General features: G+C 71.9%; 59 protein-coding genes (1 of these 59 only partly in view). 35 read left to right on the top strand and 24 right to left on the bottom strand.

Annotated features, from left to right (window positions below; all coding sequences use genetic code 11):
* On the bottom strand, nt 1–98 hold the 5' end (the start) of the coding sequence (locus ABZZ17_RS27540) for a VOC family protein (protein WP_356879645.1). It extends 298 nt beyond the left edge of the window; 98 of the gene's 396 nt are visible here — the first part of the coding sequence; it begins with the start codon at nt 96–98; its stop codon lies beyond the left edge, outside the window.
* Nucleotides 99–174: 76 nt separating this feature from the next.
* Entirely contained in the window at nt 175–1,065 is an 891-nt protein-coding gene (locus ABZZ17_RS27535) for a neutral zinc metallopeptidase (RefSeq protein ID WP_356879643.1), read from the bottom strand.
* A 291-nt stretch (nt 1,066–1,356) separates the two neighbouring features.
* Between ABZZ17_RS27535 and ABZZ17_RS27530 the strand changes: the two genes are divergently transcribed.
* The 8 genes from ABZZ17_RS27530 (at nt 1,357) to amaP (ending at nt 7,016) form a co-directional block, all read left to right on the top strand.
* Nucleotides 1,357–2,955, top strand: a complete 1,599-nt coding sequence (locus ABZZ17_RS27530) for an ABC-F family ATP-binding cassette domain-containing protein (protein ID WP_356879641.1) — start codon at nt 1,357–1,359, stop codon at nt 2,953–2,955.
* 353 nt (nt 2,956–3,308) lie between these two features.
* Entirely contained in the window at nt 3,309–3,530 is a 222-nt protein-coding gene (locus tag ABZZ17_RS27525; protein ID WP_356879639.1) for a helix-turn-helix domain-containing protein, read from the top strand.
* A 183-nt stretch (nt 3,531–3,713) separates the two neighbouring features.
* Entirely contained in the window at nt 3,714–4,493 is a 780-nt protein-coding gene (locus ABZZ17_RS27520) for an enoyl-CoA hydratase/isomerase family protein (RefSeq protein ID WP_356879637.1), read from the top strand.
* A gap of 317 nt (nt 4,494–4,810) precedes the next feature.
* Nucleotides 4,811–5,242, top strand: a complete 432-nt coding sequence (locus ABZZ17_RS27515; RefSeq protein ID WP_356879635.1) for an Asp23/Gls24 family envelope stress response protein — start codon at nt 4,811–4,813, stop codon at nt 5,240–5,242.
* A gap of 17 nt (nt 5,243–5,259) precedes the next feature.
* Nucleotides 5,260–5,463, top strand: coding sequence for a hypothetical protein (locus tag ABZZ17_RS27510; protein WP_356879633.1), 204 nt, complete (start codon nt 5,260–5,262; stop codon nt 5,461–5,463).
* A gap of 103 nt (nt 5,464–5,566) precedes the next feature.
* Complete coding sequence (locus ABZZ17_RS27505; RefSeq protein ID WP_356879669.1) at nt 5,567–5,914, top strand: hypothetical protein; 348 nt, start codon at nt 5,567–5,569, stop codon at nt 5,912–5,914.
* Nucleotides 5,911–6,453: a DUF6286 domain-containing protein gene (locus ABZZ17_RS27500; protein WP_356879631.1), complete on the top strand. Its 543-nt coding sequence runs from the start codon at nt 5,911–5,913 to the stop codon at nt 6,451–6,453. Before ABZZ17_RS27505 ends, ABZZ17_RS27500 begins: the two co-directional genes overlap by 4 nt.
* Nucleotides 6,450–7,016, top strand: a complete 567-nt coding sequence (gene amaP, locus ABZZ17_RS27495; RefSeq protein ID WP_356879629.1) for an alkaline shock response membrane anchor protein AmaP — start codon at nt 6,450–6,452, stop codon at nt 7,014–7,016. The genes ABZZ17_RS27500 and amaP overlap by 4 nt, the downstream gene beginning before the upstream one ends.
* A 91-nt stretch (nt 7,017–7,107) precedes the next feature.
* On the opposite strand, the gene ABZZ17_RS27490 is transcribed toward amaP, so the two are convergent.
* From ABZZ17_RS27490 to ABZZ17_RS27470, 5 genes are all read right to left on the bottom strand, one after another.
* Nucleotides 7,108–7,863, bottom strand: coding sequence for an SDR family oxidoreductase (locus ABZZ17_RS27490; RefSeq protein ID WP_356879627.1), 756 nt, complete (start codon nt 7,861–7,863; stop codon nt 7,108–7,110).
* A 10-nt stretch (nt 7,864–7,873) separates the two neighbouring features.
* Nucleotides 7,874–8,671, bottom strand: a complete 798-nt coding sequence (locus ABZZ17_RS27485) for an SURF1 family protein (protein WP_356879625.1) — start codon at nt 8,669–8,671, stop codon at nt 7,874–7,876.
* 115 nt (nt 8,672–8,786) lie between these two features.
* Complete coding sequence (locus tag ABZZ17_RS27480) at nt 8,787–9,047, bottom strand: hypothetical protein (RefSeq protein ID WP_356879623.1); 261 nt, start codon at nt 9,045–9,047, stop codon at nt 8,787–8,789.
* A gap of 120 nt (nt 9,048–9,167) precedes the next feature.
* Nucleotides 9,168–10,136 carry a DEDDh family exonuclease gene (locus ABZZ17_RS27475; RefSeq protein ID WP_356879621.1) on the bottom strand — a complete coding sequence of 323 codons (969 nt, stop codon included), beginning with the start codon at nt 10,134–10,136 and terminating at the stop codon, nt 9,168–9,170.
* Nucleotides 10,137–10,281: 145 nt separating this feature from the next.
* Entirely contained in the window at nt 10,282–10,905 is a 624-nt protein-coding gene (locus ABZZ17_RS27470) for a TetR family transcriptional regulator (protein WP_356879619.1), read from the bottom strand.
* A gap of 112 nt (nt 10,906–11,017) precedes the next feature.
* On the opposite strand from ABZZ17_RS27470, the gene ABZZ17_RS27465 reads away from it, so the two are divergent.
* The 7 genes from ABZZ17_RS27465 to ABZZ17_RS27435 all read left to right on the top strand — a co-directional run bounded on the left by ABZZ17_RS27465 (nt 11,018) and on the right by ABZZ17_RS27435 (nt 18,072).
* Complete coding sequence (locus tag ABZZ17_RS27465; protein WP_356879617.1) at nt 11,018–11,815, top strand: acetoacetate decarboxylase family protein; 798 nt, start codon at nt 11,018–11,020, stop codon at nt 11,813–11,815.
* Between the two features lies 1 nt (nt 11,816).
* On the top strand, nt 11,817–12,701 hold the full coding sequence (locus ABZZ17_RS27460) for an SDR family NAD(P)-dependent oxidoreductase (RefSeq protein WP_356879615.1): 885 nt from the start codon (nt 11,817–11,819) through the stop codon (nt 12,699–12,701).
* A 10-nt stretch (nt 12,702–12,711) separates the two neighbouring features.
* Nucleotides 12,712–14,004 (top strand): amidohydrolase family protein, encoded by a 1,293-nt coding sequence (locus ABZZ17_RS27455; protein ID WP_356879613.1) that lies wholly within the window; start codon nt 12,712–12,714, stop codon nt 14,002–14,004.
* On the top strand, nt 14,001–15,221 hold the full coding sequence (locus ABZZ17_RS27450) for an amidohydrolase family protein (RefSeq protein ID WP_356879611.1): 1,221 nt from the start codon (nt 14,001–14,003) through the stop codon (nt 15,219–15,221). The genes ABZZ17_RS27455 and ABZZ17_RS27450 overlap by 4 nt, the downstream gene beginning before the upstream one ends.
* A gap of 147 nt (nt 15,222–15,368) precedes the next feature.
* Nucleotides 15,369–16,304: a sterol desaturase family protein gene (locus tag ABZZ17_RS27445; protein WP_356879609.1), complete on the top strand. Its 936-nt coding sequence runs from the start codon at nt 15,369–15,371 to the stop codon at nt 16,302–16,304.
* Nucleotides 16,301–16,987, top strand: a complete 687-nt coding sequence (locus ABZZ17_RS27440) for a lysoplasmalogenase (protein WP_356879607.1) — start codon at nt 16,301–16,303, stop codon at nt 16,985–16,987. Before ABZZ17_RS27445 ends, ABZZ17_RS27440 begins: the two co-directional genes overlap by 4 nt.
* Before the next feature lie 41 nt (nt 16,988–17,028).
* Nucleotides 17,029–18,072, top strand: coding sequence for a zinc-dependent alcohol dehydrogenase family protein (locus tag ABZZ17_RS27435; protein ID WP_356879605.1), 1,044 nt, complete (start codon nt 17,029–17,031; stop codon nt 18,070–18,072).
* 58 nt (nt 18,073–18,130) lie between these two features.
* On the opposite strand, the gene ABZZ17_RS27430 is transcribed toward ABZZ17_RS27435, so the two are convergent.
* On the bottom strand, nt 18,131–19,684 hold the full coding sequence (locus tag ABZZ17_RS27430) for a S8 family serine peptidase (protein WP_356879603.1): 1,554 nt from the start codon (nt 19,682–19,684) through the stop codon (nt 18,131–18,133).
* Between the two features lie 258 nt (nt 19,685–19,942).
* On the opposite strand from ABZZ17_RS27430, the gene ABZZ17_RS27425 reads away from it, so the two are divergent.
* The 3 genes from ABZZ17_RS27425 to moaA all read left to right on the top strand — a co-directional run bounded on the left by ABZZ17_RS27425 (nt 19,943) and on the right by moaA (nt 23,096).
* Nucleotides 19,943–20,308: a DUF485 domain-containing protein gene (locus tag ABZZ17_RS27425; RefSeq protein ID WP_356879601.1), complete on the top strand. Its 366-nt coding sequence runs from the start codon at nt 19,943–19,945 to the stop codon at nt 20,306–20,308.
* Nucleotides 20,305–21,930, top strand: coding sequence for a cation acetate symporter (locus tag ABZZ17_RS27420; protein ID WP_356879599.1), 1,626 nt, complete (start codon nt 20,305–20,307; stop codon nt 21,928–21,930). Before ABZZ17_RS27425 ends, ABZZ17_RS27420 begins: the two co-directional genes overlap by 4 nt.
* A 176-nt stretch (nt 21,931–22,106) precedes the next feature.
* Nucleotides 22,107–23,096, top strand: a complete 990-nt coding sequence (gene moaA / locus ABZZ17_RS27415; RefSeq protein WP_356879597.1) for a GTP 3',8-cyclase MoaA — start codon at nt 22,107–22,109, stop codon at nt 23,094–23,096.
* 61 nt (nt 23,097–23,157) lie between these two features.
* On the opposite strand, the gene ABZZ17_RS27410 is transcribed toward moaA, so the two are convergent.
* Together ABZZ17_RS27410 and ABZZ17_RS27405 are read right to left on the bottom strand one after the other, a co-directional pair.
* Nucleotides 23,158–23,412, bottom strand: a complete 255-nt coding sequence (locus ABZZ17_RS27410) for a hypothetical protein (protein WP_356879595.1) — start codon at nt 23,410–23,412, stop codon at nt 23,158–23,160.
* A gap of 156 nt (nt 23,413–23,568) precedes the next feature.
* A complete protein-coding gene (locus tag ABZZ17_RS27405) occupies nt 23,569–23,901 on the bottom strand; it encodes a DUF3099 domain-containing protein (RefSeq protein ID WP_356879593.1) in 333 nt (110 codons plus the stop codon).
* A 177-nt stretch (nt 23,902–24,078) separates the two neighbouring features.
* Here ABZZ17_RS27405 and ABZZ17_RS27400 point away from each other — a divergent pair, with 177 nt between their 5' ends.
* A complete protein-coding gene (locus ABZZ17_RS27400; protein WP_356879591.1) occupies nt 24,079–24,354 on the top strand; it encodes a GlsB/YeaQ/YmgE family stress response membrane protein in 276 nt (91 codons plus the stop codon).
* A gap of 67 nt (nt 24,355–24,421) precedes the next feature.
* Here the strand turns inward: ABZZ17_RS27400 and tyrS are convergent, their stop codons facing one another.
* From tyrS to ABZZ17_RS27385, 3 genes are read right to left on the bottom strand one after another with little or no spacing between them, the layout of a single operon-like run.
* Nucleotides 24,422–25,687 (bottom strand): tyrosine--tRNA ligase, encoded by a 1,266-nt coding sequence (gene tyrS, locus ABZZ17_RS27395; protein ID WP_356879589.1) that lies wholly within the window; start codon nt 25,685–25,687, stop codon nt 24,422–24,424.
* Nucleotides 25,688–25,738: 51 nt separating this feature from the next.
* Entirely contained in the window at nt 25,739–27,130 is a 1,392-nt protein-coding gene (locus ABZZ17_RS27390; protein WP_356879587.1) for a metallopeptidase TldD-related protein, read from the bottom strand.
* Nucleotides 27,130–28,653, bottom strand: a complete 1,524-nt coding sequence (locus tag ABZZ17_RS27385; RefSeq protein WP_356879585.1) for a TldD/PmbA family protein — start codon at nt 28,651–28,653, stop codon at nt 27,130–27,132. The genes ABZZ17_RS27390 and ABZZ17_RS27385 overlap by 1 nt, the downstream gene beginning before the upstream one ends.
* Before the next feature lie 185 nt (nt 28,654–28,838).
* Between ABZZ17_RS27385 and fabG the strand changes: the two genes are divergently transcribed.
* From fabG to ABZZ17_RS27370, 3 genes are all read left to right on the top strand, one after another.
* Complete coding sequence (gene fabG / locus ABZZ17_RS27380) at nt 28,839–29,558, top strand: 3-oxoacyl-[acyl-carrier-protein] reductase (protein ID WP_356879583.1); 720 nt, start codon at nt 28,839–28,841, stop codon at nt 29,556–29,558.
* 4 nt (nt 29,559–29,562) lie between these two features.
* Nucleotides 29,563–30,333: an enoyl-ACP reductase FabI gene (gene fabI, locus ABZZ17_RS27375; RefSeq protein WP_356879581.1), complete on the top strand. Its 771-nt coding sequence runs from the start codon at nt 29,563–29,565 to the stop codon at nt 30,331–30,333.
* A gap of 231 nt (nt 30,334–30,564) precedes the next feature.
* Nucleotides 30,565–31,002 (top strand): hypothetical protein, encoded by a 438-nt coding sequence (locus ABZZ17_RS27370; RefSeq protein WP_356879579.1) that lies wholly within the window; start codon nt 30,565–30,567, stop codon nt 31,000–31,002.
* A 13-nt stretch (nt 31,003–31,015) separates the two neighbouring features.
* Here ABZZ17_RS27370 and ABZZ17_RS27365 read toward each other — a convergent pair whose 3' ends face one another.
* Nucleotides 31,016–31,687, bottom strand: a complete 672-nt coding sequence (locus ABZZ17_RS27365) for a FadR/GntR family transcriptional regulator (RefSeq protein ID WP_356879577.1) — start codon at nt 31,685–31,687, stop codon at nt 31,016–31,018.
* Nucleotides 31,688–31,744: 57 nt separating this feature from the next.
* Between ABZZ17_RS27365 and ABZZ17_RS27360 the strand changes: the two genes are divergently transcribed.
* The 4 genes from ABZZ17_RS27360 to ABZZ17_RS27345 all read left to right on the top strand — a co-directional run bounded on the left by ABZZ17_RS27360 (nt 31,745) and on the right by ABZZ17_RS27345 (nt 34,157).
* On the top strand, nt 31,745–33,031 hold the full coding sequence (locus ABZZ17_RS27360) for an MFS transporter (RefSeq protein WP_356879575.1): 1,287 nt from the start codon (nt 31,745–31,747) through the stop codon (nt 33,029–33,031).
* 5 nt (nt 33,032–33,036) lie between these two features.
* Nucleotides 33,037–33,156, top strand: a complete 120-nt coding sequence (locus ABZZ17_RS27355; protein WP_356879573.1) for an SGM_5486 family transporter-associated protein — start codon at nt 33,037–33,039, stop codon at nt 33,154–33,156.
* A 158-nt stretch (nt 33,157–33,314) separates the two neighbouring features.
* Nucleotides 33,315–33,545, top strand: coding sequence for a hypothetical protein (locus ABZZ17_RS27350; RefSeq protein ID WP_356879571.1), 231 nt, complete (start codon nt 33,315–33,317; stop codon nt 33,543–33,545).
* Nucleotides 33,546–33,635: 90 nt separating this feature from the next.
* A complete protein-coding gene (locus ABZZ17_RS27345) occupies nt 33,636–34,157 on the top strand; it encodes a histidine phosphatase family protein (protein WP_356879569.1) in 522 nt (173 codons plus the stop codon).
* A 61-nt stretch (nt 34,158–34,218) separates the two neighbouring features.
* Here ABZZ17_RS27345 and ABZZ17_RS27340 read toward each other — a convergent pair whose 3' ends face one another.
* The 5 genes from ABZZ17_RS27340 to serB all read right to left on the bottom strand — a co-directional run bounded on the left by ABZZ17_RS27340 (nt 34,219) and on the right by serB (nt 39,578).
* Entirely contained in the window at nt 34,219–35,022 is an 804-nt protein-coding gene (locus ABZZ17_RS27340; protein ID WP_356879567.1) for a tryptophan 2,3-dioxygenase family protein, read from the bottom strand.
* On the bottom strand, nt 35,015–35,962 hold the full coding sequence (locus tag ABZZ17_RS27335) for a diiron oxygenase (protein WP_356879565.1): 948 nt from the start codon (nt 35,960–35,962) through the stop codon (nt 35,015–35,017). Before ABZZ17_RS27335 ends, ABZZ17_RS27340 begins: the two co-directional genes overlap by 8 nt.
* Nucleotides 35,959–37,266, bottom strand: coding sequence for an aminotransferase class I/II-fold pyridoxal phosphate-dependent enzyme (locus ABZZ17_RS27330; protein ID WP_356879563.1), 1,308 nt, complete (start codon nt 37,264–37,266; stop codon nt 35,959–35,961). The genes ABZZ17_RS27335 and ABZZ17_RS27330 overlap by 4 nt, the downstream gene beginning before the upstream one ends.
* A complete protein-coding gene (locus ABZZ17_RS27325; RefSeq protein ID WP_356879561.1) occupies nt 37,266–38,075 on the bottom strand; it encodes an SDR family oxidoreductase in 810 nt (269 codons plus the stop codon). Before ABZZ17_RS27325 ends, ABZZ17_RS27330 begins: the two co-directional genes overlap by 1 nt.
* A gap of 303 nt (nt 38,076–38,378) precedes the next feature.
* Nucleotides 38,379–39,578 carry a phosphoserine phosphatase SerB gene (gene serB / locus ABZZ17_RS27320; RefSeq protein WP_356879559.1) on the bottom strand — a complete coding sequence of 400 codons (1,200 nt, stop codon included), beginning with the start codon at nt 39,576–39,578 and terminating at the stop codon, nt 38,379–38,381.
* A gap of 382 nt (nt 39,579–39,960) precedes the next feature.
* On the opposite strand from serB, the gene ABZZ17_RS27315 reads away from it, so the two are divergent.
* A complete protein-coding gene (locus tag ABZZ17_RS27315; RefSeq protein ID WP_356879557.1) occupies nt 39,961–42,489 on the top strand; it encodes an FHA domain-containing protein in 2,529 nt (842 codons plus the stop codon).
* Between the two features lie 113 nt (nt 42,490–42,602).
* On the opposite strand, the gene ABZZ17_RS27310 is transcribed toward ABZZ17_RS27315, so the two are convergent.
* On the bottom strand, nt 42,603–43,247 hold the full coding sequence (locus tag ABZZ17_RS27310; RefSeq protein ID WP_356879554.1) for a transglycosylase SLT domain-containing protein: 645 nt from the start codon (nt 43,245–43,247) through the stop codon (nt 42,603–42,605).
* A gap of 471 nt (nt 43,248–43,718) precedes the next feature.
* Between ABZZ17_RS27310 and ABZZ17_RS27305 the strand changes: the two genes are divergently transcribed.
* The 3 genes from ABZZ17_RS27305 to ABZZ17_RS27295 all read left to right on the top strand — a co-directional run bounded on the left by ABZZ17_RS27305 (nt 43,719) and on the right by ABZZ17_RS27295 (nt 45,975).
* Nucleotides 43,719–44,918 carry a GAF domain-containing sensor histidine kinase gene (locus ABZZ17_RS27305; protein ID WP_356879552.1) on the top strand — a complete coding sequence of 400 codons (1,200 nt, stop codon included), beginning with the start codon at nt 43,719–43,721 and terminating at the stop codon, nt 44,916–44,918.
* The gene (locus ABZZ17_RS27300; protein WP_356879550.1) at nt 44,911–45,579 is read left to right on the top strand and encodes a response regulator transcription factor; all 669 of its coding nucleotides are present in this window, start codon (nt 44,911–44,913) and stop codon (nt 45,577–45,579) included. The genes ABZZ17_RS27305 and ABZZ17_RS27300 overlap by 8 nt, the downstream gene beginning before the upstream one ends.
* Nucleotides 45,580–45,729: 150 nt before the next feature.
* Entirely contained in the window at nt 45,730–45,975 is a 246-nt protein-coding gene (locus ABZZ17_RS27295; protein ID WP_356879667.1) for a chaplin, read from the top strand.
* Between the two features lie 921 nt (nt 45,976–46,896).
* On the opposite strand, the gene ABZZ17_RS27290 is transcribed toward ABZZ17_RS27295, so the two are convergent.
* Nucleotides 46,897–47,682: a hypothetical protein gene (locus tag ABZZ17_RS27290; RefSeq protein WP_356879548.1), complete on the bottom strand. Its 786-nt coding sequence runs from the start codon at nt 47,680–47,682 to the stop codon at nt 46,897–46,899.
* Nucleotides 47,683–47,815: 133 nt separating this feature from the next.
* Between ABZZ17_RS27290 and ABZZ17_RS27285 the strand changes: the two genes are divergently transcribed.
* From ABZZ17_RS27285 to ABZZ17_RS27270, 4 genes are all read left to right on the top strand, one after another.
* The gene (locus tag ABZZ17_RS27285; RefSeq protein ID WP_356879546.1) at nt 47,816–48,616 is read left to right on the top strand and encodes an ABC transporter ATP-binding protein; all 801 of its coding nucleotides are present in this window, start codon (nt 47,816–47,818) and stop codon (nt 48,614–48,616) included.
* Nucleotides 48,617–48,683: 67 nt separating this feature from the next.
* Nucleotides 48,684–49,112 (top strand): NfeD family protein, encoded by a 429-nt coding sequence (locus ABZZ17_RS27280; protein WP_356879544.1) that lies wholly within the window; start codon nt 48,684–48,686, stop codon nt 49,110–49,112.
* Nucleotides 49,113–49,196: 84 nt separating this feature from the next.
* A complete protein-coding gene (locus tag ABZZ17_RS27275) occupies nt 49,197–50,174 on the top strand; it encodes an SPFH domain-containing protein (protein ID WP_356879542.1) in 978 nt (325 codons plus the stop codon).
* Nucleotides 50,175–50,264: 90 nt separating this feature from the next.
* Nucleotides 50,265–51,041, top strand: a complete 777-nt coding sequence (locus ABZZ17_RS27270; RefSeq protein WP_356879540.1) for a sulfite exporter TauE/SafE family protein — start codon at nt 50,265–50,267, stop codon at nt 51,039–51,041.
* A gap of 60 nt (nt 51,042–51,101) precedes the next feature.
* Here ABZZ17_RS27270 and ABZZ17_RS27265 read toward each other — a convergent pair whose 3' ends face one another.
* From ABZZ17_RS27265 to ABZZ17_RS27255, 3 genes are all read right to left on the bottom strand, one after another.
* Complete coding sequence (locus ABZZ17_RS27265) at nt 51,102–51,605, bottom strand: HNH endonuclease (RefSeq protein WP_356879538.1); 504 nt, start codon at nt 51,603–51,605, stop codon at nt 51,102–51,104.
* A 149-nt stretch (nt 51,606–51,754) separates the two neighbouring features.
* Nucleotides 51,755–52,288 (bottom strand): YbhB/YbcL family Raf kinase inhibitor-like protein, encoded by a 534-nt coding sequence (locus ABZZ17_RS27260; protein WP_356879536.1) that lies wholly within the window; start codon nt 52,286–52,288, stop codon nt 51,755–51,757.
* Nucleotides 52,289–52,327: 39 nt separating this feature from the next.
* The gene (locus ABZZ17_RS27255; protein WP_356879534.1) at nt 52,328–53,110 is read right to left on the bottom strand and encodes a sporulation protein; all 783 of its coding nucleotides are present in this window, start codon (nt 53,108–53,110) and stop codon (nt 52,328–52,330) included.
* Nucleotides 53,111–53,230: 120 nt separating this feature from the next.
* On the opposite strand from ABZZ17_RS27255, the gene ABZZ17_RS27250 reads away from it, so the two are divergent.
* Nucleotides 53,231–53,872 (top strand): DNA-3-methyladenine glycosylase, encoded by a 642-nt coding sequence (locus ABZZ17_RS27250; RefSeq protein ID WP_356879532.1) that lies wholly within the window; start codon nt 53,231–53,233, stop codon nt 53,870–53,872.
* Nucleotides 53,873–54,291 lie beyond the last annotated feature (419 nt).

Below are 54,291 nucleotides of genomic sequence, written 5' to 3'. Positions count from 1 at the left end.
GAGACCTGGGTGAATCCGAAGGCCTCCGTCAGCTGCTGGATCGCCGCCTTCGCGTCGCGGTAGAGCAGGGTCGGGACGATGGACGGAACGCCTGCCATGGCGATCACTTCCTCTCGTGAACGTGCGGGTGCGTACATGTGACCCGCACCACAGCATGGCAGGAGCCGCCGACCGTCAGCGGAAGGTGTTGCACTGGGCCATGTCGCCCGTGCGGTAGCCCTGGTAGAACCACTGCTGGCGCTGCTCGGCCGATCCGTGGGTCCAGGACTCGGGAGTGACCCGCCCCTGGAACTTCTCCTGGATCCGGTCGTCGCCGACCGCCGCCGCCGCGTCCAGCCCGTCCCGGATGTCCTGGTCGGTCAGCGTGGTGATCAGTGGCCGCCCGGTGGACTCGTCCGGGGTCCTCGTCGCGTTGTGCGCCCACACCCCGGCGTAGCAGTCGGCCTGGAGCTCGACCTTGACGGCGTTGCTGCCCGCGCCCTGCCGTCCGTCCTGCGCCCGCTGGAGGGTGCCGGTCAGGTTCTGGATGTGGTGCCCGTACTCGTGGGCCACCACGTACGCCTGGGCGAAGGGGCCGCCGCTCGCCCCGAACTTCGACCGCAGCTCGTCGAAGAAGCCCAGGTCGAGGTAGACCTTCCGGTCGTTCGGGCAGTAGAAGGGCCCGACCGCGGAGGTGGCCGCCCCGCAGGCGGTGCCCACCCGCCCCGTGAAGAACACCGTCTGCGCCGGGCTGTACTGGCCGCCGCGCCTCTGGAACTCCTGCTTCCAGAAGTCCTGGGTGCTGTTGACCACGGCGACCAGCCGGCAGTCCTCGCGGGTGTTGGCGTCCTGCCCGGTCCGGCAGGTCTGCTGCACCTGGCTGACCGACGAGGACGAAGGCGCCGGTTCCTCGTTGCCGGACGACAGCCCCAGCTGCTCGGGCCCCACACCGAACAGCAGGCCCATGATCAGGGCGATGATGCCGACGAGGCCGCCGCCGATCGTGGCCCTCCCGCCCGGGATGCGGCTGCCCCGCACGTCCTTGACCTCGGACGTGTCCAGATTGGCGTTGTCGTCGAACTGCATCCCGCACCGCCTCTGTGTTCATGCAGCCAGGGGGTCACGTGTCCGCCCCTGCGGCGAGTATCAACCCGTTCATCCTGATACGCGTCCCGGCCCTCCCGCGTGATCCGTGGGCCGAACGGGGGACGGACCGGCGCACCGGGGGAGCGGGCCCGTGGGGCCGGGCGCCCCGAAAAGTAGTTGCGCACCCCCGGTAGAATGGTCCGCATGGCAAATCTCCTTGCGGATTAGCGGCGTCGAAGCATCGCGCGTCCTGCCCCCCTTCCGCCGTCCCCACCGCCCTGGAGTATTTCCGTGATCACCGCAACCGGCATCGAGCTGCGTGCCGGCGCCCGAGTCCTCATCGAGTCCGCTTCCTTCCGCGTCGCCAAGGGCGACCGCATCGGCCTCGTCGGCCGCAACGGAGCGGGCAAGACCACCCTCACCAAGTGCCTCGCCGGCGAGGGCCAGCCCGCCGCCGGTGCCATCGCCCGGTCCGGTGAGGTCGGCTACCTGCCGCAGGACCCGCGCACCGGCGACCTCGACGTCCTCGCCCGCGACCGGATCCTCTCCGCGCGCGGGCTCGACGTGCTGATCAAGAAGATGCGCGCCAACGAGGAGCGCATCGCCACCGGCTCGGGCGGCACCCGCGACAAGGCGATGAAGCAGTACGAGCGCCAGGAGACCGAGTTCCTGACGAAGGGCGGGTACGCCGCCGAGGCGGAGGCCGCCACCATCTCGGCCGCCCTCGGCCTGCCCGACCGCGTCCTCGGACAGCCGCTGCACACCCTCTCCGGCGGTCAGCGCCGCCGCGTCGAGCTCGCCCGGATCCTCTTCTCGGACGCCGACACCCTGCTCCTCGACGAGCCCACGAACCACCTCGACGCCGACTCGATCGTCTGGCTGCGCGACTACCTGAAGAACTATCGCGGCGGCTTCATCGTCATCTCCCACGACGTCGACCTGGTCGAGACCGTCGTCAACAAGGTCTTCTACCTGGACGCCAACCGCGCCCAGATCGACGTCTACAACATGGGCTGGAAGCTCTACCAGCAGCAGCGCGAGGCCGACGAGAAGCGCCGCAAGCGCGAGCGCCAGAACGCCGAGAAGAAGGCCGCGGCCCTGAACTCGCAGGCCGACAAGATGCGCGCCAAGGCCACCAAGACCGTCGCCGCGCAGAACATGGCCAAGCGCGCCGACCGGCTCCTCGCCGGCCTGGAGGCCGTCCGCGTCTCCGACAAGGTCGCCAAGCTCCGCTTCCCGGACCCGGCACCCTGCGGCAAGACCCCGCTGACCGCCGAGGGCCTGTCGAAGTCCTACGGCTCGCTGGAGATCTTCACCGACGTCGACCTGGCCATCGACAAGGGCTCGCGCGTGGTCATCCTCGGCCTCAACGGCGCCGGCAAGACCACCCTCCTGCGCCTGTTGTCCGGTACGGAGAAGCCCGACACCGGCACGGTCGTCCCCGGCCACGGCCTCAAGCTCGGCTACTACGCGCAGGAGCACGAGACGCTCGACCCCGAGCGCACGGTGCTGGAGAACATGCGCTCCTCCGCCCCCGACCTGGACCTGGTGGCGGTCCGCAAGACCCTCGGCTCCTTCCTGTTCTCCGGCGACGACGTCGACAAGCCCGCGGGCGTGCTGTCCGGCGGTGAGAAGACCCGACTGGCCCTCGCCACCCTGGTCGTCTCCTCGGCGAACGTCCTGCTCCTCGACGAGCCCACGAACAACCTCGACCCGGCCAGCCGCGAGGAGATCCTGGGCGCGCTGCGCACCTACAAGGGCGCGGTCATCCTCGTCACCCACGACGAGGGCGCGGTGGAGGCCCTGGAGCCGGAGCGCATCATCCTGCTCCCGGACGGGGTCGAGGACCTGTGGGGTCCGGACTACCGGGACCTGGTCGCCCTCGCCTGACGGGTGCCCGGGGGAGTGATCCAGTCCCTTATGGATCATTCGGCTCAGGCGTGATCCATCATCTGAGTGAGACGGTCTCGTACCGTTGCGCGCTCAACGACGACCCCGGCCGCATCCCTGGCGATGCGCGACCGGGGTCGCCCGTATCCGGCGTCCGGCCCCTGACCTGGTGATTCCCCCGGGCGGCGCGGAGGTGTGACGGAGGTCATGCGGCGGAAGAGAAGATTCCGTTCTGCTCGCGCGTCCACTCCTCGAGAAATGCCGTCGTACCGACCTTGCTGAATGGGTGGCCAGGAAGCCGGGGAGGGGTGATCATGAGAAGTCCAGAGCGCACTTCCCATGAGGAGGCACGGGTGGCCGAGACTCTGAAGAAGGGCAGCCGGGTAACCGGCGCCGCGCGCGACAAGCTCGCGGCAGACCTGAAGAAGAAGTACGACTCCGGTGCGAGTATCCGGGCGCTGGCCGATGAGACCGGCCGGTCCTACGGATTCGTCCATCGGATGCTCAGTGAATCCGGAGTCACGCTGCGTGGTCGCGGTGGCGCGACGCGCGGCAAGAAGGCGGCTGCGGCCTGACCCCCGGCCGGGAGGCCCGGGGTGGTGCCGGAGAAGCTCGACGGCTCCACGCTTGATGGATCGACGATTCTGTACCACGCACGGTTCCTTCGGTGACCCCCGGTCGGCCCTGTGGCCGACTGGGTGGTTACTGTGCAGTCACTTAGGCCGAGCAAGCGGCCGACTGCACACCGGAGGCACCAGATGGCTCTGCTCGACAAGGACGGCGTACGGCTCACCATCGACGACTCGGTCGCCACGGTGACCCTGACCAATCCGGCCAAGCGAAACGCTCAGTCCCCCGCGCTCTGGCGGGCGTTGGCGGAGGCCGGACAGTCACTGCCGGGCACCGTCCGGGTCGTGGTGCTGCGCGGCGAGGGCAAGTCCTTCTCCGCCGGTCTCGACCGGCAGGCGTTCACTCCCGAGGGTTTCGAGGGTGAGCCGTCCTTCCTCGATCTGGCACGTGGTGCGGACGACCTGCTCGACTCCACCATCGCCGAGTACCAGGAGGCTTTCACCTGGTGGCGGCGCAACGACATCGTCTCCGTCGCCGCCGTACAGGGGCATGCGATCGGCGCCGGCTTCCAGCTCGCGCTCGCGTGCGACCTGCGTGTGGTCGCGGACGACGTGCAGTTCGCCATGCGCGAGACCAGCCTGGGCCTGGTCCCCGACCTCGGGGGCACCCAGCCGCTGACCGCGCTGGTCGGCTACGCCCGGGCGCTGGAGATCTGCGCCACGGGCCGCTTCGTGCATGCCGAGGAGGCCGAGCGCGTGGGCCTGGCCAACCTCGTGGTCCCGGCGGACGAACTCGACGCCGCCGTCCAGGACCTCACCACCGCCCTGCTCGCTCCGCCGCGCGACGCCGTCATCGAGACCAAGGCGCTGCTCCGCGACGCCACGTCCCGGTCCTACGACGCGCAGCGCACCGCCGAGCGCGCCGCGCAGGGACGCCGGCTGCGCGACCTGGCGGGCCTGTCGGACTGACCCCGGCACGCCACCCCTTCACCAGCCCCTCCATCGGCCCGTCACCCCTTCGGCCCCGCCGAAGGGGACCGGTTCGCCGCCTTCACCGGCCGGTCGCCCGCCCCTTCCCGGCCCGGCCCCCGGCCGGGGAGCGGCCGGGCCGGGGCCCGGCTCCGGCGGCCGCGGGCCCGCGCCGGATCCGGGCCACCGGCGTGGTTTCCGGCGCGCGGGCGGGCGTACGCGCTTACGGTGGACAGGAGCGGGCGGCCCCGAAGAGCGGCCGCCGCCCTTCGGGGGCTGCCGGTTCCCGAGACGTCTCCCCAGCCCAAGGACCTGCGATGACCGAATCCGCATCAGGGGGATCCTCCAAGGCCCCCGCCGAACGGGGCCGCACCACCATCGCCGACGGCGTGGTCGAGAAGATCGCCGGACTGGCCGCCCGCGAGGTGGTCGGCGTCCACGCCATGGGCAGCGGCGGCGGCCTCTCCCGTACCTTCGGCGCCGTGCGCGACCGGGTCCCCGGCGGGGCCCGCGCCTCGGTCAGCCGTGGGGTCAAAGCCGAGGTCGGCGAGGTGCAGACCGCCCTCGACCTGGAGATCGTCGTCGACTACGGCGTGTCGATCCGTGACGTGGCCCGGGCGGTCCGTGAGAACGTCATCGCCTCGGTCGAGCGGATGACCGGCCTCGAAGTCGTCGAGGTCAACATCGCCGTCAGCGACGTCAAACTGCCCGACGAGGAAGACGAGGAACCGGAATCCCGCCTCCAGTAGCCGAAGGGAGCCACGCAATGAGCATGGCCGTAGCCGGCCTGCTGGCCGGCATGGCACTGGGGTTCGCCGGGTACTTCGGCGGATTCGGAGCCTTCCTGCTGGTCGCGGCCCTCGGCGCCGTCGGCTTCGTCGTCGGCAGGTTCCTCGACGGGGACCTCGACCCCGGAGACCTCTTCCGCCCCCGCAACCGGCCGCGCGGCCGCGACGACCGGCCCCTGTGAGCCGCCCGTGAACACGCCGCCGTCGCCTCCGCCCACCCCGTCGTCCACCCCGGCGTCCCCGCAGGCGGACCCGGCCCCGACCGCGCCGAGGACCGCACCGGCCCTGGTGCCCGCCGCGGACCGGGGCGCCACCCGCATCGCCGACCGGGTCGTCGCCAAGATCGCCGCCCAGGCCGCCCGCGAGGCCCTCGCCGGCGGGCTCCCCGCGCCCGGCGCGGCCCCGCACGCGACCGTCACCGTCCACCACGACATCGCCCGGGTAAGGGTGAGCCTGGAACTCGGCTACCCCTCCGACCTCGCCGCCCAGTGCGCGGCCGTACGGACCCAGGTCGCCCGGCGCGTCGAGGAGTGCGCGGCGATGTCCGTCCCCGAGGTCGACGTCGACATCGAGCACCTGCACTCCACCCACACCCGGCCGGCCCCCGGGGGCCGCGACCGGCGGCTGCGGTGAAGGGACCGGGCCGCATCCGGTCCACCCGCAGGATCCCGGCGGCGCTCACCGCGCTGGCCGTCATCGCCGTGGCCGGGATCTTCCTCTACGACCTGGCGGCGGTACGCGCCCACCGCCCCGGCATGCGGTGGCGCCCCGCGCTCGCCCGGTGGCTGGAGGGCCACACCCCGGCCGACACGGAAGTGCTGGCCGGCGGCGGGATCCTGGCCGCGGCCGGGCTCCTGCTCCTGCTCCTCGCATTGACCCCCGGCCTGCGCGGACTGCTGACCATGCGGACGGCCGACGGGGAGGGGAACGCGGTACGGGCCGGGCTCGCGCGGAAGGCGGCCGCGCTGGTGCTGCGCGACCGGGCCATGGAGGTCTCCGGCGTCCGGTCGGTCCGGGTGAAGGTCGGCCGTTCCCGCGTCGGGGTACGGGCCACCTCGCACTTCCGCGAACTGGACGACGTACGGGCCGACCTGGACGAGGTGCTCGCCGTCGGCATCGAGGAACTGGGCCTGGCGCGTCCGCCGCGCCCGAGGATCAGGGTGAGGAGGTGAGCGCGGTGCTCGGGAAGGTGAACCGGACGCTGCTGGCGGTCATCGGCCTCGTGCTGCTGGCCGCCGGGGCCGCACTGCTGAGCGCGTCACGGCCGCTCGGCGGCCGGCACGCGCCGCTGCTCGCGGCGCGGAGCAGGGTCCGGTACTGGCACGCCGACGGCTGGTGGTGGTGGGCGGTGGCCGCCGGACTGGGGCTGTGCGTGCTGTTGGCGCTGTGGTGGCTGCTGGCGCAGCTGCGGCGGCCCCGGCTCGCGGCGCTGGAGGTGGACACCGGCGACGGGGCCTTCGCGCGGCTGCGGGGCCGGGCACTGGAATCGGCGGTCGCGGCCGAGGCACAGGCGCTGGACGGCGTCGCCCGGGCCAGGGTCGCCCTGCGCGGCCGGCGCGACGCCCCGGGGCTGCGGATCGCGCTGGACCTGGAGCCGCACGCCGTCCCGGCCGATGCGCTGGCCGCGCTGGAGGGACCGGTCCTGACCCATGCCCGCGCGTCGGCGGGACTCCCCGAACTCCCCGCCGAAGCCCGCCTCCGCGTCGCCTCCCACCACGCCCAGCGCGTGACGTGACCCCGCGCGGAACCGGGGCCCGCCCGGACGGCCACGGATGGCCCGGGGTCCGGGACGGGCCCGCCGGCCGCTCGGGAGGGCGGCCCCGGGGTCAGAAACCGTGGCGGTAGCCGCCGTCGACCGGGACCATCACGCCGGTCAGGTAGGACGCCGCCGGGGAGAGCAGGAACGCGGCCGTGCGGCCGAACTCCTCCGGGGTGCCGTAGCGCTGCAGCGGGATGCGGGACTCGTTGCCCGCCCGGGCGGCCTCCGCGTCGCCGGACATTGCGTCCAGCTCCCGCACCCGGTCCGTGTCGATGCGGGCCGGCAGCAGCCCGACCACGCGGATCCCGCGCGGGCCCAGGTCCACCGACAGGGACTTGGCGAATCCGGCCAGGCCCGGCCGCAGGCCGTTGGAGATGGTCAGGCCGGGAATCGGTTCGTGGACCGAACCCGACAGCACGAAGCCGATGACCCCGCCCTCGCCCAGCTCGGCGGCGGCCGCCCGGGCCAGCCGCACCGCGCCCAGGAACACCGACTCGAAGGCCGTCGCCCACTGCTCGTCGGTGTTGTCCGCCGCGAGGCCCGGCGCCGGGCCGCCCACGCTGATGAGGACGCCGTCGAAGCGGCCGAAGCGTTCCTTCGCGGTGGCCACCAGCCGTGCCGCCACCGCCGGGTCGGCGTTGTCCGCCGCCACGCCCACCGCGTTCGGGCCGAGCTCGGCCGCCGCGTCCGCCGCCCGCTTCGCGTCGCGGCCCGTCACCACGACCTTCGCCCCGTCGGCGGTCAGTTCCCTGGCGGAGGCGAAGCCGAGGCCGCGGGTGGCTCCGGTGACGACGTAGACGCGGTCCTTCAGTCCAAGATCCATGCGGGCCACGCTACGCCGAAGCGGGCTCCGGGGACACGGTCTTCGCCGCGGCCGCGGCCGCGGCCTGTTCGCGGTCGCGCCGCTCCCGGCGGACCAGCACCACCCACCCCACCGGCACGGCCGCCGCGAACAGCCACCACTGCACGGCGTACGCCATGTGCGCGCCGATCGAGTCGTGGTCGGGCTCGCCCACCGGCTCCGGGCTGCCGTCGGCGGGCGCCGGCGCGGTCAGTTCCAGGTAGCCGCCGAGGACGGGCCGGCCCAGGGCCGCGGCCTGCTGCTCGCTGTTGATCAGCATCACCTGGCGGTCGGGCAGGCCCTTGCGCTCCTTGATGCCGCTGCCGCCGCTCGTCTCGTCGGCCTTCAGCCGGCCGGTGACCGTGACCTCGCCCGAGGGTGCGGCCGGCACCGGCGGGTAGGCCCGTACGTCGTCGCCGCCGGCGACCCAGCCCCGGTTGACCAGGACGGCCCGGCCGTCGCCCAGCAGCAGCGGGGTCACGACGTGGAAGCCGACCTTGTCGTCGTTCGAGGTCCGCATCCGGACGACCACCTCGTGCGCGGGGTCGTAGGTGCCGGTGACGGTGACGGCACGCCAGTAGTCGGACCGCGGAACGGTGTGGCCCGGCGAGGTGATCCCGGTCATCGGCACGGGCTTCCCGTACAGGTTCCGCGCGATGAGCTCGTTCTGGGCGACCCGGTGCTCATGGCGGTGGAACTGCCAGAAGCCCAGCTTGATCATCGCGGGGATGAGGGCGAGGGCGACGAGGGTGAGGCACACCCACTGCCGGGTCAGCACAAAGCGGTACACGTCCACGACGGTACCCCCAGCGGCGACGACCCCGGCGGCCGGGTGGCCCTCCGGGGTCGTGGCGAGGAGCGGGGCGGGGGAGCGGATCGTGAGGGCCGCGGGACGGCGCCGCGGGTCACCCCATGGCGCCGGCGGGACTGCCCACCCGGTCGATGATCCCGGCCTTGCCCTCGGCGCGGGCGCAGTGCGCCCCGCAGTACCAGTGGCCGTCGGCCTCGACGCCCTGGCCGATGATCTGCACCCGGCAGTGCTCGCAGATCGGCGCCATCCGGTGGATCGCGCAGGAGAACGAGTCGAAGACGTGCCGCGCACCGTCCTGGGTCTCCACATAGAACGCCAGGTCGTAGTCATTTCCGCATACTTCGCAACGTGCCATGGCGGCATGGTGGAGCTTCGGACCGGCGCGGCGGGCGGAGGTCCTCGTGTTGTCGGAGAAGTTCTACCCGGCTGGCGTAGCGGGCCCGGGCCGGCGGGGCGGGGGCGTCCGGCCGCGGTCTCAGTCGGCCGGCGCCACGTCCCGCAGGAGCTGGGTGAAGGCGGCCTCGTCCACGACCGGGGTGCCGAACGACCGCGCCTTGACCGTCTTCGAGGTCGCCGAGTCGGGGTCGTTCGTCACGAGCAGGCTCGTGAGCCGCGACACACTCGTCGCGATGTGCAGCCCGGCCTCCACCGCGCGGTCCTCCAGCAGCTCCCGGTCCACCGAGGTGTCACCCGAGAAGGCGATCCGCATGCCCTGCTTCAGCGGCTTGCCGTCCTCGAAGCGTCCCGGGTTCGGGTGCGGGCACGGCGGCCGCTTGCGGGAGGCGCGCCAGCTGCCCCCGCTGTACGAAGCCTGGTAGCCGACCCGGGGCGCGGCGGGCGAGTCCGACCACTCCGTCAGCGGACGGCACTCCAGCAGGGGCAGGCGCACGCCGTCCCGCGCGGCCGCGTGCAGCGACGGGCGGAAGGCCTCGGCCAGTACCCGGGCGTCGTCCAGCGCGTGGTGGGCACGCTGCTGCACCACCCCGAAGTGCGCGGCGAGGGACTCCAGCTTGTGGTTGGGCAGCGGGAGGTTCAGTTCCTTCGACAGGGCGATGGTGCACAGCCGCTGACGGACCGGCGCGGTCGCCGACGCCCGCGCGTACTCCCGGGCGATCATCTGCCAGTCGAAGATGGCGTTGTGCGCGACCAGCACCCGGCCGTCGAGCCGGCCGGCGAACTCCTCGGCGATGTCCTCGAAGAGCGGCGCGTCCTGGAGCACGTCGCTCGTCAGCCCGTGGATCCAGACCGGGCCCGGATCCCGGCGCGGGTTGACGAGCGTGTACCAGTGGTCCTCCACGTTGCCCTGCGCGTCGAGCCGGTAGACGGCCGCGGACACTATCCGGTCGTCGCGAGCGAGCCCGGTGGTCTCCACGTCGACGACCGCGTACCCCTGTGGGTACGCGGTCGGCCAGGTCGTCTCTGCGGTCGTACGGTCGGCGAGCATGGTCACAGAGGATATCGGGCCCGACCGACAGCCGTGGCCCGATGCCCCTTCAGCCCGGCTCCGCGACCTGGTCCCCGGCGCTCACCCGGTCGGGGGCAACCGGTACTTCGGCCGGTCCCGGGAAGGTCCGGTACGAGGTCGTCGACTACCCGGGCGGTCTGAGCAGGGCCTCGGTCAGCGCCCGTACGGACAGCAGGAACAGCCGCTCCGGGTCGGCCGGGCGGGCCAGGGCTCGGGCCAGGGCCGGGTCGTCGGGGGCGGCGGCCGGGTCCCACAGCTCGCCCTCGGCGGGTGACTGCGCGGGGGAGCGCTCGCGGTTGCGCTCGACCAGCAGGAAGCCGACGATCTGGAACTGGATGGCGCGTACGGCGTCGGCGGCCCGCGCGCCGCGCAGTCCGGCGGCGTGCACCTCGTGGACCAGGGCCTGCTGGGCGGGCAGGAACATGCGGTCGGTGAGACCGCGTTCGTGGACCATCGCGACCAGGTGCGGGCGCGTCCGCAGCTCGCGGCGCAGGATCCGGGCCACCGACAGGATCCGCTCGGCGGGCGTGCGGCCGACCGGCCCGATGGCGCCCATCTCCTCCACGGTCCGCTCCACGAGCGCGTCGAGGAGGGACTCGCGGTTGCCGACGTGCCAGTAGATGGACGTCACCGCCGTGCCCAGGGCGGCGGCGAGCCCCCGCATGGTGAGGGCCGCCGGGCCGTGCCGCATGACCAGGGACGCGGCGGTCTCCAGCACCGCCTCGCGGGTCAGCGCGCTCCTCGTCATCGGCCGGCCACCCATCTGTCGATCCGTCAGTTCTCGTGTGTGCAGGGGTCTTTACCCTTCATCGGTGGCGGTGTAACTGTGTTACAGAACCGACCGAAGGGTGGTGCGAGACATGGCACGCGTACGGTACGGAGCGCGCACCGAGGCCGAGATCGCGGCGTCGCGCGAGAAGAGTTCCAAGCTCCCCGACATCTGGTCCACCGGGGTGGTGGCCGTCTGGGAGAGCGACCCGGACGTGATCGCGGCGGTCCTGCCCCCGCCGCTCAAGCCCGCCGCACGGCCCCTCGTACGGGCCAACATCAGCAAGGTCGACCTGCCCGGCTACCCGCTCGGCGCCGGATCGGTGGCCGTCGCCGCCGAACACGGCGGGGTCGAGGGCTGGTATCCGCTGGTCATGCCGATGACCCACGAGCGCGCCCTCGTCGGGGGCCGCGAGGTGTTCGGCGAACCGAAGAAGCTGGGCGAGGTGACCGTCGAACGCGACGGGCTCGTCGTCCGGGCCGCCCTGGCCCGCCACGGGATCGCCTTCGTGGAGGTGCGCGGGGCCGTGGACCGGGCGCTGCCGCTGCCCGAGCCCACCCGGAAGACCGACTTCTACTTCAAGTTCCTGCCGGCGGTGGACGGTTCGGGCTTCGACGTCGACCCGGTGCTCGTCCACTGCACGCGCAACGAGAAGGTCCGCAAGCTGGAGCACATCACCGGGGACGTCGTCCTGCGCGAGTCCATGTTCGACCCGGTGGCCGACCTCCCCGTCCGCCGGCTGGTGGAGATCACCATCGGCGAGAAGACCACCGACCAGAAGGGCAGGGTCGTCGAACGGGTCAGCGCCCAGGCCCTCCTCCCGTACATCCACCAGCGCTACGACGACCCCCTGCAGATCCTGGACGGACCGCCCGAAGGGACGGTGTGACATGCGGCTCGAACCGGGACAGGTGGCCGTCGTCACCGGCGCCGCCGGCGGCATCGGCCTGGCCATGGCCCGCCGCTTCGCCGCCGAGGGCCTGAAGGTGGTCCTCGCCGACGTGGAGGAGGCCGCCCTGCGCAAGGCCGCCGGGGAACTCGCGGCGGAGGGCGCCGAGGTGCTCGCACGGCTCGTCGACGTCAGCGACCGCGACTCCGTGACCTCCCTCGCCGACGCCGTCTACGAGACCTTCGGCGCCGTGCACGTCCTCTGCAACAACGCCGGCGTGGGCTCCGGCGCCGAGGGCCGGATGTGGGAACACGAGCCCAACGACTGGAAGTGGGCCTTCTCCGTCAACGTCTGGGGCGTCTTCCACGGCATCCAGGCCTTCGTCCCCCGCATGATCGAGGGCGGCGCCCCCGGGCACGTCGTCAACACCTCCTCCGGCGACGGCGGCATCGCCCCGCTGCCCACCGCCTCCGTCTACGCCGTCACCAAGGCCGCCGTCGTCACCATGACCGAGTCGCTGTACGCCCACCTCAAGGCGGAGGGCGCCGCCGTCGGCGCCTCCGTCCTCTTCCCCGGACCGCACATGCTGCGCACCGGGCTGTGGGAGTCGCACCGCAACCGGCCCGACCGCTACGCGAAGGAGCGGCCGCGCAGATCCCCGTACCGCAGCCTCGACCAGTACGAGGCCGCGATGAAGCAGGCCGGGCACGAGGTGCGGTTCACCCCCGTCGAGGAGGTCGCCGGGCACGTCGTGGACGGCATCCGCGCCGACCGCTTCTGGATGCTCCCGCCCGGCGAGCACAGCGACCGGCAGATCCGCGCCCGGTCGCGGTCGATGCTCGACCGCGCCAACCCCGCCTACCTGGAAAGCTTCATCCTCGACTGAGGGGCCCGCCGTGCCTGACGAGACGTACGAAGACCCGTACCTGATCATCTCCTCCGACTGCCACGCGGGGCTGCCGACCGAGCAGTACCGCCCCTACCTCGATTCCCGCTTCCACCCGCAGTTCGACGAGTTCCTCGGCCAGCGCGACGCCCGCCGGGCGGAGGCCACCCGCCTCGGCGTCCGCAACGAGGCGTTCGCCGAGAAGTGGTTCCACGACCACGAGGAAGGCCTCAGGGGAGGCTGGGACACCGGACAGCGGCTGAAGGAACTCGACGGCGACGGGGTGGCCGGCGAGGTCGTCTTCCCCGACGCGGACGCCGTCGACAGCCAGACCGCGGCCCCCTTCGGGGTGGGTCTCGGCCTGTCCGGCGACCAGGACCCCGAACTGGGCATGGCGGGCGCGCAGGCGCACAACCGCTGGCTGGCCGAGTTCGTGTCCCAGCATCCCGAACGCCACTGCGGCGTCGCCCTGCTCCCCATCACCGGCGAACCGGACAAGGTCGTCGCCGAGATACACCGGGCCAAGGAGTCCGGGCTGGGCGCGCTGATGATCCCGGCCATGTGGGTGGACAAGGCGCCCTACCACGACCGCCGTTATGACCCCGTCTGGGCGGCGGCGGCCGAGACGCGCATGCCGATCGTGACCCACTCCGGGTCCTCGCCGCGCCACGAGTACGGCGACCACCTGGGCATCTTCGTCTCCGAGGTCACCTGGTGGCCGGCCCGCCCGCTGTGGTTCCTGCTCTGGTCGGGGGTCTTCGAGCGGCACCCCGGCCTGCGGTTCGGCGTCGCGGAGTCGGGCTGCTGGTGGCTGCCCAACCAGCTCTGGTTCATGGACCGCCTCTACCTCGGCGCGCACGGCGGGAAGAAGCTGTCCCCGTTCGAGGAGCTGAAGCGCCCGCCGAGCGAGTACCTGGACCGCCAGGTGTTCGTCTGCGCGACGAACACCAAGCGGCGCGAACTGGCCCAGCGCTACGAGATCGGCGTGGACAACATCCTCTGGGGCTCGGACTTCCCGCACCCGGAGGGCACCTGGCCCGACACCCGCAACTGGCTGCGGAACACCTTCCACGACATCCCCGTCGCCGAGACCCGCCGGATGCTCGGGCTGGCGGCGGCGGAGGTCTTCGGCTTCGACACCGCGAAGCTCGCCCCGCTCGCCCGCCGCATCGGGCCCACCCCGGCCGAGCTCGGCCAGTCCCCGGACCAGGCCTCGGTCGAGGCGTCCTGGGCCCGTTCCCGGGAGACGGGACGGCACTGGCTCACCGGCGGCGACTTCCCGGTCCTGGGGGTCTCGTCATGACGGGGGACCGCTACACGGTCATCTCGGCGGACTGCCACGCCGGCGCCGACCTCCTCGACTACAGGCCGTACCTGGCCGAGCGCCACCACGAGGCCTTCGACGCCTGGGCGGCCGCGTACGTCAACCCGTACGAGGACCTCCTGGCCGACACCGCCGACCGCAACTGGAACTCGGCCCGGCGGCTGTCGGAGCTCGAAGCGGACGGGATCGTCGCCGAGGTCCTCTTCCCGAACACGATCCCCCCGTTCTTCCCCAAGGCCTCCCTGATGGCCCAGCCGCCCACCGCGGCCGAGTACGAACTGCGCTGGGCCGGCCTCCAGGCCCACAACCGCTGGCTCGCGGACTTCTGCGCGGACGCGCCGGGCCGGCGGGCGGGCGTCGTCCAGATCCTGCTCAACGACGTGGACGCGGCGGTCGCGGAGATCCGCCGCACCCGGGAGGCCGGCCTGACCGGCGGCATCCTGCTGCCCGGCGTCCCGCCGGGCTCGCCCGTCCCCGAGCTGTACTCCTCGGCGTACGACCCGATCTGGGCGGTGTGCGCGGAACTGGACGTCCCGGTCAACCACCACGGCGGCTCGGCCTCGCCCCCGCTCGGGGACGAACCCGCGGCCCGCGCCGTCTTCATGGTGGAGACCACCTGGTTCTCGCACCGCGCCCTGTGGCACCTGATCTTCGGCGGCGCCTTCCACCGCCACCCGGGCCTGAAACTGGTCCTGACGGAGCAGGGATCCGGCTGGATCCCGGGCGTGCTGGAGATGCTGGACTACTACCACGGCCGCCTGGTGGCCGCCTCCGCCACCGCCGAGGCCAAGTTCGGCGCGGGGCTGGCGGAGTCCATGGGCAAGGGCCCGAGCGAGGTCTGGCGGGACAACTGCTTCGTCGGAGCGAGCTTCATGCGCCCCCACGAGGTGCCGCTGCGGGACCGGATCGGCCTCGACAAGATCATGTGGGGCAGCGACTTCCCCCACGACGAGGGCACCACCCCCTACTCCCGCGAGGGCCTGCGCATCGCCTACGCGGGCCTGCCCCGCGAGGAGGTCGCCGCCATGGTGGGCGGCAACGCGGCCCGCGTCTACGGCTTCGACCTCGCCCTCCTGGACGCGGTCGCCGCGAAGTGCGGCCCCCTGGTCTCGGAGATCGCCGAGCCCCTCACCGAAATCCCCCCGGCCGCCACCAGCCCCGCCTTCGCCCGCGGCGCCTCGGTCCGCGTCTGGTGACACCCCGCCCGCCGGGGCGGCCCGGGCCCTGGGGGAACCCGGGCCGCCCCGACGGGATCCGCTCGCGGGTACCCGCGGTAACCCAGTCGGATACCGATCGGTAACAACCCCTAGCGGTGCCCCCGAGGGCGCCTTTATGGTGCGGGCATGCCGAACCTGCCCGATGTCGTGCTGTGGTCCATACCCGCCTTCGTGCTGCTCACCGTCATCGAGGTGGTGAGCTACCGGCTCCATCCCGACGAGGACGCGGCCGGGTACGACACCAAGGACGCCGTCACGAGCGTCACCATGGGACTCGGCAGCATCGGCTTCGACCTGCTGTGGAAGATCCCGGTCGTCGCGGTGTTCACCGCGGTCTACGAACTCACCCCGCTGCGGGTGCCGTTCCTGTGGTGGACCGCCCTGCTGATGCTGCTCGTCCAGGACTTCCTCTACTACTGGCAACACCGGCTCCACCACGTCATCCGCATCCTGTGGGCCTGCCACGTGGTCCACCACAGCAGTCGGCGGTTCAACCTCACCACCGCCCTGCGCCAGCCCTGGACCAGCGCCACCACCTGGTGGTTCTACCTGCCGATGGTGGCCGTCGGCGTGCACCCGGCGGCGATCCCGTTCTGCTACGGGATCAACCTGCTCTACCAGTTCTGGGTCCACACCGAGCGCATCGGCAAGCTGCCCCGCGCCTACGAGTACGTCTTCAACACGCCCTCCCACCACCGCGTCCACCACGCCTCCCAGGGCGGGTACCTGGACCGGAACTTCGGCGGCATCCTGATCGTCTGGGACCGGATGTTCGGCTCCTGGGTGGGGGAGACGGAACGGCCCGTCTACGGGCTCACCAAGAACATCGGCACCCACAACCCGCTGCGCGTGGCCACCCACGAGTACGCCGCCATCGCCCGCGACGTACGGGCCGCCGGCAGCTGGCGCGAGCGCGCCGGACGCGTCTTCGCCGGCCCCGGCTGGCAGCCCGCCCGCCCCGCCGGGGCCGGCGCGCCGGAAGCGCCGGAGCCCGCCGCGGCGCAGTCCGCGCCCCCGGCTCCCGCCCCGCAGTCCGCCCCCGAGCCGGAGCGTGCCGCGTGAGCGCGACCGAAGCCCGTACGCCCTCCTGGGCCGCCCGCCCCGGCCCGGCCCGGAACGGCCGCGCCGGGCGGATCCTGCTCGCCGCCTTCGCCGCCGCGGCCGCCGCGGACCTGGTCTCCCTGCTCGCCGACTGGCACCTCGGGCACGTCCTGTTCAAGCCGCTGCTGATGCCGCTGCTCGTCGCCCACGTGATCACCCGCCGCGCCCCCCGGCTGCTGGTCGCCGCCCTGCTGTTCGGCTGGGGCGGGGACCTCGCGCTGCTCTTCGACGCCGAGCCCGCCTTCCTGATCGGCATGGGCTCCTTCGCCGCCGGACACGTCTGCTACCTCGTCCTGTTCGCCCGCCGCCGCACCGGCCTCCTCCTCGGCGTCGCGTACGCCGTGGCCCTGACCGGGACCGTCGCCCTGCTGTGGGGCGACCTCCCGGCCGACCTGCGGATCCCGGTCGCGGGCTACAGCCTGCTGCTCACCGCCATGGCCTACCGCGCGAGCGCCCTCGGCCGGGTCGCGGGCGCGGGCGGGGCGCTGTTCCTGCTCTCCGACACGCTCATCGCGACCGGGGTCGCCGAGTGGCCCCAGCTGCCCCGGCCCGACTTCTGGATCATGGCCACCTACCTGGCGGCCCAGTACCTGCTGGCCACCGGAGTCCTCGGCGGCCCCGGCTCTCGGACGGGCGTACGGTAGGACGGTCATACAAGACCGCACTTCCGGAGGACTGCACCACCATGCGCGCCACCGTCATCCACGCCCCGCACGACATCCGCGTGGAGGAGGTGCCCGACGCCGCGATCCGGCGTCCCGAGGACGCCGTCGTCCGCGTGCTGCGCGCCTGCATCTGCGGCAGCGACCTCTGGGCCTACCGCGGCGAGGCCGCGCGGCAGCCCGGCCAGCGGATCGGCCACGAGTTCCTCGGCATCGTCGAGGAGACCGGCTCCGCGGTCTCGGGCCTGCGCGCCGGGGACCTCGTCGTCGCCCCCTTCATGTGGTCGGACGGCACCTGCGACTACTGCTCCGAGGGCCTGTACACGTCCTGCGTGCACGGCGGCTTCTGGGGCTCGGTCGGCCACGACGGCGGCCAGGGCGAGGCCGTCCGGGTCCCGCACGCCGACGGCACCCTCGTGAAGCTGCCGGCCGAGGCCGTCTCCGACGACCACCTGCTGACCGGCCTCCTCGCGCTCTCCGACGTCATGGGCACCGGACACCACGCGGCCCTGGGCGCCGGCGTGCGGGCGGGTTCCACCGTCGCCGTCGTCGGCGACGGCGCGGTCGGCCTGTGCGGCGTACTGGCCGCCAAGCGGCTCGGCGCCGAGCGGATCATCGCCCTGGGCCGGCACTCCGTCCGGACGGACATCGCCAAGCTCTTCGGGGCCACCGACGTGGTCGCCGAGCGGGGCGAGGCGGCCGAGGCGGCCGTCCGCGAGCTCACCGGCGGCCAGGGCGCGCACGCCGTCATCGAGGCGGTCGGCACCGAGATGTCCATGCGCACGGCCGTGAACATCACCCGCGACGGCGGGGCCATCGGCTACGTCGGCGTCCCGCACGGCAGCGGCACCGGCCTCGACCTCGGGGTGATGTTCGACCGCAACATCACCCTGCGCGGCGGTGTGGCACCGGTCCGGGCGTACATCCCGGAGCTGCTGGCGGACGTGCTGAGCGGCGCGATCGACCCGGCGCCCGTCTTCGACCGGGCCGTGTCCCTGGACGAGGTCCCGGACGGCTACCGCGCGATGGACGACCGCAGCGCCCTCAAGGTCCTGATCAAGCCCTGAGCCGGCGGCGGAACGGGCCGGGCGGGGAACGCCCCCGCCCGGCCCGTCCGTCATCCGCCTACTTGACGGCCTTGAGCGCGTCGACCACGCCGGCTCCGTAGTAGCCCGTCTGACCCCACTTGGTCTTGCAGGTGGTGGCGTCGATCAGGTTGCCGGTGCCGTCGTAGATCTTGGCCGGGCACGCGGCCTTCGTCGCCTGGCCCTTCAGCATCGTCTGGAGCTGCGAGGGCGAGGCCCACGGGTGCGCGCTCTTCAGCAGCGCCGCGACGCCGGCCACGTGCGGGGCGGCCATCGAGGTGCCCTGCTTGTAGCCGTAGCCGCCGCCCGGGACGGTCGACAGGACCCGGCCGTTGGCGTCCGGGGTGGCCGGCACCTGCCACTTGTCGCCGCCGGGGGCGGCGACGTCCACGACCCCGAGGCCGTAGCTGGAGTAGTAGGACCGCAGCCCCTGGTCACCGGTGGCCGAGACGGTGACCACGCCCGGCAGCTGGGTCGGCAGGTCCAGGCAGACCTTCGGGTCGATGGTGCGCGGCACCGCGGTGGTGTCGTTCGGGCTGGTGTCGTCGAGGATCGACTCGCCCGCCAGGTCGTGGTCCGAGTTGCCGGCCGAGGCCACGCTGAGGACGCCCTTGCGCTCCGCGTACTTCGTCGCCCGGCCGATGGCCTCCACCAGCGCCTTCTGGTCGTCGTCGTTCTTGCAGGTGTAGTTCCACGGGTCGACGTAGTAGCTGTTGTTGGTCACCTCGATCCCCTTCTCGGCGGCGAACATGAAGCCGCAGACCACTGCCTCGGTGTAGAAGAGGCTGGTCGCGGGCTCGCTCACCTTGATCGCGGCGACCTTCACGCCGGGCGCGACACCGCTGACGCCCACGCCGTTGCGGGGGGCCGCGATGGTGCCCGCCACGTGCGTGCCGTGGTCGCTGCCGTCCGGGTACGGGCGCCAGGCGCCCTCGGAGGTGTCCGCGACGCCGCCGACGCAGTTGGCGGACTGGCCCTTGGAGAAGTTCGGGGCGAGATCCGGGTGGGTGTCGTCCACACCCGTGTCGATGACGCCCACGGTGACGTCCTGGCTGCCATCGTTGATCTTGTGAGCCTGGTCGGCCTTGATCGTCCGCAGGTCCCACTGGTTGGGCTCCAGCGGCTCCTGCCCCGGCGTGGCCTGCGCCGCCGCCTTGGCGGCGTCAGCCGCGCTCAGCTTCTGCGTCGCGCCCTCCTCGGTGGTCTGCACCGCGGAGAGGGGGGCCGTCCGGGTGGCGCCCACCGACACGAAGAGGCTGCGCTGGGTCCGCAGCTGCTTGGCGAACTCGGGGTTCTGGGAGTGTGCGACGACGACCCCGATCTCCTCGTAGGCCTTCACCACCGTTCCGCCGGCCCGCTCGATGGCCTTCTTCGCCTGCTTGGCCGTCCCGTACGCGGTCAGGTTCGCCACGTACGACAGCTTCGGTCCGTCCGCGGCGGGCTTCGCCGCCGTCGCCGTGGCCGCCGTGTTGCCGAGCGGCGCGGCGGAGGCGGCGACCGAGGGCAGGAAGGCGAGGGAGGCGGTGAGCGCCAGACCGACCGGCACGGCGAGACGATTGTTCTTCCGGGCGGCACGCGACCCCAGATGCGCCATGGGTTCTCCACATCATCCGTGAAAAAGCCGTCCGTACGCGGTTTGCGCAGGACGGGTTCATGACACGCGAACCTAGTGCCGGTGTTCCCCTCTCCGCCATCAGTTCGAGGAATCAGTTTTCAAAGAAACTCAGGGTGTTGAACCGTCCCGACGCGCCGGCCGTGCCGTTGACAGGGGGGATCGGCACCACCGTCCCCCCACACGGAGGTTGTTTTGTCCGTCGTCCCCACCGCACCCGCGTCACAAGGAGAGCCCCCCGTGACCACCGAAGCAGCGCCGCCCCACGGCAGCGCGGGACCGGCCCCTGCGAGTCCCACGGCCGAAGACTTCACGCGCGTCCAGCAGAGCCCGGAGTTCGCCGAACTGCGCGGCTCGTACCGCTCCTTCGCCTTCCCGCTCACCGTGGCGTTCATCGCCTGGTACCTGCTGTACGTCCTGCTGTCCAGCTACGCGGGCGGCTTCATGGGGACCAAGCTCTTCGGCAACATCAACGTCGCCCTCGTCCTCGGCCTCGCCCAGTTCGCGACGACCTTCCTGATCGCCTGGCTGTACTCCCGGCACGCCGCCGCCAAGCTCGACCCCAAGGCCCAGGCCATCAAGGCCCGGATGGAGGCCGGAGAATGAGCACGGTTCCGCAGCTGACCCTCGCGGCGGGGGCGAGCGAGCACCGCCCGCTGATCATCACCCTGTTCGGCCTGTTCGTCGTCGCCACCCTCATCATCACGATCTGGGCCGGCCGCCAGACCAAGGACGCCGCCGACTTCTACGCGGGCGGCCGCCAGTTCACCGGCTTCCAGAACGGCCTGGCCATCTCCGGCGACTACATGTCCGCCGCGTCCTTCCTCGGCATCGCCGGAGCCATCGCCCTCTTCGGCTACGACGGCTTCCTCTACTCCATCGGCTTCCTCGTCGCCTGGCTCGTGGCCCTGCTGCTCGTCGCCGAGCCGCTGCGCAACTCCGGCCGCTACACGATGGGCGACGTCCTCGCGTACCGGATGCGCCAGCGGCCCGTGCGGACCGCGGCCGGCACCTCCACCATCGTGGTCTCGATCTTCTACCTGCTCGCCCAGATGGCCGGCGCGGGCGTGCTCGTCTCGCTGCTCCTCGGCATCACCAGCGACGGCGGCAAGGTGGCCGTGGTCGCGCTGGTCGGCGTACTGATGATCGTCTACGTGACCATCGGCGGGATGAAGGGCACCACCTGGGTCCAGATGATCAAGGCGGTGCTGCTGATCGCGGGCGCCCTGCTGATCACCTTCCTGGTGCTGCTCGAATTCAACTTCAACATCTCCACGCTGCTGGGCCAGGCCGCCGAGAACAGCGGCCAGGGCACCAAGTTCCTGGAGCCAGGACTCAAGTACGGCAAGGACTCGCTCAGCAAGCTGGACTTCATCTCCCTCGGCCTCGCCCTGGTCCTGGGCACCGCCGGCCTGCCGCACATCCTGATCCGCTTCTACACCGTTCCCACCGCCAAGGCCGCCCGCAAGTCCGTGAACTGGGCCATCGGCATCATCGGCGCCTTCTACCTGATGACCATCGCCCTCGGCTTCGGCGCCGCGGCCCTCCTGAATCGGGCCGACATCCTCGCGTCGAACAAGGCCGGCAACACAGCCGCCCCGCTCCTCGCCCAGGAGATCGGCGGCGGCGCGGACTCCACGGGCGGCGCGATCCTCCTCGCGGTGATCTCCGCGGTCGCCTTCGCCACCATCCTCGCGGTGGTCGCGGGACTCACCCTCGCCTCGTCCTCGTCCTTCGCGCACGACCTGTACGTGAACGTCATCCGCAAGGGCAAGGCCACGGAGAAGGAGGAGGTCCGCGCGGCCCGCTGGTCCACCGTGGTCATCGGCGCCGTCGCCATCGGCCTCGGGGCCCTGGCCCGCGACCTGAACGTGGCCGGGCTCGTCGCCCTCGCCTTCGCGGTGGCCGCCTCCGCCAACCTGCCGACGATCCTCTACAGCCTCTTCTGGAAGCGCTTCACCACCCAGGGCGCCCTGTGGTCGATCTACGGCGGCCTGATCTCGGCGGTCGGCCTCGTCCTCTTCTCCCCGGTGGTCTCCGGCAAGCCCACCTCGATGTTCAAGGACGCCGACTTCTACTGGTTCCCGCTGGAGAACCCCGGGATCATCTCCATCCCCCTCGGCTTCTTCCTCGGGTGGCTGGGAACCGTCCTGTCCAAGGAGGAGGCCGACCCCCAGAAGTTCGCCGAGCTGGAGGTGCGCTCCCTCACCGGAACAGGGGCGCACTGAGATCCACCGAACACACAGCGTGGCCGCGTCGTACTTCTCTACGACGCGGCCGCGTCGCGTCTCGTTCATTCGGGCATCCCTACATGCCATTGCCGTCCCGTAGGCTCGAATCAGCGCTTCCGCGTATCCGCGACGGCGTCGACCTCTACAGAACCGGACAGGGGAGGGGGCCCACAGTGCTTCTCGACACGTACGGCCGCGTGGCCACTGACCTGCGCGTCTCACTCACCGACCGGTGCAACCTGCGCTGCACCTACTGCATGCCCGAAGAGGGACTCCAGTGGCTCGGCAAGTCCGACCTGCTGAGCGACGAGGAGATCGTCCGGCTGATCCGCATCGCCGTCACCCGGCTCGGGATCACCGAGGTCCGCTTCACCGGCGGCGAGCCGCTGCTGCGCCCCGGCATCGTCGGGATCGTCGAGCAGTGCGCGGCCCTGGAGCCCCGCCCCCAGATGTCGCTGACCACCAACGGCATCGGCCTCAAGCGCACCGCCCAGGCCCTCAAGGCGGCCGGCCTGGACCGAGTGAACGTTTCGCTCGACACCCTGCGCCCCGAGGTGTTCAAGACCCTCACCCGCCGCGACCGCCACAAGGACGTCATCGAGGGCATGGCGGCCGCCCGCGAAGCGGGCCTGACCCCCGTCAAGGTCAACGCCGTCCTGATGCCCGGGCTCAACGACGACGAGGCCCCCGACCTGCTCGCCTGGGCCGTGGAGAACGAGTACGAACTCCGCTTCATCGAGCAGATGCCGCTCGACGCCCAGCACGGCTGGAAGCGCGACGGCATGATCACCGCCGGGGACATCCTCCAGTCCCTGCGCACCCGCTTCACGCTCACCGAGGAAGGCGCCGACGAACGCGGCTCCGCCCCGGCCGAGCGCTGGGTGGTCGACGGCGGCCCGGCCACCGTCGGCGTCATCGCCTCCGTCACCCGCCCGTTCTGCGGCGCCTGCGACCGTACGCGGCTCACGGCCGACGGCCAGGTCCGTACGTGCCTGTTCGCCACGGAGGAGTCCGACCTGCGGGCCGCCCTGCGCTCGGGCGCCCCGGACGAGGAGATCGCCCGCCTGTGGAAGGTGGCGATGTGGGGCAAGAAGGCCGGCTCCGGCCTCGACGACCCGACGTTCCTCCAGCCCGACCGCCCGATGTCGGCGATCGGCGGCTGACGAGCGGGGCCGGACCCGGATCCGGCCCGGCCTCGACCCAGTCCTGAGCCCCCGCGGGGGCTCAGGCGCGTTCCGAGCCCTCCGGCTGGACCCACTCGTCGAGCTTCACCACGTCCTTCAGGAAGCCCCGGACCCCCAGGAACTGGGACAGGTGCTCGCGGTGCTCCTCGCACGCCAGCCAGGTCTTGCGCCGCGCGGGCGTGTGCAGCGTCGGGTTGTTCCACGCCAGGACCCAGACCGCCGCGTCACGGCAGCCCTTGGCGGAGCAGGTGGGTGCGGTCTCGGAGCCGGGTGCGTTCAGATCAGGGGAGTTCACGGCCTCAACCCTACAAACGTCCCCGGGCCCACCGACGGAAGGGCGACGCCGGGCAGCCACGGGGGGAGCTGCCCGGCGTCGGTCCGTCGCTCCGACGGGGGATGCGGAGCGCGTAGGCAGTATGTCACGCAGGACCCGGTCGGGTGCACCGGAACTTCATGATTGATCTGAGCTCTTCTTGAGGTTCTCCGACTCCAGTGCGGGGCGCACAGGCGCGGGAACGAAGTGTGAGGGAAGGGAGGGCGTCGACTCCCGGCCCGCGTTGGCGATGACGACCGCGACGTACGGCAGCAGGGCGCCCGCGACGAGCGTCACGATCGCCACATGGCGCTCCACGTTCCACAGGACCACCGTGGCGATGACCGAAAGGGTCCGGACGGTCATCGAGATCACGTACCGGCGCTGCCGTCCCCGCACGTCCTCGGCGAGGCCCATCCGCGCTCCGGTGATCCGGAAGACCTCGGCCCCGTTCCGCTTCGTCCGCTGCACGCTCCACCACCGATCCACCCGCCGGACGCACCCAGGCCCGGAACCCTTCCACGGTACGCCGCCCGCCGGCCGCCGTGGTGAGCGGGTGTCCCCCGGATGGCTCTGCCCGAAATGCGCCGTTCGTCGCAGGGGTTGAGACTGGCCTGACATGCGCACATCGCGCCCGAGGAGGCGGACATGAGTTGGTTGTGGGCGATCATCGTCGGTTTCGTGCTGGGCCTGATCGCCCGGGCGATCCTGCCCGGCAAGCAGCACCAGCCCCTCTGGCTGACCGTGATCTTCGGCATCATCGGCGGCGTCCTCGGCAACGCCGTCGCCGGCTGGATCGGCGTCGCCGACACCAAGGGCATCGACTGGATCCGCCACCTGCTGCAACTGGTCGGCGCGGTCCTGATCGTCGGCCTCGGCGACATGGCCTACATGGCGCTGCGGGGCAACAAGCGGACGGCCTGAGCGCACGACGAGGGGCCGGTACGGACACACCGTCCGTACCGGCCCCTCGTCACGGGCGGGGTGCGCCTCAGCCGGTGACCTCGACGGCGGCCAGGTTCTTCTTGCCGCGCCGCAGCACCAGCCAGCGGCCGTGCAGCAGGTCCTCCGGGACGGGGACCGCGTCCTCGGCGGTGACCTTCACGTTGTTCACGTAGGCGCCGCCCTCCTTCACGGTCCGGCGCCCGGCCGACTTGCTCGCCACCAGGCCGGTCTCCGCGAGCAGGTCCACGACCTGGCCCAGCTCGGAAACCTTCGCGTGCGGCAGCTCCGACAGGGCCGCGGCCAGCGTGGCCTCGTCCAGTTCCGCCAGCTCGCCCTGCCCGAACAGCGCCTTCGACGCGGCGATCACGGCGGCGCACTGGTCCGCGCCGTGCACCAGCGAGGTCAGCTCCTGCGCCAGCGCCCGCTGCGCGGCGCGCGCCTGCGGCCGCTCGGCGGTCTGCGCCTCCAGCGCCTCCAGCTCCTCACGGCTCTGGAACGACAGGATCCGCATGTAGGTGGAGATGTCCCGGTCGTCCACGTTCAGCCAGAACTGGTAGAACGCGTACGGGGTGGTCATCTCCGGGTCCAGCCAGACGGCCCCGCCCTCGGTCTTGCCGAACTTGGTGCCGTCCGCCTTGACCATCAGCGGCGTCGCCATGGCGTGGACGTGCGCGCCCGGCTCGACCCGGTGGATCAGGTCGAGGCCGGCCGTCAGGTTGCCCCACTGGTCGGAGCCGCCCTGCTGGAGCACGCAGCCGTGGCGCCGGTACAGCTCCAGGAAGTCCATGCCCTGGAGCAGCTGGTAGCTGAACTCCGTGTAGCTGATGCCCTGGTCCGACTCCAGCCGCTTGGCGACCGAGTCCTTCGTCAGCATCTTGTTGACGCGGAAGTGCTTGCCGATGTCCCGGAGGAACTCGATGGCGGACATGCCCGCCGTCCAGTCCAGGTTGTTCACCAGGACCGCCGCGTTCTCGCCCTCGAAGGACAGGAACGGCTCGATCTGCGAACGCAGCCGGTTCACCCACTCGGCGATGACCGCGGGGTCGTTCAGGGTGCGCTCGGCCGTCGGGCGCGGGTCGCCGATCTGGCCCGTGGCCCCGCCGACCAGCGCCAGCGGACGGTTGCCCGCCAGCTGGAGCCGGCGCATGGTCAGGACCTGCACGAGGTGACCCACGTGCAGCGAGGCCGCCGTCGGGTCGTAGCCGCAATAGAACGTGACCGGACCGTCCGCGAACGCCTTGCGCAGCGCTTCTTCGTCGGTGGACTGGGCGAAGAGCCCGCGCCACTTCAGTTCGTCGACGATGTCCGTCACGGTCTCTCGACTCCTTCGGTGTCTGAAATTGCCTCGGTCAGTCTAGGTGGGTCAGACGCCCTTGCTGACCGAGCTCATGTTGAAGTCCGGGATGCGCAGCGCCGGCATCGAAGCCCGGGTGAAGTAGTCGCCCCACTCGCGCGGCAGCGTCTTCTCGGTCCGGCCCGCCTCCGAGGCCCGGGACAGCAGGTCCACGGGGGACTCGTTGAACCGGAAGTTGTTCACCTCGCCCACGACCTGCCCGTTCTCCACCAGGTACACGCCGTCGCGGGTCAGGCCCGTGAGCAGCAGCGTGGCCGGGTCGACCTCGCGGATGTACCAGAGGCAGGTCAGCAGCAGCCCGCGCTCGGTCCCGGCGACCATCTCGTCGAGGGACTTCTCGCCGCCGCCGTCCAGGATCAGGTTCCCGAAGCCGGGGGACAGGTCCAGCCCGGTCAGGGCGGCGCTGTGCCGGGTCGTCGTCAGCCGCTTCAGTTCGCCGCCGCTGATCCAGTCGGTCGGCGGGACCGGCAGGCCGTTGTCGAAGACGGACGCGTCGTCGCCGGAGCTGTGGGCGATCACGAAGGGCGCGGACTCCAGGCCCGGCGCGTTCGGGTCGCTGCGCAGGGTCAGCGGGAGCGCGGAGAGCCGCTCGCCGATCCGGGTGCCGCCGCCGGGCTGGGAGAAGACCGTACGGCCCTCCACCGCGTCCCGGGCCGCCGCCGACCACATCTGGTAGATCAGCAGGTCGGCCACGGCCGTCGGCGGCAGCAGGGTCTCGTACCGTCCGGCGGGCAGCTCGATCTTCCGCTCGGCCCAGCCCAGGCGCACGGCGAGCTCCGCGTCCAGCACGGTCGGGTCCACGTCCTTGAAGTCCCGGGTCGCGCGGCCGGCCCAGGCCGAGCGCAGCCGGTCCGGGGACTTGGCGTTGAGCTCCAGGGTGCCGTTCGGCTGGTCGTGGCGCAGCCGCAGGCCCGTGGAGGTGCCGACGTACGTGGAGACCAGCTCGTGGTTGGCGAAGCCGTACAGCTCCCGCCCGCCCGCGCGGGCCCGGGCGAAGGCCTCGCCGAGGGCCGGGGCGAAGTCCGCGAACACCGCCGAGGAGGTCTCCGCCGGGGCGTCGGTGAAGTCCGGCGAGGCCGGGGTCCCGGCGACCAGCGGCTGGGCGTCCTCGGCGGGACCGGCCCCGCGCGCGGCCGCCTCGGCGGCCCGTACGAGGGGCTCCAGGTCGGCGGCGGTGACGGCGGAGCGCGAGACGACCCCCGAGGCCGTCCCCTCCTTGCCGTCGACGGTGGCGATGACCGTCAGGGTCCGGCCGCGGGTGACACCGTTGGTGGTGAGCGCGTTGCCGGCCCAGCGCAGGTTGGCGCTGGACTCCTCGTCGGCGATGACGACGCAGCCGTCGGCCGTGGACAGCTCCAGGGCCCGCTCGACGATCTCGTGCGGCTTGGTTCGGGTCGACATCAGCGTCCGGCCTCCTGCGTGGTGTTGAGGATGTTCACGTCGCGGAACAGCGCGGACGGGCAGCCGTGCGAGACCGCCGCGACCTGGCCCGGCTGGGCCTTGCCGCAGTTGAAGGCGCCGCCCAGGACGTAGGTCTGCGGGCCGCCGACCTTCTCCATCGAGCCCCAGAACTCGGTGGTCGTGGCCTGGTAGGCCACGTCGCGCAGCTGCCCGGCCAGCCGGCCGTTCTCGATGCGGAAGAACCGCTGCCCGGTGAACTGGAAGTTGTAGCGCTGCATGTCGATCGACCAGGAGCGGTCGCCGACCACGTAGATCCCGCGCTCGACCCCGCCGATCAGGTCCTCCGTGGACAGCCCGCCCGGGTCCGGCTGGAGGGAGACGTTCGCCATCCGCTGCACGGGCACGTGCCCGGGGGAGTCCGCGTAGGCGCAGCCGTTGGAGCGTCCGAGGTCCGTCAGCTTCGCGATCCGCCGGTCCGTCTGGTAGCCGGCCAGGGTGCCGTCCTTGACGAGGTCCCAGCTCTGCGCCGCCACGCCCTCGTCGTCGTAGCCGATCGTGGCCAGGCCGTGCTCCGCCGTGCGGTCACCGGTCACGTTCATGATCGAGGAGCCGTACTTGAGCTTGCCGAGCTGGTCGAAGGTGGCGAAGGAGGTCCCCGCGTACGCCGCCTCGTAGCCCAGCGCCCGGTCCAGCTCGGTGGCGTGGCCGATGGACTCGTGGATGGTGAGCCACAGGTTGGAGGGGTCCACGACGAGGTCGTAGCGGCCGGCCTCCACGCTCGGGGCCCGCATCTTCTCGGCGAGCAGGCCGGGGATCTCCTCCAGCTCGGAGTTCCAGTCCCAGCCGGTGCCCGTCAGGTACTCCCAGCCGCGCCCGGCGGGCGGGGCGATGGTGCGCATGGAGTCGAACTCGCCCGTCACCGCGTTCACGGCGACGGCGGTGAGCTGCGGGTGGACGCGGACCCGCTGCTGGGTGGTGGAGGTGCCCGCGGTGTCGGCGTAGAACTTGTTCTCGTGGACGGCGAGCAGCGAGGCGTCCACGTGCGCGACCCCGTCGGCGGCCAGCAGCCGCGCGCTCCAGTCGGCGAGGAGGGCCGCCTTCTCGGCGTCCGGCACCTCGAACGGGTTCACGTCGTAGGCGGAGATCCAGGTCTTGTCGGCGTGCACCGGCTCGTCGGCGAGCTCGACCCGCTCGTCGGAGCCCGCGGCCTTGATCACCTGGGCGGACAGCTTCGCCATGGCCACGGCCTGCGAGGCCACCTTCGCGGCGCCGTCCATGGTCAGGTCCACGCCGGAGGCGAAGCCCCAGCTGCCGCCGTGCACGACCCGCACCGCGTATCCGAGGTCGGTGGTGTCGGAGCCGCCGGAGGGCTTGGCGTCGCGCAGCCGCCAGGAGGCGCTGCGGATCCGCTCCAGCCGGAAGTCGGCGTGGTCGGCGCCCAGCGCGCGGGCCCGGGCGAGCGCCGCGTCGGCGAGCGCCCGCAAGGGCAGCGCGGTGAAAGCCGCGTCGATGGAATGGGCCACGGAAGTCCTCCCGAGGTCGGGGCCGGTCGCCCCGATCATGTCGCGCCCGGGGCTCTTGTGCCTACATCTTTCTGTAGGGACTCGACAGAGCCCGTCCCGAGGCCCTGTCGGAGCCGGATTCTCCGGATGCCCCGCGGGGCCTATAGGTTTTTGCTAATCAAGACAGCTAGCGAAAGGGTGATCCGTTGAGCCGCTCGGTTCTCGTCACCGGAGGAAACCGGGGCATCGGCCTCGCCATCGCCCGAGCGTTCGCGCAGGCCGGCGACAAGGTCGCGATCACGTACCGGTCGGGCGAGCCGCCGGAGGAGCTCGTGTCGCTGGGTGTCCTTGCGGTGCGTTGCGACATCACCGACTCCGAGCAGGTGGAGCAGGCCTACAAGGAGATCGAGGACAAGCACGGCGCGGTCGAGGTGCTGGTGGCCAACGCCGGCATCACCAAGGACACGCTGCTGATGCGGATGTCCGAGGACGACTTCGCGTCCGTCGTCGACACCAACCTCACCGGCACCTTCCGGGTGGTCAAGCGGGCCAACCGCGGCATGCTCCGCGCCAAGAAGGGCCGCGTGGTCCTGATCTCCTCGGTCGTGGGGCTGATGGGATCCGCGGGCCAGGCCAACTACGCTGCCTCGAAGGCGGCGCTGGTGGGCTTCGCCCGCTCGCTCGCCCGAGAGCTCGGCTCCCGCAACATCACCTTCAACGTCGTCGCCCCGGGCTTCGTGGACACCGACATGACGAAGGTGCTCACCGACGAGCAGCGCGCGGGCATCGTGGCGCAGGTGCCGCTGGCCCGCTACGCGCAGCCCGAGGAGATCGCGGCAGCCGTGAGCTTCCTGGCGTCCGACGACGCCGCGTACATCACAGGAGCCGTCATTCCCGTTGACGGCGGATTGGGCATGGGTCACTGATCACATGAGTGGAATCCTCGACGGCAAGCGCATCCTCATCACCGGGGTGCTGATGGAGTCGTCCATCGCCTTCCACACCGCCAAGCTGGCCCAGGAGCAGGGCGCCGAGGTCATCCTCACGGCGTTCCCGCGCCCGACGCTGACCGAGCGCATCGCGAAGAAGCTGCCCAAGCCGGTCAAGGTGCTGGAGCTCGACGTCACCAACGACGAGCACCTGGCCCGCCTGGAGGGCCTCGTCCGCGACGAGCTGGGCGGCCTCGACGGTGTCGTCCACTCGATCGGCTTCGCGCCGCAGGACGCCCTCGGCGGCAACTTCCTGAACACCCCGTTCGAGTCGGTCGCCACCGCCATGCACGTCTCGGCGTTCTCGCTGAAGTCGCTGACCATGGCCTGCAAGCCGCTGTTCCCGGCGGAGGGCGCGGCCGTCGTCGGCCTCACCTTCGACGCGCAGTACGCCTGGCCGCAGTACGACTGGATGGGCCCGGCCAAGGCGGCCCTGGAGGCCACCAGCCGTTACCTCGCCCGCGACCTGGGCAAGGAGAACATCCGCTGCAACCTGGTCTCGGCCGGTCCGATCGGCTCCATGGCCGCGAAGTCCATCCCGGGCTTCTCCGAGCTGGCCGACGTCTGGAACTCCCGCTCCATGCTGGAGTGGGACATGAGCGACCCGGAGCCGGCCGGCAAGGGCGTCGTCGCCCTGCTGTCGGACTGGTTCCCGAAGACCACGGGCGAGATCGTCCACGTGGACGGCGGTCTGCACGCGATGGGTGCCTGATCCCCGGATCCCGGCGTCCTCACGTCCGTACGGCGGTGGCCGCGCTTCCCCGGGGGAGGCGCGGCCACCGCCGTTTTCGCGTACGGGCGGGGTGTACGGGCGGGGTGTACGGGCCGCGTTCGATCGGATGTTCGTCGTCTGACCGGATCTTTCCGAGTCGAAAACCAGGACAGATGCCTGCAAACTGGCCACGTCGGGATCTTCCCGGCGTGGTCGGGGCGGAGGTACGGCGTGCGCACGAGGCCGAACCGAGCGGTATCCCTGCTGGTCACCTCGGTGGTACTCACCGGACTCCTGATCCCGGGGGCCTTCGCGCAGCCCGCCGACCGCGACCCCGCCCCCGGCCCCGAGGCGGCGGCCCCGGCGGCCGTCGACCTCGTCGAGATGCCCGTGGAACCCCCCGCACAGCCCGCCGCGCCCACCGGACGGGAACTCTTCGGCGCCGACTGCGACACCGAGATCGACGGCTCGCGGGTGACGGCCAACTGCCACAACGCCTACCCCGAGACCGACCTGATCCGGCTGCACGTGGAGTGCGACCGCTGGTGGGACGTGGACGGCGACGGCGCGGCCGTGCCCCTGGGCCCGGCCGGCCGCGTCCAGCTCGCCGGCCGCTGCTGGAAGGAGGTCCGCTCCGCCTGGGTGAGCCACCAGCGGCCCGCGGCCTGAGGCTCCGGCGCCGCTACTCGCGGCCCAGGCAGACGAACGGGTAGCCCGCCGCCTCCGAAGCGGCCGCGTCCCCGTCCCCGCGGCGGATCGCCTCGATCAGCCGGGCGTGGTCCAGGTGGGACGCCGGGTCCAGCACCGTGCCGACGTCCGTGCGCAGCCAGTCGGCCACCAGGTCGCCGAGGTCCGCGTACAGCTCGATCAGCACGTCGTTGTGCGAGGCCGTCACCACCGCCATGTGCAGACTCACGTCCGCCGCCACGAACAGCTCCGCGTTCCCGCTCTCCCACGCCTCCTCGCGCCGCGCCAGCAGCGCGTCCAGCTGGACGAGGTCCCGCGCGGTCCGCCGCTCGGCCGCCAGCCGGGCCGCCGAGGACTCCAGCGTCGAGCGGAGCTCCGCGACGTGCCGCGGGTCGGCGCCCGCGAAGCGCCGGTGCATCACCCCCGCGAGCTCGCTGGTGGCGATCACGTACGTGCCCGAGCCCTGCCGGATGTCCAGCAGCCCGTTGTGCGCGAGGGCGCGCACGGCCTCGCGCACGGTGTTGCGGGCGACGCCCAGCAGTTCCACCAGCTCCGGCTCGGTGGGGATGCGGGAACCGACCGGCCACTCGCCGGAGGTGATCTGGTTCCTCAGCTGGGTGATCACCTGGTCGACGAGCGCGGAGCGCCGGGGTGAGGTCAGCGGCATGGGGTCCTCTCTAGCGCGACTGGACAACGAATCATCCCATGATTCTATGATGGTTGAATGCCCGACGAAGAAATCCAGACCCTGAACCGCCCGCCGGCCGCCACGAGCTCCGCCGTCCGGACCCACCCCGCCGCCCCCCACGCCGCCCCCAAGTGGCTCGGTCCGGTGCTCATCGTCGGAATCGTGCTGGCCGCCCTGAACCTGCGCCCCGCCATCACCAGCCTCGGCGCCCTCTTCGAGGAGACCCGCACCGGCCTCCACATGAGCGGCACCGTCGCCGGCCTCATCACCTCCGTCCCCGCCCTCTGCTTCGCCGTCTTCGGCGTCACCGCGCCCCGGCTCTCCCGCCGCTTCGGCCCGGCCGCCGTCGTCTGCGCCGGCATGGCCGCCGTCGCCGCGGGCCTGCTGATCCGGCCCTTCGCGACCAACGCCGCGGGCTTCCTCGCCGCCAGCGCCCTGTCCCTGGCCGGCATAGCGCTGACCAACGTCCTCCTGCCGGTGATCGTCAAGCGCTGGTTCCCCGACCGCGTCGGCACGATGACGGGCCTGTACTCCATGGCCCTGGCCGCCGGCACCTCCCTCGCCGCCGCCGCGACCGTCCCGCTGACCTCCGCCCTCGGCGGCAGCTGGCGCACCGGCCTGCTCGTCTGGGCCGTCCTCGCCGCGGCCGCCGTACTGCCCTGGCTGCCCATCGCCGCCGCCGGCCGCCGCGAGAAGGCCGCCGCACCCGCCGCCGTACGCGAGGACACCGGCCCCTCCGTGATCCGCAGCCGCACCGCCTGGGCGCTGGCCTGCTACTTCGGCCTCCAGGCCACCGGCGCCTACGTCACCATGGGCTGGCTCCCGCAGATCTTCCGCGACGCCGGGGTCTCCGCGTCCGCCGCCGGCGTGCTGCTCGCCGTCACCATGGTCATGGGCGTCCCCCTCGCCTTCGTCATCCCCGGCCTCGCCGGACGGATGCGCCACCAGGGCCCCATCGCCGTCGTCCTCGGCCTCTTCGGCCTCGCCGGCTACCTCGGGCTCTACCTCGCCCCCGCCGCCGGAGCCTGGGCCTGGGCCCTGCTCCTCGGCATCTCCAACTGCGCCTTCCCGCTCGTCATCACGATGATCGGGCTGCGCGCCAAGTCCCCGGCCGGAGTCGTCAAGCTCTCCGCCTTCGCCCAGAGCACCGGCTACCTCATCTCCATCCCCGGACCGCTCGTCATCGGCACCCTCTACCAGCACAGCGGCGGCTGGGACCTGCCCCTCGCCCTCATGGCGGGCCTCCTCGTCCCGCAGATCGCCCTCGGCGTCCTCGCGGGACGGGACCGCACGATCGAGGACGAATGCGGCATGCGAAACTGAACGGCATGTCGCCCGTACTCGAACCGAACCCCCAGGACGGCCACAAGAAGCTCGGCCTCGTCCTCGGCGCGATGCTCGCCATCACCGTGATCATCGGCGTCATCGCGACGATCGCCTCCCCCTGAACCCCGGCCCGCTCCCGGGACGGTGGGGATATCCCCACCATCCCCTAGGGGGCCAGGTTCAGGGTCCACTGGGGTGTGCCCCGGATGGGAACCGCCGCCTCGGATCCATAGATTCGAAGCAGCGATCCAGTCCCGGCCCAGCACCCCCGGAGGCGGCCATGTCGGCCCCCACGCACGCCCCGTCCCGCACCGCGCGCCCCGCGCGCCGACGCCCCGCCGTCCACGCCGGCGCGAACGCCCGCCTGCACTGGTGGGCGCTGGCCCTGCCCGCCCTCGCCTTCGGGCTGCTCCTGCTGCTCCTCGCCGGATCCGGCCAGGCCCACGCGGCCCCCGCGGAGCCCTCCGGACTGATCCAGGTGACCCAGCAGCTGCTGCGCGCCGTCGGCTGACTCCGGGCGCCGGGACGTGCGCCACCCCCCCCTGCGGCGGCCGCCCAACACCCTGCGCCCCGTGGCCCGTTTCGTGCGAAGCTGGGAGCCATGAGCGCCGACACACCCCGCAGGATCGCCCTCCTCCGGCACGCCAAGGCCGACTGGCCCCAGGTGGCCGACCACGAACGCCCGCTGGCGGAACGCGGCCGCAAGGACGCGCCGGCCGTCGGACTGAAGCTGGCCGAGACCGGAATCGCCTTCGACCTGGCCCTCTGCTCCACCGCCGCCCGCACCCGGGAGACCTGGAAGCTCGCCGTCCAGGAGCTTCCGCACCGGCCGAGGACCTCGTACGAGGAGCGCCTCTACGACGCCTCGCTGGGCGAGCTCATCGCCCTGCTGAACGAGACCTCCGACGAGGTCCGGGACCTGCTCGTCATCGGCCACAACCCCGGCATGCACGCCCTGGCCGACGCCCTCTCCGGGCGCGCCGAGGGCGACGCCCTGGCCCGGATGACCCGTACCGGCTTCCCGACCGCCGCCCTCGCCGTCGTCTCCTTCACCGGCTCGTGGAAGTCCCTGGAGCACGGGGTGGGCACGCTGCTGGACTTCTGGACCCCGAAGGAACACTGAGCGCACCGGCACCCGGGCCGCCCTCGCGAGCGGCCCGGGCCCGGCGGCCCTCCCCGGTCGGTCACCGGCCGGGCAGGGCCGCCGCCTCGCCGCCCCGCGCCTCCCACAGCTCCGGGTAGAACCGCCGGTGGACCGCCGCCCGCAGGTGCGCGACCCCGCTGCTGCCCCCGGTGCCCGGACGCCCGCCGATCTGCCGCTCCACGAGCAGCGCGTGGCAGGCCCGCCACTCCGTCCAGATCTCGTCGTGGTCGACGAGGGCCTCCGCCAGCTCGGCCAGCTCGGCGAGCTCGGCCGCGTCCCCGTCCCGGGGAAGGTCCCCGAGCCGCCCGTACGCCGCCCGCCGGCCGGCCTCCGTCGCCACCTCGAAACCGGCCTTGCCCAGCAGCCCGAGGAAGGCCTCCCACAGCGTGGGCTCAGCGAGCCGCGCCCGCAGCCGCTCCCGCTCCGCGGCGCCCAGCCCGGCCACGACCCGGGCGCCGTACTCCCCGTGCACCCAGTCGGCCCCCGACAGCGCCGCGATCTCCACGTACTGCGCCGACTGGGCGCCGCTGCTGCTGCCCAGCGCCCCGCGGAACGCGTGGAACTCCCGCGGCGGCATCCCGCGCAGCGGACGCATCCCGGCGATGAGCGCCCGGGTGATCACCGTGCTCCGCACGAGCCGGGCCCGGGCCGTGCGCGGGTCGCCGTCGAGGATCCGCTCCCGGGCGTCGGACAGCTCGCCGAGCAGCTGCGCGAACCACAGTTCCTGCACCTGGTGGACGGTGATGAACAGCCGCTCGTCGCGCACCCCGTCCGCCAGGGGGACCTGGAGCGCCAGCAGCTCGGGCAGTCGCAGGTAGTCGGCGTAGGTGACGGTGTCAGACATCGGAGTCCTCCGGTGCGTGCAGTCCGTACAGGGCGAACGCGTCGGTGACGCCGGGCAGGTCGAAGGCGTCGACCTGGGCGCACAGCCGCAGCGTGGAGCGGGAGATGGTCTGGATGCGGTCGATGCCCGCGTCGCCGCCGTAGACGTCCGTCAGGACGGCCTCCGTCCGGTCCTCGTCCAGACCGGCGCGGCGCAGCGAGTCGTACACCGGCTCCAGGTCCCAGTCGAGCGCGGCGCGGATCATCGCGGGCAGGGCCCGGGCGGCGAGGACCCGGCGCCGCTCGTCGAGCCGGGCCCACAGTTCGAGGAAGAAGGCGGAGAAGAAGCGGTGGTGGCGTCCCTCGTCCTTGGCGTGGTCGCGCATCAGCTCGCGGACCGTGCTCACCACGGTCGGGTCCTGCGGCACCTCGTTGAGCACCGCGGTGATGAGCGTCTCGAAGACGACCGCCTGCAACTGGCCGGCGAGGACCGGGTCGTCGGGCAGCAGCCGGCGCCCGGTGTCCTGGAGGGCCGTGACGAAACCGCCGTAGTCCACGTCGGGCACGGGAATGCCGGTGACGGCGGCCACCTGGTCGGCCAGGTCCAGGCTGTACAGGGCGTGGTAGCCCTCGTCGCAGTACACCTTGAAGGCGTCCATCCGCAGCGCGGTGGGGAAGTGCAGTCCGGAGGTGCCGTTGGCGACGGGCTCGGCGGCCCCGTTGACCACGCGGGTCTCCAGATGGGTGGTCGAGTGCAGGAACTGGTAGAGGTGCCGTACGGAGACCTCGCGGATCCGCTCCGGCTCCAGGGCCTTCACCTCGGGGTGGGACAGGTGCGGCACCAGGGCGTCGGGGAAGAACACCCGGCCCTGCTCGGCCTCGGCGTGGAAGATCCGCCGGACTCCGCCGCGTACGCCCGCGGTCTCGTACCAGCGGTCGAGGGGACCTGGGGCCGTGGTCATGGGCGTCTTCCGTTCGGTGAGGAGGGGAGGGGCAGGGGGAGGGGGAGCGGGGCGGGGCCTGCGGCCGGACCGGCGGCCGGGTCGAGGTGGGCGGCGATCCGCCGGACCGCCTCGGCGACCAGGGGCGCGTCGACGGTGTGGCACAGCCGGAACCAGCCCGGCTGCGGGGAGCGGAAGGCCCCGCCGGGCAGGACGCTGACCTTCGCGGTGTCGAACAGCTCGCGCCACAGCCGCCGTTCGGCTTCGAATCCGGTGCCGGGCAGCCACCGGCGCAGGTCCAGCCACACGGAGAAGCCCGCCTCGGCCGGGGCGTACGGGATGCCGTGCGCGTCCAGGAGCGCGACGAGGTGCCCGTACGAGGAACCCAGGCGGCGGCGGCCCGCCGCGAGGAAGGACGCCACCCACGCAGGGTCCGCCAGGAGCCCGGCGAGGGTGTCCTGGGTGGCGGTGGAGACGGGGGCGAAGTAGGCCATCGCCCGTGCGGCGTCCCGGACGCGGGGATCGCGGGTGTGCAGGACGCCGGTCTTCAGCCCGGGCAGCCCGAAGTCCTTCGCGAAGCCCCACACCACGTGGGTGCGCCCGGCCCAGTGCGGATTGACGGCCGGGTCGGCGGCGCTGGTGAAGGCGTGCTCGCCGAAGACGGCGTGGGCGTAGATCTCGTCGGAGATCAGGTCCACGTCGTGTTCGCGGGCCACGCGCAGCACAGCGGCGAGGACCTCGGGCGGGTGCACCTCGCCGATCGGGTTGGAGGGGGAGGAGAGGGCGACGGCGCGCACGGTCGTCCCCTCGGAGCGGGCCTCCTTCAGAGCCCGGTCGACGGCGTCGGCCGTCAGCCGGAAGCCGTCTTCGGGGGACAGCGGCGCCGGCCGGATCCGGGCGCCGGAGCGGCCGCCGAGGTCGGTGTCGAAGGCCCCGTAGTAGGGGGCGGGCACCACGATGGCCTCGCCCGGGTCGCACAGGACGGAGGCGATCGCGTCGAGTGCCCCGGTCGCCCCGCTGATCACCACCAGGTCGTCGGCGTCCAGCGGGGTCCGGCAGCTCGCGGAGAGCAGTGCCGCGATCCGCTCGCGCAGTACCGCGGTGCCGTGCAGCGGCGCGTAGCGGGCGGTGGCCTCGGCCATGGGGGGCAGGGCGGCCAGCCGGTCTTCGAGGAGGTCCCAGAGCAGGCGGTTCTCGGCGGTGCCGAGGTTGATGTAGCCGTCGGGGCGCAGGTGCGCGTCGTACGGCTGTGCCTCCGCGCGGAAGTGGGCCTCGGCGATGGCCGGGGTGTCGGCGAGGAGCCGGGCGGCCTGGCGGGAGACCATCAGTGCCCCCCGCTGTCGACGCCGGCGGAGGTGAGCAGGCCGGGGTTGACCCCGAGGCCCATGGAGGCGTCGATGACGGCGCCGTGGAGCGAGGTGGAGTGCTCGCCCGCCAGCCACCAGACCAGTTCCGCGATCTCCTCGGAGCGGATCAGGCGGCTCTTGGGCAGCCGCGCGGTGAGGGCCGCGAGTTCCTCGGGGGAGAGCTTGTCGAGGGTGCTGGCCTGGAACATCGCGGTCTCGACGGCGCCGGGGCAGACGGCGAAGACGTCCACCGGGGTGTGCACCAGGTCGGCGGCGAGATGGCGGGTGAGATAGGTGAGCGCGGCCTTGCTCATGCCGTCGGCGGGATGGAAGCCGGGGAACTGGAAGATCCCGCCGCCCACGCTGGAGATGTTGATGATCTTGCCGTAGCCGTTGTCCAGCATGCCGGGAAGCACCTGCTCGGTGAGCCACAGCGGGCCGACCGCGTTGATCCGGAAGAACTCCGAGGCCTTGTCGTGCCGGGGGCCGTCGGAGTACCGGTCGATGGTCTTGGACCCCACGGCGGCGTTGTTCACCAGGATCTCGACCGGGCCGGGAAGGGATTCCAGGAGCCGTTCGTGGTCGTCCCAGTTGCCCTGGTCGAAGGGGAAGGCCTCCACCTTGGCGTGGCCGGTCAGGGCCAGCTCGTGCACCAGCTCCTCGGCCCGGGCCCGGCCGTTGCGATAGGTGAACCAGACCGTCCAGTCCTCTTCCTGAGCGAACCTCTCCACGCAGGCCCGGCCGATACCGCCCGAGCCTCCCGTGATGAGGACACTTCGAGTCACCATTGTTACCCCTTGAACGATCAATACTGACCGATGGCTGCTGTCGCGTTCACGACAGCGCGGCCACAGTATTTCTCGCAACTGGAGTGCGAATAGGGCGACTTCGGGCACTGGTTGTCCGAGATGCCTCTTGTGTGGGCGCGGATGTCTTCGATGCGCCGCAGGGTTCGCGTCCCGCCCGGAGGGGCCGATGGCCGGTTCGAGCGCATCGTGCGCGCCCTTCGAGTGGCCGGATATAGAGGAACGCCCGGCCGGGAAGAACCCGGCCGGGCGGTATGGAAAGGGTGTGGGTGTGCTCCGGACCCGTCAGGCCAGGTCAGCGGCCTCGACTTCCTCGCGGGTGATGCCGAGCAGGTACAGGACCGCGTCCAGGAAGGGCACGTTCACCGCCGTGTGCGCGGCCTCGCGCACCACCGGCTTGGCGTTGAACGCCACGCCCAGACCCGCCGCGTTCAGCATGTCGAGGTCGTTGGCGCCGTCGCCGATCGCCACCGTCTGGGCCAGCGGCACCCCCGCCTCGGCGGCGAAGCGCCGCAGCAGCCGGGCCTTGCCCGCACGGTCGACGATCTCGCCCGTGACCCGGCCGGTCAGCTTGCCCTCGAGGATTTCGAGAGTGTTCGCCGAGGCGAAGTCCAGCCCCAGCCGCTCCCGCAGGTCGTCCGTCACCTGGGTGAAGCCGCCCGAGACCACGCCCACCTGGTAGCCGAGGGTCTTCAGCGTGCGGATGAGGGTCCGGGCGCCCGGGGTCAGCCGCACCTCGGAGCGGACCTTGTCCACCACGGACGCGTCCAGCCCCGCCAGCAGCGCGACCCGGGCGTGCAGGGACTGCTCGAAGTCCAGCTCCCCGCGCATCGCCCGCTCGGTCACCTCGGCGACCTCCGCCTCGCAGCCCGCGTGCGCCGCGAAGAGCTCGATGACCTCGTCCTGGATCAGGGTCGAGTCCACGTCCATGACGACCAGCCGCTGGGCCCGGCGGTGCAGCCCCGCGGACACCACGGCCACGTCGACGCCGATCTGCGCGGAAGCCGTGGCCAGTGCGGTGCGCAGCGGCTCCGTCTCCACGCCCGACACGGCGAACTCGACCGCGGTCACCGGATACTTCGCGAGGCGGAAGATGCGGTCGATGTTGCCGCCGGTCCCGGTGATCCGAGCCGCTATGGCCGCCGTGGACTCGGCGGTGAGCGGGTGTCCGAGGACCGTGACGTGCGAGCGGCCGCTGCCGCGCGGCCGGTTGTCGCCGGTCCCGGAGAGGATCTCGGCCTGCAGCCTGAGCGACTCGGCCCAGCTGTGGACGGTGGCCCGCAGCTCGCCTTCGGCGCCGCCGGCGGGTTGGGTGACGAGGGCGCACAGGACGATGCGGCCACGGGTGACGACCTGCTCGATGTCGACGACGTCGACGGAGTAGGCGGCGAGGGTGTCGAACAGCCCGGCGGTGATCCCGGGACGGTCCTTGCCGAAGATCTTGACGAGGAGGGTGGGGACGTCGGAGGTCTGCGAAGCGCTCATGGTGTCCTCACCGTATCTTCCCGGCTCCGAGGGGCGGACATCCGTCCCACTCCCTGAACCGGCCCCGCCGCTCCCAGGGGCTGCGGCCGGCCGGCGGGGCCCGGCCCGCGGCGGCGACGCCGGACGCGCGGGGCGGCGGCAGGTCTGCCCCCGCGTCCGGTACCAGTTACTACCGAGCGGTAGGCGGCGCGACGCCCGGGCGAGAAGTCCCCTATTTCACTCTCCGGGTGACTTTCGACCCCGTCGGCGGACAGCCGTCGACACCCCGGCGAGGCCCCGATTCCACATGTGGCCGCAGGCCTGAAATAGTTCCCCCGGATGTTCGCCATCCCTAGACTCCCTGACGTCAGGGGGATTCTCGGGGGACTTAAGTGGGGCTGGAGTGCCGGAACTCGTACTGGAATTGAATGGAAGGACCTGGACGCTCGATCCGTCCAGGTCGTACTCGCTGGGGCGCGATCCCCAGGGAGACGTGGTGATCGACGACGCCCGGGTGTCCTGGAGGCACGCCACCATCAGCTGGAACGGCCGCGGTTGGGGCATCGAGGACCACGGCAGCACCAACGGCACGTACGTGCACGGTGCGCGGGTCCAGCAGACGGAACTCGTACCCGGCACGCCGGTCCACCTGGGCAACGCGACCGACGGTCCGCGGCTGGATCTCAGCGCCGCCGCCCCGGCCGCCGCCGCCCAGCAGGCCCCGGCGTACCAGGTCCCGGCCGCGCAGGGACAGGCGCACCAGCAGGCCCCGGCGTACCAGGCCCCGGTCCAGCAGCAGTGGGAACAGCAGCACCAGGCCCAGCCGCAGCACCAGCAGCCGCAGCACCAGCAGCCGCACGTGCCGCAGCAGCAGGGCGGCCCGGCGCAGGCCGCACCGAACCCCGGCTACAGCGACCACCGCAGCCCGACGACGTTCCACCAGCTCTCGCTGGGCCACGTCATGCGCATCGGCCGCGCGCTGGAGAACGAGCTGGTCGTCTCCGACCTCCAGGTCTCCCGCCACCACGCCGAGTTCCGCGCGATGCCCGGCGGCCGCTTCGAGATCCACGACCTCGGCAGCCACAACGGCACCTACGTCAACGGTCAGCCGCTCGCCAAGTCCGGTACCGCGCTGCTCGGCCCCAACGACATCGTCGGCGTCGGCCACTCGACCTTCCGCATCGTCGGCGACCGGCTGGAGGAGTTCGTCGACACCGGCGAGGTCTCCTTCTCGGCCCGCCACCTCACGGTGACCGTCGACGGCGGCAAGCAGATCCTCAAGGACGTCACCTTCGGCGTCCCGGAGAAGTCCCTCATCGGCGTCATCGGCCCCTCCGGCTCGGGCAAGTCGACCCTCCTCAAGGCGCTCACCGGCTACCGGCCCGCCGACCAGGGTGACGTCCTCTACGACAACCGCAACCTGTACAAGCAGTTCGCGGAGCTCCGCCAGCGCATCGGCCTGGTCCCGCAGGACGACATCCTGCACAAGGAACTGAAGGTCAGCACCGCCCTCAAGTACGCGGCCAAGCTCCGCTTCCCCGGCGACACGGCCGAGTCCGAGCGCGCCGCCCGCATCAACGAGGTGCTGCGCGAGCTCAAGCTCGACATCCACAAGGACAAGAAGATCACCTCGCTCTCCGGTGGTCAGCGCAAGCGCGTGTCCGTGGCCCTGGAGCTGCTCACCAAGCCCTCGCTGATCTTCCTGGACGAGCCGACCTCCGGCCTCGACCCGGGCATGGACCGCGACGTCATGCAGCTGCTCCGCGGCCTCGCCGACGACGGCCGCACCGTCCTGGTCGTCACCCACTCCGTCGCCGAGCTGGCCATCTGCGACAAGCTGCTGGTCATGGCCCCCGGCGGTTCCGTCGCCTACTTCGGCCCGCCGGACGAGGCGCTGAACTTCTTCGGCTACACCACCTGGGCCGACGTGTTCTCCGCCTTCGAGAACTACCGCGACTACGACTGGGCCGGCCGCTGGAAGGGCTCGCAGCACTACCAGCTCTACGCCGCCGACATCGACGCGGTCGCCCCGCAGTCGGTCGCCATGCCGTCGCCGCAGCAGATGCGCCCGCCCAAGCCCCAGGGCTGGGGCTCGCAGCTCTGGACGCTGATCCGCCGCTACGTCTCGGTGATCGCCTCCGACAAGGGCTTCATCGGCCTGATGCTGATCCTGCCCGCGGTCCTGGGCGTGGTCTCCACGGTCATCCCCGCGACCTTCGGCCTCGCGCCCCCGAAGCCGCCGTCCCAGTTCAACGGCGACGCCGGCACGATCATGCTGATCCTCGCGGTCGGCATGTGCTTCTCGGGCGCCGCGAACTCGGTCCGAGAACTGATCAAGGAACGCGTCATCTACGAGCGTGAACGCGCGACCGGCCTGTCCCGGTCCGCGTACCTCATGTCGAAGGTGATCGTCCTCGGCGTCATCACGGCCATCCAGGGCGTCGTCATCTGCGCGATCGGCTTCTTCCCGCGCGACCTGCCCACCGAGGGCCTGCTGATGCCGCCGGCCGTCGAGCTGTGCCTGTCGGTCATCGCGCTGGGCTTCACCTCGATGATGTTCGGCCTGGTGATCTCCTCGCTGGTGAAGACCGCCGAGAAGACCATGCCCCTGCTGGTCATGTTCGCGATCGTCCAGGTCGTCTTCACCGGCATCCTCTTCCAGGTCTACGACTCCCCGGGCCTGGAGCAGTTCGCCTGGCTGATGCCGTCCCGCTGGGCGGTCGCCGCCGCCGGCACCACGCTGAACCTCGGCAAGCTCATGCCGCCGTGGGACCGCGACAACCCGACCAACACCGACCCGCTCTGGGACGCCACGGTCGGCCAGTGGAGCCTGAACATCACCGTCCTGCTGCTCCTCGGCATCGCCTGCGGCTTCCTGGTCCAGCGCCTGCTGCGCCGCCACGAGCCCGAGGTCATGCGGGCCGGCAAGTAGCGGGAACGCCACGCGGCGGGAACCCCGCGCACACGCGAAAACGCCTCGGGGCGGCATCCGGAGTACCGGGTGCCGCCCCGAGGCGCATGGGGGTCCTGCCGACGTCCGCGCTCTCAGTAGGCGCTGTTGACGTTGTCCATCGAGCCGTAGCGGTCGGCCGCGTAGTTGCAGGCGGCGACGATGTTCGCGACCGGGTCGTACTGGTCGAACTTGGTGCCCTTGACGTGGTACGCCTTGAAGGTCGGGAGGATGACCTGGAGCAGACCCTTGCTGGGGATGCCGTTCTGGGCGTTGATGTCCCAGTTGTTGATCGCCAGCGGGTTGCCGCTCGACTCACGCATGATGTTCTTGTGGATCCCCTGGTAGGTGCCGGGGATGCCCTCGCGCTTCATGATGAAGAGCGCTTCCTTGATCCAGCCGTCCAGGTTGTTCGCGAAGACCGGGGTGCGGGTGGCGGACCGGCTCGCGGCCGCCTTCTTCTCGCGCTCCTTCTTGGCGTCGGCCTCGGCCTTGGCCTTCGCGGCCGCCGCGTCCTTCGCCACCTTGCTCGCGACCGCCTGCTGCGCGCCGAGGTGCTGCTGTACCGACGGGGTCCACGCCACGGGGGCGGCGTTGATCGTCACCGCCTCCGTCTCCGCGGCACCGGCCGGGACGAGGGAGAAGGCGAGCGCGGCGGCACCGAGCGTGGCGACACCGGCAACGGACAGCTTGTGTGCCTTCGTCAGACGACTGTGACCGGGAGTGCTGGAAGCAGACATGGCGGGGCAACCTCTTCGAATAGCGGGAGCCGCAGGAAAGCGCCGCGTGGATCCGGGATCCGCGGCGCTGTGCGACGTCGACATTCTTAGCGGTGGCAAAAACGCATGGCAAAGGTGTGACGTACGATCCCGCTTAGTGGATCAGGCCGCCCGACAGAACCGGCAATGACGGACATGCCGCTAGGCGCGACCGAGCTGATGCCGTCTTTATGCGTCCACTATCGGGCTTCGTAAGTGATGTGCGTCCTATGCCCGGGCTCACATCGGCCACGTAACGGTCTCGCCCAGAGTTGCACCAGCAATGCAAAGGGTGACGAAACTCCTCCCTGAGGATGATCCGCCCCCCGCCACCCTCGTCCCCCAGGCAGACCCCGGCGCCCCCGGCCCCCTCCCTCCGCCGTACGCCCCCGGTCCCCGGGCCTAGGCCCGAGGACCGATCCCGCAGGTCAGGGCCGCCGGTACGGTGACCCCATGTACTACGGACCCTGCACCGGGCTCGCGGCCGTCAGTACCGCGCTGCTCGCCATGAGCCGCCGGCTGGAGGTCCAGGACGTCCTGCGCACGATCGTCGCCTCGGCCCGCGAGCTGCTCGGCGCCGAGTACGCCGCCCTCGGCGTCCCCGACGACCACGGGGGCTTCGCCCAGTTCGTCGTGGACGGCATCAGCGAGGAACAGTGGCGAGCCATCGGCCCGCTGCCCCGCCAGCACGGCGTCCTCGCCGCGATGCTCCACGAGGACACCCCCGAGCGCCTGGCCGACGTACGCGAGGACCCGCGCTTCGGGGGCTGGCCCGCCGCCCACCCCGACATGTCCGACTTCCTCGGGATGCCCATCCGGGACGGCGAGGAGACCCTCGGCGCCCTCTTCCTCGCCAACAAGCGCGGCGACGGGCGCGGCGGCGACGGGCGTGGCGAGGACGGGCGTGGCGACGGCGGGCGCTGCGGCTCCGGCGGCGAGGGCTTCACCGACGAGGACGAGGAGCTCCTCTCCCTCCTCGCCCAGCACGCGGCCATCGCCCTCACCAACGCCCGCCTCTACGAGCGCAGCCGCGAGCTCACCATCGCCGAGGAACGCTCCCGCCTCGCCCACGAGCTGCACGACGCCGTCAGCCAGAAGCTGTTCTCCCTGCGCCTCACCGCCCAGGCCGCCGCGGCCCTCGTGGACCGCGACCCCGCCCGGGCCAAGGGAGAGCTCCACCAGGTCGCCGTCCTGGCCGCCGAGGCCGCCGACGAACTGCGCGCCGCCGTGACCGAGCTCCGCCCCGCCGCGCTGGACGAGGACGGGCTCGTCGCGACCCTGCGCAACCACGTCCGCGTCCTGGACCGCGCCCACACCGCGAGCGTCACCTTCACCTGTGACGGCGTACGGGCCCTGCCCGCGACCCAGGAGGAAGCCGTCCTGCGCGTCGCCCAGGAAGCCCTCCACAACGCCCTGCGGCACTCCGGCGCCGACCGCGTCGAGGTCGCCCTCGTGCGGACCCCGGCCGGCGGAGCGGTCCTGCGCGTGCGGGACTGGGGCCGCGGCTTCTCCCCTTCCACGGTCCGCAAGGCGGGCCGCCACCTCGGCCTGGTGTCCATGCGGGACCGGGCGAGCGGGGCCGGCGGCCGGCTGGAGGTCCACTCGGAGCCCGGCGAGGGCACCACGATCGAGATGGAGGTCCCCGGTGGCTGAGACCGGCACCCCGGGCGGCGGCCCCGCCCGCATCCGCGTCCTGCTCGTCGACGACCACCAGGTGGTCCGGCGCGGCCTGCGCACGTTCCTGGAGGTCCAGGACGACATAGAGGTGGTCGGCGAGGCCGGAGACGGCGAGGAGGGCATCGCCCGCGCCGAGGAGCTGCGGCCCGACGTCATCCTCATGGACGTCAAGATGCCCGGCACCGACGGCGTCGAGGCCCTGCGGCGGCTGCGCGCCCTGGGCAATCCGGCCCGGGTCCTGATCGTCACCAGCTTCACCGAGCAGCGCACGGTGGTCCCCGCCCTGCGGGCCGGCGCCGCCGGATACGTCTACAAGGACATCGACCCCGACGCCCTGGCCGGAGCCATCCGCTCCGTCCACGCGGGCCACGTCCTGCTCCAGCCGGAAGTCGCGGAGGTCCTCCTTGCCCAGGAGGACCAGCCCTCCGGCGCCGGCCGGCCGGGCTCGCTGACCGACCGCGAACGGGAGGTCCTCGGGCTCATCGCCGACGGCCGGTCCAACCGGGAGATCGCCCGGGCCCTGGTGCTGTCGGAGAAGACGGTCAAGACCCACGTCTCGAACATCCTGATGAAACTGGACCTCTCGGACCGGACGCAGGCGGCGTTGTGGGCGGTCAGGCACGGTATGGCGGAGTAATCGGACCGTCTTCTTTACGGACTCTGATTCAACAGAGATTCATACGGTCGGGTGTATGTCGCCCACATGGCGTATCCCCGCCGCCGGGCGGGCGTTCTCCATGGCGTGCCGCGACGGCTGGTCGCGGCAGACGTACTGGAGGACGAGAACGTGAAGAACTTCAAGAAGGCCGCAGCCGTCACCATGATCGCGGGTGGGCTCGTCGCCGCCGGCGCCGGTGTCTCCTCGGCGCACGGCGGTGCGTCCGCGGAGGGCGAGGCCCTGCACTCGCCCGGCGTGGCCTCCGGGAACCTGCTCCAGGTCCCCGTAAACGTCCCCGTGAACGTGGTCGGCAACACGGTCAACGTGATCGGCCTGCTGAACGGCGCCTGGGGCAACACCGGCGTGAACGCCTGACCCGCCCCGCCCCACCCCGGCCCCGCTTCCCCCCTCTCCCTGGGAAGCGGGGCCGCAGCACTCCCCACCCCACCCCGCCCTACCTCTACCGCCCCTCCCGGCTCCGCCGCCCACTCCGGCGGGCTCCCCGGCTGCGCCGCCCGCTCCGGCCCTGTCGGGCTTCTCGGCTTCGCCGACGGCTCCGGTCCTGCCGGGCCTCCCGGCCGCGCCGACGGCTCCGGTCCTGCCGGCCTCCCGGCTTCGCCGCCCGCTCTGGCTCTGTCGGGCTTCTCGGCTTCGCCGCCCGCTCTGGCTCTGTCGGGCTTCTCGGCTTCGCCGACGGCTCCGGTCCTGCCGAGCCTCCCGGCTGCGCCGACGGCTCCGGTCCTGCCGGCCTCCCGGCTTCGCCGCCCGCTCCGGCCCTGCCGCCCCTCCCGGCTTCGCCGACGGCTCCGGCTCTGCCGGGCTCCCCGGCTGCGCCGCCCGCTCCGGCCCTGCCGGGCCTTCCGGCTGCGCCGACCGCTCTGGCTCCGCTGGCCCTTTCGGGCTGCGTCGGCCCGCTCCGGCTGCGCCGACCGTTCCTGCCTCGCCGGGTCTTCTGGCTCCGCCGGGGCCTCCGGCTCTGCTGGGCCCTCCCAGCTCCTTCGGCTCCCTCCGGGTCTGGAGGCGTTCGAGGTGCGGGGGAGCCGGATCGCACCCGGCCGAGCCCCCGCGTCACCCGCCCCAAACCGTCCTTCCGACCCTTACCCGAGCCTCTGGGCTGTGCCCGAGCCTTCGGGCTGTGCCCGAGCCTTCGGGCTGTGCCCGAGCCTTCGGGCTGTGCCCGAGCCTTCGGGCTGTGCCCGAGCCTTCGGGCTGTGCCCGAGCCTCCGGGCTGTGCCCGGACCCTCCGGGCCGGCCGAAGCCCCCCGGGCCATCCGGCGGAGCCACCCACGCGGAGCCCTACGCTCCGCGCTCCCGCTCCTCGACGGCGGAGTTGAACGCCGCCACCAGGGCCCGCCGGGCCACCCGCTCCACCGGCCGCAGCGCCTCCGCCCGCGCCGCCATCTCCGAGGCGGCCACCGCACCCCCGTGCCCGTTTTCGTATGCCAGCGACACCATCAGGTCCACACGCTGTGCCAGCGCCAGCACCCGCACCGCCCGCGGCGGATACCCCGGAGCCAGCGCGTCCCGCCCCGCCTCCGCCCGCGCCCGGTACGCCGACAGGGCCGCGTCCGCCACCGGCCCCGACGCCGCCACGTCCAGCCGGGTCAGCACCACCGTCGCCTCGCGCAGCGCCTCCGCCAGTTCCCGCTCCGCCTCCCCGAGCGACGGCACGTCCGCCGGCGGGGCCTCCCGTACGGGCAGGCAGTGCCACGTCACCGAGACGTGCAGGTCCCCGGTCGGCCCGGCCTCCACCACCTCCGGCACCAGCCCCAGCGCCGCCCCCACCGCGACCACCGCCTCCTCGGCCTCCAGCGCCCGCGCGTTGAACTCCGCCGGCCCGCTCAGCCCCAGCGGATGCCCCGGCGCGGGCAGCGCCACCCGCAGTCCGCTCACCCCCAGCGCCCGCATCCGGCCGAGCGCCAGCGTGAGCCCCACCGGACCCGGTTCCCCCGGCAGCCCGGACACCCGGTGCACGGCGTCCTCACCGACGATCGACGACGCGGCCTCGTCGGGCGACACCAGACCGGCCAGCAGCGCGTTCCCCCAGGCGGCCAGCCGCCCTGAACGTGGTTCGAAAAGCATCCCCCCACTTTACGGATCGCCCCCCGCACCCGGCCCCGGAACCGGACCCCCCGCCGAGTGGCGTAGGTTTTCCCCTGGGGCTGCGCCTGCCGGCGCACAGAGAACCGTGACTGCAAGGGGTGACAACACGCTCATGAGCGATGTTCTGGAGCTGGTGGACGTATCCGTGGTCCGCGAGGGCCGGGCTCTGGTGGACCAGGTCTCCTGGTCGGTGAAGGAGGGGGAGCGCTGGGTGATCCTCGGCCCCAACGGCGCCGGCAAGACCACACTGCTGAACCTCGCCTCCAGCTACCTCTTCCCCACCAAGGGCTCCGCCACCATCCTCGGCGGCACCCTCGGCAAGCCCGGTACCGACGTGTTCGAGCTGCGCCCCCGCATCGGCGTGGCCGGCATCGCCCTCGCCGACAAGCTGCCCAAGCGGCAGACCGTCCTGCAGACCGTGCTCACCGCCGCCTACGGCATGACCGCGACCTGGCAGGAGGAGTACGAGGACATCGACGAGCAGCGCGCCCGCGCCTTCCTCGACCGCCTCGGCATGTCGGACTACCTCGACCGCAAGTTCGGCACCCTCTCCGAGGGCGAGCGCAAGCGCACCCTGATCGCCCGCGCCCTCATGACCGACCCCGAACTGCTCCTCCTCGACGAGCCCGCCGCCGGTCTCGACCTCGGCGGCCGCGAGGACCTCGTACGCCGCCTCGGCCGCCTCGCCCGCGACCCGCTCGCCCCCTCGATGGTCATGGTCACGCACCACGTCGAGGAGATCGCCCCCGGCTTCACGCACGTCCTGATGATCCGTCAGGGCAAGGTCGTCACCGCCGGTCCCATCGACCTCGAACTCACCTCGCGCAACCTCTCGCTCTGCTTCGGCCTCCCGCTGGTCGTCGAGCGCAACGACCACGACCGCTGGACCGCCCAGGGCCTGCCCCTGCGCTAGGCCGTCTCTTCCGGCCGTACCGTTCGCGCCCTGTCCGGACCGCGCCCACCCGACCTACCATGACCATGTGGACATCGACGCATGGGTGTGGTGGCTCATCGGCGCGGTCGGACTGGGCATCCCCCTCGTCCTGACCGCGATGCCGGAGTTCGGCATGTTCGCCGTGGGCGCGGTCGCGGCAGCGGTCACGGCGGCACTGGGCGGAGGGGTGGTCGCGCAGGTCCTGGTCTTCGTCGTCGTATCAGTCGCGCTGATCGCCGTCGTCCGGCCGATCGCCAACCGGCACCGCGACCAACGGCCCCAACACCGCAGCGGCATCGACGCGTTGAAGGGCCGCTCCGCCGTCGTCCTCGAACGGGTCGACGCGGGCGGCGGACGCATCAAGCTCGCCGGCGAGATCTGGTCCGCCCGTACCCTCGACGCGGACATGAGCTTCGAACCCGGCCAGTCCGTGGACGTGGTGGAGATCGACGGGGCGACCGCCGTCGTGATGTGACAACCAGCCTGCTCGCAGGCCCCGGGTCTGCGAGACTCCGATCAACGGGGCAGCACAGACAGCCGGAAGGGCACGGGGAACCGCATGCAACCGATCATCATCGTCCTGATCATCCTGGTGGTTCTGGTCTTCATCGCCCTGGTCAAGACGATCCAGGTGATCCCGCAGGCCAGCGCAGCCATCGTCGAGCGGTTCGGCCGCTACACCCGCACCCTCAACGCGGGCCTCAACATCGTCGTCCCGTTCATCGACTCCATCCGCAACCGCATCGACCTGCGCGAACAGGTCGTCCCCTTCCCGCCGCAGCCGGTCATCACCCAGGACAACCTGGTCGTCAACATCGACACCGTCATCTACTACCAGGTGACCGACGCCCGCGCCGCGACGTACGAAGTGGCCAGCTACATCCAGGCCATCGAGCAGCTCACCGTCACCACCCTCCGCAACATCATCGGCGGCATGGACCTGGAACGGACCCTCACCTCCCGCGAGGAGATCAACGCGGCCCTCCGCGGCGTCCTCGACGAAGCCACCGGCAAGTGGGGCATCCGCGTCAACCGCGTCGAGCTCAAGGCCATCGAGCCGCCGACCTCCATCCAGGACTCGATGGAGAAGCAGATGCGCGCCGACCGCGACAAGCGCGCCGCCATCCTCCAGGCCGAAGGCGTCCGCCAGTCCGAAATCCTGCGCGCCGAGGGTGAGAAGCAGTCCTCCATCCTCCGCGCCGAAGGTGACGCCAAGGCCGCCGCCCTGCGCGCCGAGGGCGAGGCCCAGGCCATCCGTACGGTCTTCGAGTCCATCCACGCCGGCGACGCCGACCAGAAGCTCCTCGCCTACCAGTACCTCCAGATGCTCCCGAAGATCGCCGAAGGCGACGCCAACAAGCTCTGGATCGTGCCCAGCGAGATCGGAGACGCACTCAAGGGCCTCTCGGGCGCCATGGGCAACTTCGGCCCCATGGGCGGCGGTTCCAGCGGATTCAACCCGCAGAACCCCGGCAAGAGCGGCGCGAACGACCACACGGGCGGCCCCGACCGCCGCGAACAGCCCCCCATCGACTGAACCGGCCGCCCCCTCGTGCATGATCGGTGAGGCCCCTCGACCTTCACGGCGGGGAGGCGACTCGCTCACGCAAGGGGGATGGCTCCGTCCATGTCCATGTCCGTCTGGGAATCACTCGCGGTCTTCGCCGCCGGAATCGGCGCCGGCACGATCAACACCATCGTCGGTTCCGGCACCCTGATCACCTTCCCGGTGCTCCTCGCCACCGGCCTGCCGCCGGTCACCGCCAACGTCTCCAACACCCTCGGCCTCGTGCCCGGTTCCATCAGCGGAGCCATCGGCTACCGCAACGAACTCAAGGGGCAGCGCGCCCGCATCCTGCGCCTCGGCTCCGTCTCCCTCGTGGGCGGCCTCGCGGGAGCGATCCTGCTCCTCGTCCTGCCCTCCGAGTCCTTCGACACGATCGTGCCCGTCCTCATCGGACTGGCCCTCGTCCTCGTCGTCCTCCAGCCCCGCCTCGCCGCGGCCCTGCGCCGCCGCCGCGAAGCCGCCGGCACCGACCCCGGAGAAGGAGACGGCGGCCCCGTCCTCCTCACCGGCATGCTGCTCTCCAGCGCCTACGGAGGCTACTTCGGGGCCGCCCAGGGCGTGCTTTACGTCGGACTCATGGGCCTGCTGCTCCACGAGGACCTGCAACGGATCAACGCCGTCAAGAACGTCATCGCCGCCCTCGTGAACGGCATCGCCGCCGTCTTCTTCCTCTTCGTCGCCGACTTCGACTGGACGGCCGTCCTCCTCATCGCCGTCGGCTCCACCATCGGCGGGCAGATAGGCGCCAAGGTCGGGCGCCGGCTCTCGCCGACGGTCCTGCGCGGAGTCATCGTGACGGTCGGCATCCTCGCCATCGCCCAGCTCCTGCTCCGCTGAAAGACGTAGAAGACATACGTCGCCCCGTCCGCCCGGAACCACGGCGGACGGGGCACACGACTAGGCGGACCGCGCGAGCCACTCGGGCAGCGGCTCCCGCCCGCCCACCCCCAGCGCGAGCAGCATCGCGTCGGCGGGCGACGGCACGAACGGCTTCCGCAGCAGCGGCATCCCCGCCTCCTCCGGAGTCCGGGCCGCCTTGCGGTGGTTGTCCTCGGCACAGGAGGCCACCGTGTTCAGCCAGGTGTCCCCACCGCCCTGGGCCCGCGGCAGCACGTGGTCCACGGTCGTCGCGCGCTTCCCGCAGTACGCGCAACGGTGCTGGTCCCGGACCAGCACCCCCCTCCGCGACCAGGGAGCATGTCTTCGGAACGGCACCCGCACGTACCGGCAGAGCCTGATCACCCGCGGCATCGGAAGCTCCATGGTGGCCGCGCGCACACGCAGCTCGGGATGCGACTGTTCGACGACGGCCTTGTCCTGGAGCACGAGCACCACCGCCCGGTTCAGGGTCACCGTCGACAGCGGCTCGAAGCTCGCATTCAGCACCAGCGTGTCCCGCATCTCGCCCACCTCCCGTGTGCAGGCCCGCGACCACCCTGGCGGCAAGGCCCGGAACCACTCTGGCCGCGCGCGCCACGCGGGACAACGCAATAAAAATGCCCGGTCCTGGCCGTCTTTAGACCAGGACCGGGCAAACGCTCGGCGAACGATCAGCCCGCCGGCGCCTCGTACTCACCGATCAGCTGGGCCCGCCCGAGGGTGTGGAAGCGCAGATTGAACCCGACCACGGCAGGAGAGACGTCCCCGTCCGGCCCGAGCTTCTCCTGATCCACCGCGTACACCGTGAACACGTACCGGTGCCGCTCCCCGGCCGGCGGAGCGGCCCCGCCGAAGTCCTTCGTGCCGTAGTCGTTCCGTACGTGCACCGCCCCGGCCGGCAGACCCTCGAACTTCCCGCTGCCCGCCCCGGCCGGCAGCTCGGTGACCGAGGCCGGCAGGTCGAACAGCACCCAGTGCCAGAAACCGCTGCCCGTCGGCGCGTCCGGGTCGAAGCACGTCACGGCGAAGCTCTTCGTCCCCTCGGGGAAGCCCTCCCACCGCAACGCGGGCGAGACGTTCCCGCCCGACAGGACCTGCCCTTCGCCCAGCTCCGCCCCCGGCGCCAGATCGGCGCTCGTCACGGTGAAGGAGGGGACCTCCGGGTGAAAGTCGTGGGGGAGGGGCGCCCTGCTCTGCTCAACCACTGCTGAACCTCCTGATCGACAACGCGTACCGGCCCGAGCCTAGAACCAGTTGCGCTGCGAACCGACGGACGCGATCCACTGGTTCAGGTACGCGGCCCAGTCGGTCTGCTCGTAGGACTGCAGCCCCACCTGGAAGCAGCGGTAGGTGTCGCTGCCCTCGCTGAACAGACCCGGCTTCTTGTCCATCTCCAGCACGACGTCCATGTCGCGCCCGTCCGAGACGAAGGTCAGCTCGACCTGGTTCAGCCCCCGGTACTGCGACGGCGGCAGGAACTCGATCTCCTGGTAGAACGGCAGCGTCTGCCGCGTCCCGCGGATGTGCCCGCGCTCCATGTCCGCACTGCGGAACGTGAACCCGAGCTGCCGGAACGCGTCCAGGATCGCCTGCTGCGCCGGCACCGGGTGCACGTTGATCGGGTCCAGGTCACCGGCGTCGACCGCGCGCGCGATCTCCAGCTCGGTGCTGACCCCGATGTTCATCCCGTGCAGGTGCTGACCCCCGAAGTGGGTGATCGGCGTCTCCGCCGGGATCTCCAGCCCGAACGGCACCACGTGCAGCTTGCCGGCCTCGACCTGGAAGGCACCGCCGAGGCGCTGCTTGGTGAAGACGACGTCCTGCTTGTACTCCTGGTCGCCGCCCTCCACCTCCACCCGCGCCTGGAGCCCGACGGACAGCCCCTCGATCTGCTGCTCCACGGACCCGCCCTGGATGCGGACCTCGCCCTGGACGATTCCGCCCGGCACCACGTTCGGCTCGGTGATGACCGTGTCCACCGAGGCACCGCCGGCACCGAGGCTCGCCAACAGCTTCCTGAACCCCATGCTCAAACTCCCCTTGAAGGCCTGTACGAAGGATCTGGCGACGCAGGAGCGCCTACCCCTTACCCACGCGGAACCTTAGGCCCCGGTTGCGGGGCCGCGCGTTCCACTACGCTCGACCGGATGAGCGCGCGTCCCGACCGTACGCCCCTGCCCCGGTCCTTCTTCGACCGCCCGGTCCTCACCGTGGCCCCCGACCTGCTGGGCCGCACCCTGGTCCGCCGCACTCCGGAAGGCCCCCTCGAACTGCGCATCACGGAGGTGGAGGCGTACGAGGGCCAGGCCGACCCGGGCTCCCACGCCTACCGCGGCCCCACCGCCCGCAACGCGTCGATGTTCGGCCCGCCCGGACACGCGTACGTCTACTTCATCTACGGCATGTGGTTCAGCCTCAACCTGGTCTGCGGCCCTCCCGGCCACGCGAGCGGCGTACTGCTGCGCGCCGGCGAGGTCACGCTGGGCGCGGACCTGGCTGCCAAACGCCGCCTTTCAGCCAGAAACCCGCGTGAACTGGCCAAGGGTCCGGCCCGTCTGGCCACCGCCCTGGACGTCGACCGCTCCCTCGACGGCACCGACCTCTGTGGCGGACCGGACTCTCCCCTGTCCCTCCTCGCCGGTACGGCCACACCGGCCGACCTGGTGAGCAACGGTCCCCGTACGGGAGTGGGCGGGGCCGGCGCGGCCCACCCGTACCGCTACTGGATCACGGGAGACCCCACGGTCAGCCCCTACCGCGCCCACGCACCACGCCGCCGGTCAACTTGACTCGGCCCTGCCGGACGCCTAACGTAGCCCGAGCCGCTTGAACGGGGCGCTGCCTTCAGCAGACCCCCAGAGCGGCCAAACCACTACCTACGACTTACCCCTGGCGGGGTCCTATTCGGCATGCCCGAATTACCTGCCGATCGGCCCGATTATGAGCCGCAAGGGGAAAGCGCTAACGTAGCGGAGCGCCGAAAGGCAAAGACCCCCAACGGTCACCGAATTCAAATCCAAGCCGGAAACGGCGCGGAAATGATCTGGTAGAGTTGGAATCGCCGGAAAGGGAAAGCGCGAAAGTGCAGGACCTGGAAAGCAAGCGAGACTGGCTCTGATAGAGTCGGAAACGCAAGAACACAGAACGAAAGCCCGGAGGAAAGCCCGCGAGGGTGAGTACAAAGGAAGCGTCCGTTCCTTGAGAACTC

The organism is Streptomyces sp. NPDC006512, from assembly GCF_040611935.1.
GTDB lineage: Bacteria > Actinomycetota > Actinomycetes > Streptomycetales > Streptomycetaceae > Streptomyces.
The sequence above is the reverse complement of the archived record's forward strand: the minus strand, read 5'-3'. Positions and strand labels throughout refer to the sequence as shown.

Bases quoted from the DNA above. Each gene is read 5' to 3' on its own strand.
- ABZZ17_RS27535 (WP_356879643.1), bottom strand. From the start codon at position 1,065: ATGCAGTTCGACGACAACGCCAATCTGGACACGTCCGAGGTCAAGGAC.
- ABZZ17_RS27520 (WP_356879637.1), top strand. From the start codon at position 3,714: ATGGCTCTGCTCGACAAGGACGGCGTACGGCTCACCATCGACGACTCG.
- ABZZ17_RS27515 (WP_356879635.1), top strand. From the start codon at position 4,811: ATGACCGAATCCGCATCAGGGGGATCCTCCAAGGCCCCCGCCGAACGG.
- ABZZ17_RS27510 (WP_356879633.1), top strand. From the start codon at position 5,260: ATGAGCATGGCCGTAGCCGGCCTGCTGGCCGGCATGGCACTGGGGTTC.
- ABZZ17_RS27490 (WP_356879627.1), bottom strand. From the start codon at position 7,863: ATGGATCTTGGACTGAAGGACCGCGTCTACGTCGTCACCGGAGCCACC.
- ABZZ17_RS27480 (WP_356879623.1), bottom strand. From the start codon at position 9,047: ATGGCACGTTGCGAAGTATGCGGAAATGACTACGACCTGGCGTTCTAT.
- ABZZ17_RS27475 (WP_356879621.1), bottom strand. From the start codon at position 10,136: ATGCTCGCCGACCGTACGACCGCAGAGACGACCTGGCCGACCGCGTAC.
- ABZZ17_RS27470 (WP_356879619.1), bottom strand. From the start codon at position 10,905: ATGACGAGGAGCGCGCTGACCCGCGAGGCGGTGCTGGAGACCGCCGCG.
- ABZZ17_RS27465 (WP_356879617.1), top strand. From the start codon at position 11,018: ATGGCACGCGTACGGTACGGAGCGCGCACCGAGGCCGAGATCGCGGCG.
- ABZZ17_RS27460 (WP_356879615.1), top strand. From the start codon at position 11,817: ATGCGGCTCGAACCGGGACAGGTGGCCGTCGTCACCGGCGCCGCCGGC.
- ABZZ17_RS27450 (WP_356879611.1), top strand. From the start codon at position 14,001: ATGACGGGGGACCGCTACACGGTCATCTCGGCGGACTGCCACGCCGGC.
- ABZZ17_RS27445 (WP_356879609.1), top strand. From the start codon at position 15,369: ATGCCGAACCTGCCCGATGTCGTGCTGTGGTCCATACCCGCCTTCGTG.
- ABZZ17_RS27435 (WP_356879605.1), top strand. From the start codon at position 17,029: ATGCGCGCCACCGTCATCCACGCCCCGCACGACATCCGCGTGGAGGAG.
- ABZZ17_RS27430 (WP_356879603.1), bottom strand. From the start codon at position 19,684: ATGGCGCATCTGGGGTCGCGTGCCGCCCGGAAGAACAATCGTCTCGCC.
- ABZZ17_RS27420 (WP_356879599.1), top strand. From the start codon at position 20,305: ATGAGCACGGTTCCGCAGCTGACCCTCGCGGCGGGGGCGAGCGAGCAC.
- ABZZ17_RS27400 (WP_356879591.1), top strand. From the start codon at position 24,079: ATGAGTTGGTTGTGGGCGATCATCGTCGGTTTCGTGCTGGGCCTGATC.
- ABZZ17_RS27390 (WP_356879587.1), bottom strand. From the start codon at position 27,130: ATGTCGACCCGAACCAAGCCGCACGAGATCGTCGAGCGGGCCCTGGAG.
- fabI (WP_356879581.1), top strand. From the start codon at position 29,563: ATGAGTGGAATCCTCGACGGCAAGCGCATCCTCATCACCGGGGTGCTG.
- ABZZ17_RS27365 (WP_356879577.1), bottom strand. From the start codon at position 31,687: ATGCCGCTGACCTCACCCCGGCGCTCCGCGCTCGTCGACCAGGTGATC.
- ABZZ17_RS27360 (WP_356879575.1), top strand. From the start codon at position 31,745: ATGCCCGACGAAGAAATCCAGACCCTGAACCGCCCGCCGGCCGCCACG.
- ABZZ17_RS27355 (WP_356879573.1), top strand. From the start codon at position 33,037: ATGTCGCCCGTACTCGAACCGAACCCCCAGGACGGCCACAAGAAGCTC.
- ABZZ17_RS27350 (WP_356879571.1), top strand. From the start codon at position 33,315: ATGTCGGCCCCCACGCACGCCCCGTCCCGCACCGCGCGCCCCGCGCGC.
- ABZZ17_RS27345 (WP_356879569.1), top strand. From the start codon at position 33,636: ATGAGCGCCGACACACCCCGCAGGATCGCCCTCCTCCGGCACGCCAAG.
- ABZZ17_RS27340 (WP_356879567.1), bottom strand. From the start codon at position 35,022: ATGTCTGACACCGTCACCTACGCCGACTACCTGCGACTGCCCGAGCTG.
- ABZZ17_RS27335 (WP_356879565.1), bottom strand. From the start codon at position 35,962: ATGACCACGGCCCCAGGTCCCCTCGACCGCTGGTACGAGACCGCGGGC.
- ABZZ17_RS27330 (WP_356879563.1), bottom strand. From the start codon at position 37,266: ATGGTCTCCCGCCAGGCCGCCCGGCTCCTCGCCGACACCCCGGCCATC.
- ABZZ17_RS27325 (WP_356879561.1), bottom strand. From the start codon at position 38,075: ATGGTGACTCGAAGTGTCCTCATCACGGGAGGCTCGGGCGGTATCGGC.
- serB (WP_356879559.1), bottom strand. From the start codon at position 39,578: ATGAGCGCTTCGCAGACCTCCGACGTCCCCACCCTCCTCGTCAAGATC.
- ABZZ17_RS27310 (WP_356879554.1), bottom strand. From the start codon at position 43,247: ATGTCTGCTTCCAGCACTCCCGGTCACAGTCGTCTGACGAAGGCACAC.
- ABZZ17_RS27305 (WP_356879552.1), top strand. From the start codon at position 43,719: ATGTACTACGGACCCTGCACCGGGCTCGCGGCCGTCAGTACCGCGCTG.
- ABZZ17_RS27290 (WP_356879548.1), bottom strand. From the start codon at position 47,682: ATGCTTTTCGAACCACGTTCAGGGCGGCTGGCCGCCTGGGGGAACGCG.
- ABZZ17_RS27285 (WP_356879546.1), top strand. From the start codon at position 47,816: ATGAGCGATGTTCTGGAGCTGGTGGACGTATCCGTGGTCCGCGAGGGC.
- ABZZ17_RS27275 (WP_356879542.1), top strand. From the start codon at position 49,197: ATGCAACCGATCATCATCGTCCTGATCATCCTGGTGGTTCTGGTCTTC.
- ABZZ17_RS27270 (WP_356879540.1), top strand. From the start codon at position 50,265: ATGTCCATGTCCGTCTGGGAATCACTCGCGGTCTTCGCCGCCGGAATC.
- ABZZ17_RS27265 (WP_356879538.1), bottom strand. From the start codon at position 51,605: ATGCGGGACACGCTGGTGCTGAATGCGAGCTTCGAGCCGCTGTCGACG.
- ABZZ17_RS27255 (WP_356879534.1), bottom strand. From the start codon at position 53,110: ATGGGGTTCAGGAAGCTGTTGGCGAGCCTCGGTGCCGGCGGTGCCTCG.
- ABZZ17_RS27250 (WP_356879532.1), top strand. From the start codon at position 53,231: ATGAGCGCGCGTCCCGACCGTACGCCCCTGCCCCGGTCCTTCTTCGAC.